The organism is Kitasatospora sp. NPDC059747 (genome assembly GCF_042732955.1).
Classification (GTDB): domain Bacteria; phylum Actinomycetota; class Actinomycetes; order Streptomycetales; family Streptomycetaceae; genus Kitasatospora.
Genome location: NZ_JBHWGV010000049.1, coordinates 1 through 48,111, shown reverse-complemented (window position 1 = coordinate 48,111; position 48,111 = coordinate 1). Strand labels below are relative to the sequence as shown.

The 48,111-nt window shown below is 74.4% G+C and carries 41 protein-coding genes and 1 pseudogene; 19 read left to right on the top strand and 23 right to left on the bottom strand.

Going from position 1 to position 48,111, the window contains the following annotated elements:
* From ACFV4G_RS22055 to ACFV4G_RS22040, 4 genes are all read left to right on the top strand, one after another.
* Nucleotides 1-695 (top strand): extracellular solute-binding protein (locus ACFV4G_RS22055; protein ID WP_380442914.1); only part of this gene is annotated, 695 nt, incomplete at its 5' end.
* Between the two features lie 3 nt (nt 696-698).
* Nucleotides 699-1,607 carry an ABC transporter permease gene (locus ACFV4G_RS22050; protein WP_380442912.1) on the top strand — a complete coding sequence of 303 codons (909 nt, stop codon included), beginning with the start codon at nt 699-701 and terminating at the stop codon, nt 1,605-1,607.
* 13 nt (nt 1,608-1,620) lie between these two features.
* Nucleotides 1,621-2,433 (top strand): ABC transporter permease, encoded by an 813-nt coding sequence (locus ACFV4G_RS22045; RefSeq protein ID WP_380442910.1) that lies wholly within the window; start codon nt 1,621-1,623, stop codon nt 2,431-2,433.
* A gap of 20 nt (nt 2,434-2,453) precedes the next feature.
* The gene (locus ACFV4G_RS22040) at nt 2,454-3,317 is read left to right on the top strand and encodes an LLM class flavin-dependent oxidoreductase (protein WP_380442949.1); all 864 of its coding nucleotides are present in this window, start codon (nt 2,454-2,456) and stop codon (nt 3,315-3,317) included.
* A gap of 51 nt (nt 3,318-3,368) precedes the next feature.
* Here the strand turns inward: ACFV4G_RS22040 and ACFV4G_RS22035 are convergent, their stop codons facing one another.
* The 3 genes and pseudogenes from ACFV4G_RS22035 to ACFV4G_RS22025 all read right to left on the bottom strand — a co-directional run bounded on the left by ACFV4G_RS22035 (nt 3,369) and on the right by ACFV4G_RS22025 (nt 5,303).
* A complete protein-coding gene (locus ACFV4G_RS22035) occupies nt 3,369-3,947 on the bottom strand; it encodes a hypothetical protein (RefSeq protein ID WP_380442908.1) in 579 nt (192 codons plus the stop codon).
* Nucleotides 3,948-4,033: 86 nt separating this feature from the next.
* A pseudogene (locus ACFV4G_RS22030) lies at nt 4,034-4,351 on the bottom strand (LLM class flavin-dependent oxidoreductase); the annotation flags it as partial.
* A gap of 229 nt (nt 4,352-4,580) precedes the next feature.
* A complete protein-coding gene (locus ACFV4G_RS22025; protein ID WP_380442906.1) occupies nt 4,581-5,303 on the bottom strand; it encodes a leucine-rich repeat domain-containing protein in 723 nt (240 codons plus the stop codon).
* Between the two features lie 73 nt (nt 5,304-5,376).
* On the opposite strand from ACFV4G_RS22025, the gene ACFV4G_RS22020 reads away from it, so the two are divergent.
* Both ACFV4G_RS22020 and ACFV4G_RS22015 read left to right on the top strand, forming a co-directional pair.
* Nucleotides 5,377-6,675, top strand: a complete 1,299-nt coding sequence (locus ACFV4G_RS22020) for a cation:proton antiporter (protein WP_380442904.1) — start codon at nt 5,377-5,379, stop codon at nt 6,673-6,675.
* Nucleotides 6,676-6,730: 55 nt separating this feature from the next.
* Nucleotides 6,731-7,714, top strand: a complete 984-nt coding sequence (locus ACFV4G_RS22015) for an aldo/keto reductase (RefSeq protein WP_380442901.1) — start codon at nt 6,731-6,733, stop codon at nt 7,712-7,714.
* A gap of 419 nt (nt 7,715-8,133) precedes the next feature.
* Here ACFV4G_RS22015 and ACFV4G_RS22010 read toward each other — a convergent pair whose 3' ends face one another.
* The 8 genes from ACFV4G_RS22010 to ACFV4G_RS21975 all read right to left on the bottom strand — a co-directional run bounded on the left by ACFV4G_RS22010 (nt 8,134) and on the right by ACFV4G_RS21975 (nt 17,466).
* Nucleotides 8,134-8,877, bottom strand: a complete 744-nt coding sequence (locus ACFV4G_RS22010) for an alanyl-tRNA editing protein (protein ID WP_380442898.1) — start codon at nt 8,875-8,877, stop codon at nt 8,134-8,136.
* Nucleotides 8,878-9,063: 186 nt separating this feature from the next.
* Complete coding sequence (locus ACFV4G_RS22005; protein ID WP_380442896.1) at nt 9,064-9,363, bottom strand: AzlD domain-containing protein; 300 nt, start codon at nt 9,361-9,363, stop codon at nt 9,064-9,066.
* Nucleotides 9,363-10,082, bottom strand: a complete 720-nt coding sequence (locus ACFV4G_RS22000; protein WP_380442894.1) for an AzlC family ABC transporter permease — start codon at nt 10,080-10,082, stop codon at nt 9,363-9,365. The genes ACFV4G_RS22005 and ACFV4G_RS22000 overlap by 1 nt, the downstream gene beginning before the upstream one ends.
* Nucleotides 10,079-12,343 carry a pyridoxal-phosphate dependent enzyme gene (locus ACFV4G_RS21995; RefSeq protein ID WP_380442892.1) on the bottom strand — a complete coding sequence of 755 codons (2,265 nt, stop codon included), beginning with the start codon at nt 12,341-12,343 and terminating at the stop codon, nt 10,079-10,081. The genes ACFV4G_RS22000 and ACFV4G_RS21995 overlap by 4 nt, the downstream gene beginning before the upstream one ends.
* Nucleotides 12,333-13,271, bottom strand: coding sequence for a kinase (locus ACFV4G_RS21990; protein WP_380442890.1), 939 nt, complete (start codon nt 13,269-13,271; stop codon nt 12,333-12,335). The genes ACFV4G_RS21995 and ACFV4G_RS21990 overlap by 11 nt, the downstream gene beginning before the upstream one ends.
* A gap of 125 nt (nt 13,272-13,396) precedes the next feature.
* The gene (locus ACFV4G_RS21985) at nt 13,397-14,887 is read right to left on the bottom strand and encodes an argininosuccinate lyase (protein WP_380442888.1); all 1,491 of its coding nucleotides are present in this window, start codon (nt 14,885-14,887) and stop codon (nt 13,397-13,399) included.
* Nucleotides 14,888-14,890: 3 nt separating this feature from the next.
* On the bottom strand, nt 14,891-15,628 hold the full coding sequence (locus tag ACFV4G_RS21980; RefSeq protein ID WP_380442886.1) for a class I SAM-dependent methyltransferase: 738 nt from the start codon (nt 15,626-15,628) through the stop codon (nt 14,891-14,893).
* Nucleotides 15,625-17,466, bottom strand: coding sequence for an FAD/NAD(P)-binding protein (locus tag ACFV4G_RS21975; protein WP_380442947.1), 1,842 nt, complete (start codon nt 17,464-17,466; stop codon nt 15,625-15,627). Before ACFV4G_RS21975 ends, ACFV4G_RS21980 begins: the two co-directional genes overlap by 4 nt.
* A gap of 344 nt (nt 17,467-17,810) precedes the next feature.
* Between ACFV4G_RS21975 and ACFV4G_RS21970 the strand changes: the two genes are divergently transcribed.
* The 3 genes from ACFV4G_RS21970 to ACFV4G_RS21960 all read left to right on the top strand — a co-directional run bounded on the left by ACFV4G_RS21970 (nt 17,811) and on the right by ACFV4G_RS21960 (nt 20,668).
* Nucleotides 17,811-18,653 (top strand): alpha/beta fold hydrolase, encoded by an 843-nt coding sequence (locus ACFV4G_RS21970; protein WP_380442884.1) that lies wholly within the window; start codon nt 17,811-17,813, stop codon nt 18,651-18,653.
* Nucleotides 18,650-19,885 carry a hypothetical protein gene (locus ACFV4G_RS21965; RefSeq protein ID WP_380442882.1) on the top strand — a complete coding sequence of 412 codons (1,236 nt, stop codon included), beginning with the start codon at nt 18,650-18,652 and terminating at the stop codon, nt 19,883-19,885. Before ACFV4G_RS21970 ends, ACFV4G_RS21965 begins: the two co-directional genes overlap by 4 nt.
* A 108-nt stretch (nt 19,886-19,993) precedes the next feature.
* Complete coding sequence (locus tag ACFV4G_RS21960) at nt 19,994-20,668, top strand: DUF998 domain-containing protein (protein WP_380442880.1); 675 nt, start codon at nt 19,994-19,996, stop codon at nt 20,666-20,668.
* On the opposite strand, the gene trxA is transcribed toward ACFV4G_RS21960, so the two are convergent.
* Nucleotides 20,661-20,990, bottom strand: coding sequence for a thioredoxin (trxA, locus tag ACFV4G_RS21955; protein WP_380442878.1), 330 nt, complete (start codon nt 20,988-20,990; stop codon nt 20,661-20,663). The two genes, ACFV4G_RS21960 and trxA, sit on opposite strands and share 8 nt — an antisense overlap.
* Nucleotide 20,991: 1 nt before the next feature.
* Nucleotides 20,992-21,420, bottom strand: coding sequence for a MerR family transcriptional regulator (locus ACFV4G_RS21950; protein WP_380442876.1), 429 nt, complete (start codon nt 21,418-21,420; stop codon nt 20,992-20,994).
* A gap of 128 nt (nt 21,421-21,548) precedes the next feature.
* On the opposite strand from ACFV4G_RS21950, the gene ACFV4G_RS21945 reads away from it, so the two are divergent.
* Entirely contained in the window at nt 21,549-21,929 is a 381-nt protein-coding gene (locus ACFV4G_RS21945; RefSeq protein ID WP_380442874.1) for a hypothetical protein, read from the top strand.
* Here the strand turns inward: ACFV4G_RS21945 and ACFV4G_RS21940 are convergent.
* From ACFV4G_RS21940 to ACFV4G_RS21900, 9 genes are all read right to left on the bottom strand, one after another.
* Entirely contained in the window at nt 21,901-23,394 is a 1,494-nt protein-coding gene (locus ACFV4G_RS21940) for an SDR family oxidoreductase (protein ID WP_380442872.1), read from the bottom strand. The two genes, ACFV4G_RS21945 and ACFV4G_RS21940, sit on opposite strands and share 29 nt — an antisense overlap.
* 122 nt (nt 23,395-23,516) lie before the next feature.
* Nucleotides 23,517-24,836 (bottom strand): cryptochrome/photolyase family protein, encoded by a 1,320-nt coding sequence (locus ACFV4G_RS21935; RefSeq protein ID WP_380442870.1) that lies wholly within the window; start codon nt 24,834-24,836, stop codon nt 23,517-23,519.
* Entirely contained in the window at nt 24,833-25,612 is a 780-nt protein-coding gene (locus tag ACFV4G_RS21930; RefSeq protein ID WP_380442945.1) for a DUF1295 domain-containing protein, read from the bottom strand. The genes ACFV4G_RS21935 and ACFV4G_RS21930 overlap by 4 nt, the downstream gene beginning before the upstream one ends.
* 71 nt (nt 25,613-25,683) lie before the next feature.
* Nucleotides 25,684-26,982 carry a class I SAM-dependent methyltransferase gene (locus tag ACFV4G_RS21925; protein WP_380442868.1) on the bottom strand — a complete coding sequence of 433 codons (1,299 nt, stop codon included), beginning with the start codon at nt 26,980-26,982 and terminating at the stop codon, nt 25,684-25,686.
* Nucleotides 26,979-27,797, bottom strand: coding sequence for a DUF1365 domain-containing protein (locus ACFV4G_RS21920; RefSeq protein WP_380442866.1), 819 nt, complete (start codon nt 27,795-27,797; stop codon nt 26,979-26,981). The genes ACFV4G_RS21925 and ACFV4G_RS21920 overlap by 4 nt, the downstream gene beginning before the upstream one ends.
* Complete coding sequence (locus tag ACFV4G_RS21915; RefSeq protein ID WP_380442943.1) at nt 27,794-29,077, bottom strand: NAD(P)/FAD-dependent oxidoreductase; 1,284 nt, start codon at nt 29,075-29,077, stop codon at nt 27,794-27,796. The genes ACFV4G_RS21920 and ACFV4G_RS21915 overlap by 4 nt, the downstream gene beginning before the upstream one ends.
* 205 nt (nt 29,078-29,282) lie before the next feature.
* Nucleotides 29,283-30,236, bottom strand: coding sequence for a MerR family transcriptional regulator (locus tag ACFV4G_RS21910; RefSeq protein WP_380442864.1), 954 nt, complete (start codon nt 30,234-30,236; stop codon nt 29,283-29,285).
* 104 nt (nt 30,237-30,340) lie between these two features.
* Entirely contained in the window at nt 30,341-30,961 is a 621-nt protein-coding gene (locus tag ACFV4G_RS21905; RefSeq protein WP_380442862.1) for a sigma-70 family RNA polymerase sigma factor, read from the bottom strand.
* A gap of 75 nt (nt 30,962-31,036) precedes the next feature.
* Nucleotides 31,037-31,810 (bottom strand): aminoglycoside phosphotransferase family protein, encoded by a 774-nt coding sequence (locus tag ACFV4G_RS21900; protein ID WP_380442860.1) that lies wholly within the window; start codon nt 31,808-31,810, stop codon nt 31,037-31,039.
* Between the two features lie 223 nt (nt 31,811-32,033).
* Here ACFV4G_RS21900 and ACFV4G_RS21895 point away from each other — a divergent pair, with 223 nt between their 5' ends.
* Both ACFV4G_RS21895 and ACFV4G_RS21890 read left to right on the top strand, forming a co-directional pair.
* On the top strand, nt 32,034-32,696 hold the full coding sequence (locus tag ACFV4G_RS21895; protein ID WP_380442858.1) for a DUF4232 domain-containing protein: 663 nt from the start codon (nt 32,034-32,036) through the stop codon (nt 32,694-32,696).
* A 175-nt stretch (nt 32,697-32,871) separates the two neighbouring features.
* Nucleotides 32,872-35,760 carry an AAA family ATPase gene (locus ACFV4G_RS21890; protein WP_380442856.1) on the top strand — a complete coding sequence of 963 codons (2,889 nt, stop codon included), beginning with the start codon at nt 32,872-32,874 and terminating at the stop codon, nt 35,758-35,760.
* Nucleotides 35,761-35,779: 19 nt separating this feature from the next.
* Here ACFV4G_RS21890 and ACFV4G_RS21885 read toward each other — a convergent pair whose 3' ends face one another.
* The gene (locus ACFV4G_RS21885) at nt 35,780-36,526 is read right to left on the bottom strand and encodes a TetR/AcrR family transcriptional regulator (protein WP_380442854.1); all 747 of its coding nucleotides are present in this window, start codon (nt 36,524-36,526) and stop codon (nt 35,780-35,782) included.
* Between the two features lie 90 nt (nt 36,527-36,616).
* Here ACFV4G_RS21885 and ACFV4G_RS21880 point away from each other — a divergent pair, with 90 nt between their 5' ends.
* The 7 genes from ACFV4G_RS21880 (at nt 36,617) to ACFV4G_RS21850 (ending at nt 47,987) form a co-directional block, all read left to right on the top strand.
* Nucleotides 36,617-38,179 carry an MFS transporter gene (locus tag ACFV4G_RS21880; protein WP_380442852.1) on the top strand — a complete coding sequence of 521 codons (1,563 nt, stop codon included), beginning with the start codon at nt 36,617-36,619 and terminating at the stop codon, nt 38,177-38,179.
* 115 nt (nt 38,180-38,294) lie between these two features.
* A complete protein-coding gene (locus ACFV4G_RS21875) occupies nt 38,295-38,729 on the top strand; it encodes a CU044_2847 family protein (protein WP_380442850.1) in 435 nt (144 codons plus the stop codon).
* 32 nt (nt 38,730-38,761) lie between these two features.
* The gene (locus tag ACFV4G_RS21870) at nt 38,762-39,646 is read left to right on the top strand and encodes a trypsin-like peptidase domain-containing protein (RefSeq protein WP_380442848.1); all 885 of its coding nucleotides are present in this window, start codon (nt 38,762-38,764) and stop codon (nt 39,644-39,646) included.
* A 5-nt stretch (nt 39,647-39,651) separates the two neighbouring features.
* The gene (locus tag ACFV4G_RS21865; RefSeq protein WP_380442941.1) at nt 39,652-41,367 is read left to right on the top strand and encodes a hypothetical protein; all 1,716 of its coding nucleotides are present in this window, start codon (nt 39,652-39,654) and stop codon (nt 41,365-41,367) included.
* Complete coding sequence (locus ACFV4G_RS21860; protein WP_380442846.1) at nt 41,364-42,422, top strand: AAA family ATPase; 1,059 nt, start codon at nt 41,364-41,366, stop codon at nt 42,420-42,422. The genes ACFV4G_RS21865 and ACFV4G_RS21860 overlap by 4 nt, the downstream gene beginning before the upstream one ends.
* Before the next feature lie 7 nt (nt 42,423-42,429).
* Nucleotides 42,430-46,665: an SAV_2336 N-terminal domain-related protein gene (locus tag ACFV4G_RS21855; RefSeq protein ID WP_380442844.1), complete on the top strand. Its 4,236-nt coding sequence runs from the start codon at nt 42,430-42,432 to the stop codon at nt 46,663-46,665.
* A gap of 416 nt (nt 46,666-47,081) precedes the next feature.
* Nucleotides 47,082-47,987, top strand: a complete 906-nt coding sequence (locus ACFV4G_RS21850) for a hypothetical protein (protein ID WP_380442842.1) — start codon at nt 47,082-47,084, stop codon at nt 47,985-47,987.
* Nucleotides 47,988-48,111 lie beyond the last annotated feature (124 nt).

Below are 48,111 nucleotides of genomic sequence, written 5' to 3'. Positions count from 1 at the left end.
CCCCAGCCCCCCCGCGCGCCCGGCCCGCGCGCGGCGGGGGCGGCGGGCGCGCGCGGGCGGCGGGGCCCCCCGCCCACCCCCCCCCGCCCCCCCACTCCGCGATCTACATCGCCGACGCCGCGCTCTACCTGATGAAGACCAGGCCCGAACTCGGCATCAAGAACCCCTACGCCCTCGACCAGGCCCAACTCAAGGCGGCCGTCGACCTGTTGAAGGCCCAGCACAAGTCCGTCGGCGAGTACTGGAGCGACTACCAGAAGGCGGAGAACTCCTTCAAGACCGGCGACACCGTCGTCGGCACCACCTGGCAGGTGATCGCCAACCTGGCGCAGGCCGACAAGGCGCCGGTCCAGGCGGTGCTGCCGAAGGAGGGCGCGACCGGCTGGTCGGACACCTGGATGGTGTCGGCGAAGGCCGCGCACCCGAACTGCGCCTACCAGTGGATGAACTGGATCGTCTCGCCGAAGGCCAACGCCCAGGTCGCCGAGTGGTTCGGCGAGGCCCCGGCCAACGCCAAGGCCTGCGACCAGACCGCGGACAAGAACTTCTGCACGACCTTCCACGCCACCGACGAGCCGTACTGGAAGAACGTCTACTACTGGACCACCCCGGTCAAGAACTGCCTGGACGGCCGCAGCACCCCCTGCACCGACTACGCCGCCTGGACCGCCGCCTGGACCGAGATCAAGGGCTGACCGGTGACGACCGACGTGGCCGCCCCGCCCCTGGCCCGACCCGGGCGGCGCGGCGGCCTGCGCCGGGCGGCGTCCGTCCTGCACCGGCACGCCGGCCTACGGCTCGCGCTGCTGCTGGCGGCGCCGATGGCCTGGCTGGTGCTCGCCTACCTGGGCTCGCTCGCCGTCCTGCTCCTCTCCGCCTTCTGGACGGTCGACGACTTCACCTCCGACGTCGTCCGGACCTGGAACACCGCCAACTTCACCACCGTCCTCACCGAGCCGGTCTACCGGGCGATCGCCCTGCGCACGCTCGGCATCGCCGCCGCCGTCACGGTGATCGACGCCGTGGTGGCGTTCCCGATGGCCTTCTACATGGCCCGGATCGCCCGCCCGCGCACCCGCAAGCTCCTCGTGGTCGCCGTCCTGACCCCGCTGTGGGCCAGCTACCTCGTCAAGGCGTACGCCTGGCGGGTCATCCTCGGCCAGGGCGGCGTGCTGGACTGGCTCGGCGCGCCGCTCGGGCTGTCCAGCCCCGGGTACGGCACGGCGGCGGTCGTCGTCGTCCTCGCGTACCTGTGGCTGCCGTACATGATCCTGCCGGTCTACGCGGGGCTGGAGAACCTGCCGGCCAACCTCCTCGACGCCTCCGCCGACCTCGGCGCCTCCGCCGGGCGGACGTTCCGCTCGGTGGTGCTGCCGCAGGTCCTGCCCTCGGTGTTCGCCGGCTCCGTCTTCACCTTCTCGCTGAGCCTCGGCGACTACATCGCCGTGCGGATCGTCGGCGGGAAGACGCAGATGCTCGGCACCGCGATCGCCGACAACGTGACCCTCGACCTGCCGCTCGCCGCCGCGCTGTCCTGCGTGCCCGTGGTGATGATCGTCGGCTACCTGCTCGCCGTGCGCCGCACCGGCGCCCTGGACTCGCTGTAGGGGGCGAACACCAGTGAACCTCTCCCGCCGCGCCCGGATCGCGCTGCGCACGGCCATGACCGCCGGCCTCGCCGTCGTCTACCTGCCGCTGCTCCTGGTCCTGGTCAACTCGCTCAACAAGGACCGCTCCTTCGCCTGGCCGCCGACCGGACTCACCACCGAGTGGTGGGTCCGGGCCTGGCAGTCCGACGGCGCCCGCACCGCGCTCGTCACCTCCGTGCAGGCGGGCGCCGGGGCGACGCTGGTCGCGCTCGTCCTCGGCACCATGACCGCCTTCGCCGTCCAGCGCCACCGCTTCTTCGGCCGGCAGACGGTGTCGTTCCTCGTGATCCTGCCGATCGCCCTGCCCGGCATCGTCACCGGCATCGCCCTCAACGCCGCCTTCCGCACGGTCCTCGGCCCGGCGGGCATCGGCTTCGGGCTGCTCACCGTCGTCATCGGCCACGCGACCTTCTGCATCGTCGTCGTGTTCAACAACGTCGTCGCCAGGCTGCGCCGCATGTCGCCCTCGGCCGAGGAGGCCTCCGCCGACCTCGGCGCGCACACCTTCCAGACCTTCCGCTACGTGACCTTCCCCGCCGTGCGGTCCGCCCTGCTGGCGGGGGCGCTCCTGGCGTTCGCGCTCTCCTTCGACGAGATCGTGGTGACCACCTTCACGGCCGGCCCCGGCGTCCAGACGCTCCCCGTGTGGATCTACGCCAACCTGGCCCGGCCCAACCAGGCGCCCGTCGTCAACGTCGTCGCCGCGGTCCTGGTCCTGCTCTCGGTCGTCCCGGTGTACCTCGCCCAACGCCTTTCCGCCGACACCCCTGGAGGCCGGTCGTGATCCCGTCGGAACGCACGGGGATGCGCTTCTCCGTCAACATCCCCAACTTCGGCGACTTCGCCGATCCCCGCAACGTCGCGACCGTGGCCGTGGCCGCCGAGGACACGGGCTGGGACGGGCTGTTCGTCTGGGACCACGTCCTGCACCGGCACCATCAGGGACGGCCGTTCGGCGACCCCTGGATGCTGCTGACCGCGGCCGCGCTGGCGACCACCCGGATCCGGCTCGGCACCCTGCTGACACCGGTCCCGCGCTACCGCCCGCAGCAACTCGCCCGCCAGGTGGCCACCCTGGACCACCTCAGCGGCGGGCGGGTCGTCTTCGCCGCGGGCCTGGGCGGCCCGGTGGACGACGAGTACCGCAGCTTCGGCGACACCGCCGACCCGCGCGTCCTGGCCGAGCGGCTCGACGAAGGCCTGGACCTGCTGCGGCGCTTCTGGTCCGGCACCCCGGTGGACCACCGGGGCACGCATTACGAGGCCCGCGACGTGACGTTGCTGCCCGCCACAGTGCAGCAGCCGGGCCCGCCGGTCTGGATCGGCGGCTTCTGGCCGCGCCGCCCACCCATGCGCCGCGCGGCCCGCTTCGACGGCGCGGTCCCGCTCTACGAACGCGCCCGGCACGGCCACGTGCCGGACGCGGCCGAGGTGCGGGACCTGATCGGCTACGTCCGCGAGCAGCGCACGGCCGAGCCCGACCGCCCGTTCGAGTTCGTGCTCGGCGGAGCCACACCCCCGGACGCGGCCAGGGCCAGGGACCTGATCGGCCCCCTCCACGACGCCGGCGCCACCTGGTGGGACGAACGCCGGCTCCAGACCGGCCCCGACCTCGACCGCCTCACCCCGGTCCTGCGCCGCATCGAGGCCGGCCCGCCGGTGCTCTGACGACCCGCCCGCCGCCGGCTCGGGCCGCGCATGAGACCGTCCCCTGCATCGTCAACCGTGCCTGCAGTAGCCGGACGGGTTGGCGGCCGGCGGAAAGCACTGGTACGGCAAGTCCGCGGCGTGATGGCTCAGGAAGCGGCCGATGCACCGGTCCTGGCCGATGCGGCCGTGTGTTGCGCAGAAGGCGAGAGCCGCGGAACCGTCGCTGAAGGGACCCGGGTCGTAGACGACCCAGTACCCGGGGCGCAGTGAGGCGAAGTCGTCGCTCCGCAGGACCTGGGCCGTCGGTACGTCGGCCCGGACCTGTGCCAGCCGCTGGTCCCGAGTGGCGATGCCCGTGGAGACCGGTTCGGAGTAGAGCTGTGCGATCCAGCTGTCCGCACCGTCCTCTCCTGCTCCGGCATCTGGTGTGGCGGGTGCCGGAGCAGTTGCCGGAGCAGGAGAAGGCGGGGGCCGGCTCGACGCCGGTTCCGGGGTCGGCGTGGGGGTCGGAACCGAAACTCCGATGGGTGATCCGGGGGATCGCGAGGCCGAGGAAGGGTGCGAGAACGCGCCGCTGATGAAGGCCACTGCGATCGCCCCCATGGCTGCGATGATCGCCGCGGCAATCTGAACGGTGTGCTGCTTCAACCATGGGTCGGAAGAAGGAGAAGCCACGTCACGCCCCTGCGCCAGTCATCGGATCAGCTATCTGATGAACGGTCAGTCATCAGCGCTCAAAAGGTACATGACCGAGGGCGGCGATGCCCTGGGGCCGGGATTTTCGCAGCTCGACTCGCGGCGGTGCCGGAGCGGCCGGCCGGACGGGGCAGGCCGTAGTGGTCGCGCAGGGTGGTGCCGGTGTACTCGGTGCGGAAGAGGCCGCGCTCGCGCAGGATCGGGACCACCCGCCGGGCGAACACCTCCAGGCCCGACGGCAGGACGGCGGGCATGATGTTGAATCCGTCCGCCGCGCCGTGGCGGAACCACTCCTCGATCGTGTCGGCGACCTGTTCGGCGGTCCCGGCGAACGTGCGGTGGCCGCGTCCGGCTTGTCGGCGGCGGACGGCGGGGCGGGGTCGGCGACGAGTGCGAGCGTCATGGCGGTCCTCGGTCCGGTCGAGGTTCCGCAACGGCCTGTGGGGTGACTACCGGGGACGGCGACAGCTCGCGAAGGTCATGCCCCGATGGTGGCGAGCCCGTTCCAGCAGGTCAATGGACACCCGTAACAGCCCGATGGCAGTCCTGCGAACAGCCGCGCGGGTCGTCGCTCCGCGGTGGGGGTCAGGCGTAGTCGGCCGTGGGTTGGTCGATCCCGGGGCCGCCCGGGTGGGGGGTTCGGACGTAGCCGTCCGGAGGTGTGGGAAGAGCCTGGACGCAGGCTTCGGAGCAGGCGTCGACCAGGAGCGGGAGCACGTCGGTGGCGACCCGCAGGGAGATCCATGCACGGTGGATCCCGATGCCGTCCAACGGCCGTGCGCACACGCTGCACGTGCTGCCCGCCCCCTCGCCGCCGGACCGGAGCGGGGGGAACGGTGGGCGGAACTTCTCGTTCCCGTACAAGGCGCGCGTGCTCACGGTGCTCCGCTTCAGGTTCGGGCACCTGGTCAGCTCGTACGGGAACCAGTGCAGTCGGTACGACGTGTACGGGGTGAACTCCTCCAGGCCGGTCATGGCGCCGATCTCCGGGGGGATGCGGACCAGGTTGCTGCCGTAGAGGTCGAAATGCCTGACCGCGGTGAGCTTCGCGATCGTGGGCGGCAGGGTGATGATCTGCCGCCGTTGCTCCGGACTCATGTCGGCCAGCGGCCGGAAGACCTCGCGTCCGTCGGCGGCCGCTTCCTCGATCAGCGTCAGCAGGTGCTGCCAGGTCGGCGACGACGTGTCCTGCCGGTCGTCGTGGAAGCGCACGCGGCGCCGATTGGTCGCCCGGGACTGTTCGAAGCACGTGCAGGTGTGACGGGGGAATGCGCTGCCGGACGTCCTCGAATCTGCCTCGTTCGCCATGGCGTACACGATACGGATGGGCACGGGCGGTGGTCGGGCTGTGTCGACACCTTGGTGGGGTACCCTCTCGACGATGATCTTTGTACTAATCGTGATCACCAGCGTGGTGGCGGCATGGTCGCTGGTCGCCGGGCGGTTGGAGCAGTGGCACGTGCGGGCCCCGCTGGTGCTGGTGCTGGCGGGGGTCCTCACCGGGGTGTTCACGCACAGTCACCTCGCGGCGACGATGGACTCCGAGGTTGCCCAGCACGTGGCCGAGGTGATCCTGGCCGTCCTGCTGTTCGTCGATGCCACCGAGCTGCCGGGTGGGCGGTTGTTCGGCAACGACCCCGTGTCGGCGGTGCGGGCGCTGCTGGTGGCGATGCCGCTGAGCCTCGGTCTGATGGTGCTGCTCGGGTGGCTGTTGCTGCCCGCCATGCCGTGGGCGGTGCTGCTGCTTATCGCGTGCATCATCGTCCCGACCGACTTCGCCCCGGCCGAGACCCTCGTGCGCGATCCGCGGATCCCGGCGCGGGTGCGCGGCGTGCTGAACGTGGAGAGCGGCTACAACGACGGCATCGTGTCGCCGCTGTTCCTGTTCGCGCTGATCCTGGCCGGGACGCACTCCGAAGCGCGCACGCCCGCGGAGGCGCTGGGCACGACCGTGCCGGCGGCGGTGAAGGCCGTCCTGGCGGGCTTCCTGCTGGGGGCGCTGATCGCGTGGCTGATGAACCGGGCCGACGGCGCGCGCTGGATGACGGCGCAGTCGCGGCGGATCATGGTGCTCGTCTCGCCGCTGATCGCGTACACGGTGACGGTGTCGGTGGACGGGAACGGCTTCGTGGCCGCGTTCGTGTGCGGCATCGCCTTCCGGTTCATCCGGCAGGCGCCGGTCCGCCGGCACGGCGCCTCGGCTCCCGACGCCTCGGACTTCCAGCTGATCGAGGACACCAACTCGATCATGACGATGGGCATGTGGTTCTTCTTCGGCAACGCCGTGGTGCTGACGGTGAGCGAGGGCGTCGACTGGTCGATCGTCGTGGTCGCCGTCGCCGCGCTCACCGTGGTGCGGATCGTGCCGGTCCTGCTCGCGTTCCTCGGCTCGAAGTTCAGCTGGCGCGAACGGCTCATGGTCGGCGCACTCGGTCCGCGCGGCACGACGTCCATCGTGTTCGGCCTGCTCGCGTTCAACGGCCTCCCGGAGGGGCCGCTCGCCGTCACCGCCCTGGACACCATGACGCTCACGGTGCTCGGCAGCATCCTGATCCACGGCGCCGGGTCAGTGGCCATCGCACGGCTCCTGAACGGCCGGTCCGCCGAGCCGGTCGCGACCGCCGCGGCCCCGGGACACGAGGGGGCGGGACACGAGGGGGCGGGGGCGCCGAGGGAGTGACGGCCGGCCGGGGCGGCGCGGGGTGCCGTGCGGTGCGGCGTGAGAGGCTCGCGTCATGGAACAGCGCGTACTCGGCCGCACCGGCCGTCCCGTCTCGATCGTCGGACTCGGTACCTGGCAGCTCGGCGCGGACTGGGGGGACGTCCGCGAGGAGGACGCCCTCGCCGTGCTGGACGCCTCGGTGGAGGCCGGTGTCACCCTCTTCGACACCGCCGACGTCTACGGCGACGGCCGTAGCGAGCAGTTGATCGGCCGCTACCTCAAGGGCCGCCCGGACGCCGGGGTGTTCGTCGCCACGAAGTTCGGTCGCCGGGTCGAGCAGCGGCCCGAGCACTACCACCTCGCCAACTTCCGTGCCTGGGCGGACCGTTCACGGGCCAACCTGGGCGTGGAGCGGCTCGACCTGGTGCAGCTGCACTGCCCGCCGACGCCCGTGTACTCCGCGGACGAGGTGTTCGACGCCCTGGACACCCTGGTGGCGGAGGATCGGATCGCCGCGTACGGGGTCAGCGTGGAGACCTGCGCGGAGGCGCTGACGGCGATCGCACGCCCGGGTGTCGCGAGCGTGCAGATCATCCTGAACGCCTTCCGGCTCAAGCCGCTGGAGCGGGTGCTGCCGGCCGCCGAGGCCGCCGGGGTGGGGATCCTGGCCCGGGTGCCGCTGGCCTCCGGGCTGCTCTCCGGCCGCTACACCCGGCAGACCGTGTTCGCCGCCGACGACCACCGCACCTACAACCGGCACGGCGAGGCCTTCGACCAGGGCGAGACCTTCTCCGGGGTGGACTTCGCGACCGGCGTCGAGGCGGCGGCCGAATTCGCCGCACTCGCGCCCGAGGGTGCCACGGCGGCGCAGACGGCGCTCCGCTGGATCACCCAGCAGCCGGGGGTGACGACGGTGATCCCGGGCGCCCGCAACGTGACGCAGGCGCGGGCCAACGCGGCCGCCGCCGACCTGGCGCCACTGCCGGAGGCCACCCTGGACACCGTACGGGAGCTGTACGACCGCCGGATCCGGCCCCAGGTGCACGACCGCTGGTGACGCCGGCCCGCCCTGGGGCTGCAGTGCCTCAGCCCAGCAGAGTCCTGGCAGGCACCGCGCCGCAGGTTGTCGCCGCAGGTCAGGGGCACCGAAGGCGTCGCGAAGGGCGCCTCCTGGCGGGCCCGGCGGCACTCGATCCGGCGGCACAGTAGCGTTACGTTGATATGGCATGTACGCTGCGTGTCGCTGGTTGAACACCATGCGGGCCTGGTCGCCACTCCGTGGGGGGAGTCACGTCCAGGCCCGGTCGCCGGCCAGGCCTCGGTTGGGCTCGTGGGGGAGCTTCAGCCGAGGCCGTCGGTGGCTGTCATCGTTATGCCCGCCCTGACGGTGTTTCAGTCATGACAAGGCGCGAAGGTTTCGGCGAAGGGGAACTTTCTTGCGAGTGCCGTCGGCGCGGGCGCCCGAACCGCCCGGTCTCAGGGCTCCAGGCGGATGCGGACGCGCCGGTTCTGGCGGCCCTTGTTCTCCACCTTGGTGACGGTGATGCGGCCGATCTGGCCGGTGGAGGCGACGTGGGTGCCGCCGTCGGCCTGGGCGTCGAGGCCGACGATGTCGACCACGCGGACCTCGGGCACGTCCGGGGGCGCCTTGAACTGGGTGCGCACGAGGTCCGGGATGGCCTCGGCCTCCGCCTTGGGCAGGGTGCGGACCACGATCTTGCGGTCGGCCGAGATTTCCGCGTTGACGGCGTCCTCCAGGGCCTGCTTGAAGCCCGGCGGGACCTCGGGCAGGTTGAAGTCCATCCGGGCCTCGCCCGGCTCCATGTTGTTGCCCGTCACCAGGGCGCCGAAGTCCCGGAAGACGGTGCCGCACAGGACGTGCAGCCCGGAGTGGGTGCGCATCAGGGAACTGCGCCGCTGGTCGTCGAGGGCGCCGGTGACGGTGGTGCCCGCGGGCGGGACGGGGTCGCCCGGGGCCGGCAGCAGGTAGAGGTCGTCGCCCTTGCGGGTGCCGATGATCGAGGTCTGCACGCCCTGCCAGATCAGCACGCCGTGGTCCGGCGGCTGGCCGCCGCCGCCGGGGTAGAAGGCCGAGCGGTCCAGGACGATCCCGGCCTCGGGATCGGCCGGATCCGACCACAGGACCGTGCAGTCCCATTCCCTCAGCGTGACGTCTTCCCAGTCCAGCCGGTGCGTGCGGCCGTGGTGGTCGATTCCCATGGGCAGTTGGAGCCGCGGTCGCCCGACCGGGCCCGCCGGCTCCTTCTCCTTTCCGGTGACACTGCGGTAGTTCTGCGGTACGCGTGGCGATCCCCGCGCGCGGACCTGCCCGAACTCGCCCGTACGGCCGCGCCTCGCCAGTCGCTCCGAGCATACGCGGTCCGTCGTCGAACACGTGACGCTACGTCAACTCACCAGCCGGAGCAGCGCGGCGGTCGCGGCGCCGAGCGCCACCACGAGGAGGAAGGGCGCCCGCAGGAGCGCGGCCACCACCGCGACGCCGAAGCCGGCCGCGCGGGCGTCCAGGACGAGGTCGTGGCCGCGGCTGAAGGTCTGCACGGCGACCAGCGCCGCCAGCAGGGCGACGGGCAGCAGCGCCGAGATCTCCTGGACCCGCCGTCGCTTGAGCACCGACTCCGGCACGCACAGGCCGGCCAGCTTCAGCAGGTAGACGCCGAGGCTGCCGAGCAGGATCGCGGTCCACATCAGCGGCTCTCCTTGCGCAGCGCGAGGCCGGCGACGCCGGCGACCAGGCCGGCGAGCAGCACCGGCACCCCGACGGGCAGGAGCGGCACCCCGGCCAGCGCGACGGCGGCGGCCGCCACGGCCACCGCCCAGAACCGCCGTTCGCGCAGCCGGGGCATCAGCAGGGCGACGAACGCCGCGGGCGACGCGACGTCCAGGCCGAGCGCCTCCGGATCGGGCAGGACCTTCGCGCCGAGGGCGCCGGCGAGCGTGGCGATGTTCCAGCAGACGAAGACGGCCGCGCCGGTGGCGTAGAAGGCCAGCCGCGCCTCGCGCCGGGTGCCGCGTCCCATGGACATCGCCGAGCTCTCGTCGAGCACCAGCTGCGAGGTGGCCACCCGCCGCAGGCCGCCGACCTGGAGGAGGGCGGAGAGGTTCAGCCCGTAGAGGCTGTTGCGCACGCCCAGCAGGGTCGCGGTCGCCGCGCCGGTGAGGGCCGCGCCGCCGGCGCCGAGGACGCCGATCACGGCGAACTGGGAGGCGCCGGAGAACATCAGGAGGGACAGCACGCAGCTCTGCAGCACCGAGAAGCCGGCGACGACGGCCAGGGCGCCGAAGGACAGGCCCAGGGCGCCGACCGCGAGCCCGACGCCCACCGCGTCCCGCAGCACGGCGGCTCTCTGCCGCGGCCAGCTGTCGGCGGTGGGTACCGGGCTCGCGGTGGATTGCGCTTTGGTCATGGATTCCGCTCTCGCAGCACGATCGTCAGTTCGTCGTGCGCCTTGGCGCACAACTCGGCGGCCGCGTCGGGGGTTTCGCCCTCGGCGATGACGTAGCCGAGCCGATGGTATGCGTTCTTCGCGGGCTCCACCCGCTGTTCCGGGCGAGCCGTGACGGTGACATGGCGGACGCCTTCGAGGGCCCGCGCCGCCTCGGTCCCGGAGACGTGCGAGAAGGTGCCCTCGCGCTCGGCGAGCAGGAAGCGGATGGCGGCGGCCCGGGCCGGGACGCGGTCCAGCCGGGGCGGGCGGCCGAGGGCGGCGCGGACCTGCTCCTCGAGCAGGTTGATCCCGGTGGAGAGCCGGACGAGCTCGGGGATCATCCCGCCCGCGAGGCGGCCGTTGACCTCGATGACGGCCGCGCCCTCCGGGGTGAGCCGGACCTCGGTGTGGGCGGCGCCGCTGGTCAGCCCGACCGCCCGGACGGCCCGCCGGGCGGCCCCGGCCAGGTCGTCGGCGACGTGCGGCGGCACGGCGGCCGGGAAGACGTGGCCGTGCTCGACGAAGTGCGGCGGGCCCGCCAGGTGCTTCTGCGTGATCCCGACGCAGTGCACCTCGCCCGCCCGGCTGAACGTCTCGACGCTGAACTCCGGCCCGTCCAGGTACTCCTCGACGAGCACCGTGCCGGCGGTGGCCTGCCCGCGGACGTTGACCGTCTCGGCGAGGATCACCCGGCTCTGCGCGACCGCCTGTTCGGCCGTCGAACAGAGCAGCACGTTGTTGGAGCCGCTGTCGTCCGCGGGCTTGACCACGCAGGGCAGGCCGATCCGGGCCACCGCCTCCGGTACGTCCGTCGGGTCGGCCAGGACGGCGAACCGCGGCTGCCGGACGCCGGCCTGCGCCAGGCGGGCCCGGGTGACCGCCTTGTCGCGGCACGCGGTCATGCTCTCCACGGAGTTCCCCGGCAGGCCCAGGAGCGTGGTGAGTCCGGCCACCGCGGGGAGGTAGAAGTCGCTCGTGGTGGCGACCCCGGCGATCTCCTCCCGGCGCCAGGCGGCGCGGACGGTCTCGCGCAGTGCGGCGGCGGAGTTGGTGTCGCAGGTGACCACCTCGCAGCCGGTGCCGGCCACGTCCGGGTAGCGCTCGGGGGAGTTGGTGAGCAGGACCGGGGTGAGACCGAGGTCCCGGGTGAGCCGGAGGGCGAGCATGCCGGTGCCGGTGGTGTTCGACTCGACGAAGAGCAGGCGCTGGCGGTCCGTGGAGCGTTCGATCTCCTCGGTGCGGGACCAGTGCTCGGCGACCTGGCCCGGGGTGATCGTGACGGGTGCGGTGGCGGGCACTTGTCGGTCCACCTGGTGTTCGGTCCAGTAGTCGTCGTCGTAGATGGTGCGGGTGTAGCGGTCACCGCGGTCGGGGAGGATGCCGACGATCCTCGTCCCCGGGGCCGCGCGGGCCGCCAGGTGGCGCAGCAACTGGTAGACGGACCCGGAGGTGTTGCCCGCGAAGATCTGCTGGTCGCGGGCGAGTTCGCGGGTCGCGGTGAAGGCTTCGAGGTCGTTGAGCCAGTGGACTTCGTCGATCAGCCGCCGGTCGAGGTTGCCCGGCAGGAGGCTGTTGCCGAGGCCGCTCTGCTTGCGTCCGGGCCGGTCGGGCTGGCCGAACAGGACGCTGCCGACGGAGTCCACCCCGACGACCCGCAGCTCGGGCAGGGTGGTCCGCAACTGCCGCGCCGTGCCGCAGAGCGAGCCGCCGCTGCCGACCGAGCCGACCAGCACGTCGAACCCGCCGAGGTCGTCGAGCAGTTCGGCGGCGAGGGCGCGGTAGCCGGCCGGGTTGTCGGGGTTGCCGTACTGGTCCGGCCAGAACGCACCGGGCAGTTCGGCGCGCAACCGGGCCAGGAGCTCCAGGCGGGCGCCCTGCCAGCCCGTCCCGGTCATGGCCTCGACGATGTGGACCTCGCACCCGAGGGAGCGCAGTTTGGCGAGGGTGATGTCGTCGATGCGCGGGTCGGTGACGATGTGGACGGGGTGGCCGAGCGCGCGGCCGACGAGGGCCACGCCGAGGGCCATCGTCCCCGAGGAGCTCTCGACGATCGCGGCGCCGTCGGGCAGGGCGCCGGTCCGTTTGGCGGTCAGGATGATGGTGCGGGCGACCCGGTCCTTCATCCCGTAGAGGTTCTGGCACTCCAGCTTGGCGAAGACCTCCACGCCGGCGGGCGAGTCGAGGCGCAGCCGGACGAGTGGGGTGTGGCCTATCGCGTCGACAACACTGTCAAAGAGCACAGTCTCCTCCGATGGAGCCGGCGTGGTGGACAGAGGGGTGCGGGGTGTCGTAATCGGCCTTGCCGAGCGTGCGGTGGACCTCGACCGTGCCCGGGAGGCGGGCGCAGCGGGCGAGGACCTGTTCGAGCCGTGGCGGGTCGGCGCCGTGTTCGCCGAGGAGGATGCCGAGGACGGTGCCGCTGTGGGCGACGACCAGGCCGAGGCCGTCGTGGTCGCGGCAGATCCGGTGCAGTTCCTCGAAGTCCGGGCGGGGGAGCCGGCGGGTGTGCAGTTCGGCGCTGCGGGTGGCGACCTCGCCGATCGTGGCGAGGTCGGCGGAGCTCACGGCGGTGCTCAGGGTGTCGAGCAGGTCGCGGTACTCGCGGCGTTCGCGCAGGGTCGGCGCGGTGACCGTCCGGTTGAAGCCGACGGTGTCGACCGTGCCGCCGGGGTCGTGGGCCACGACGGTGAGCGGGGGCAGGAAGCCGAGCCGCTCGCGCAGGCGCACCTCGCGGTGGTAGTAGCTGACGACGCCCGCGTACATGACGCCGTCGGACGGCTCGATCCCGCGCAGGAAGTACTCGATCTCCGGTTCGGCGAGGGTGATCCTCAGGGTGTCGGCCACGGCGCGGGCGGTGGCGACGAGGTCGGCCGAGGAGCTGGCCAGTCCCTTGCCCTCGGGTATCGCGGAGTCGAGCTCCAGGGTGCCGCCGCCGATGTACCCGTGGGCGCGCAGGATCCGGGTGGCGAGGTGCCGGGACTTGTGCTTCCAGGTGGGCCTGACCGTGATCTCGTCGGTGGTCGTGGTGGCCCGGAAGACCGCGGTCGACCAGGCGTCGATGGGCAGGGTCACCAGGAAGCGGCGCTGGCGTTCCAGCAGCATCCCCTGCAGCAGTTCCCCGAAGGTGCCGTTGGCGACCCCGATGCCCGCTTCCTTCCGTATGAACATGATGGTTTCCTCGTTGACCGTCATTGAGCGTCATCGGCCGTCATTGAGCGTCGGTGGCCGTCGGTGGATGTCCGTGATCGTCCGTCGCCGTGCGGCGCCGGGCGTTGCCGTGTCCCGCCGGCGGCTCAGCCGGACGTGAGGCCCAGCAGGCGGTCGGACTCTGCCCCGGCCTCGCGGATCCGGCGGCGCCGGGCGTCCCAGGCGGCCTGGATCCCGTCGTAGCGGTCGGACTGGTCGGCGAGCATCGTGCGGACCTCCTCCGGCCGGGTCGAACCGGCGGAGACCTTGCGCCGGATGCTCGCGTCGGTGTCGAAGGCGGTCGCGAGCAGGCGCTGCGGCTCGGCTATCTCGAAGCCGTGGTCCTTCGCGACCTGCCGCAGGAGGTCGGGCCGGACGTCCCGCGGGGACGCGCCCTGCTCGGCGGCGGCCAGGACGTAGCCGCCGGCCACCACCTGCGCCGTCCGCCACGGGACGCCCTCGTCGAGGGTGAGCAGGTTGGCGAGGGTGAACCCGCCGAGGTACTCGCGCTCGCAGGCCTCGCGCATGCGGTCGGCGCGGAACTCCAGGTTGTCCAGGACGGCGGTGGCGAGGGTGAACGCGCTGCGGGCGGTGCGGAACGCCGTCAGGACGTTGGCGCCGGCCTCCTTGGAGACCTCGACCGAGTTGGAGTACGGGGTGTTCCGCTGGCCCGTCAGGGTGTCCACGTGGAAGGCGGCGAGGTGGGCAGTCTTGCCGCGGATCCGTTCCAGGAGCGGGAAGTTCTTCTTCTGCGGCATCGCCGAGGAGATCCCGGCGTAGGCGTCCGGCAGGTCGATGAAGCCGTACTCGCTGCTGCCCCAGGAGATCAGGTCGGTGGTGAAGCGGCTCAGCACCACGCCGAACAGCGCCAGTTCGCCGGTGATCCGCAGCGCCCAGTCCCGGGAGGCGACCGCCACGAGGGCGTGCGGGCGCGGGCCGGCGAAGCCGAGCAGCCGGGCGGCGCGGTCGCGGTCCCACGCGAGCTCCTGACCGGCCATCGCGCCCGCGCCCAGCGGACACAGGTCGATCTCGTCGTGGGCCGTGAGGAGCCGGCGGGCCGCCAGCAGCACCTCCTCGCCGACGGCGGCGAAGTAGTAGCCGGGGGTGATGACCTGCGCGGCCTGGGCGTGGGTGTACCCGGGCATGAGCAGCTCGGTGGTCTCCCCGGCCAGGCGGTGGGCGGAGCGGCCGAGGGCGAGCAGGGCGTCGGCGGTGAGCGCCAGCTGGTGCCGGGCGAACATCACCTGGGCGCAGGCCTGGAGGTCGTTGCGGCTGCGGTCGACGTGCCAGGCCGGGACGGGAGCGGGCAGGTGGTGGTCGACGTGCCGCTCCAGCGCGAACGCGATGTCCGACATGTTGCGCTCGGGATCGGCGGAGACCGTCGCCGCCGTGATGCCGTGCAGCGCCTTGCCGATCAGCTCGGCCTGCCCGGCGTCGATCAGGCCCATCCGCAGGTACTCCAGGGCGAGCACCTTCTCGATCGCCAGGTACCAGGGCAGGAGGTGCTCCAGCTCGAACTCGAACTGGGGGGCCAGGACCTCCTCGTGGAGCAGGGTGTGCGGGTTCGCGGTGATCCTTCCGGTCAGGGGAGCCGCCACGGGTCACCGACCTTTCTTCCGGATGGTGAAGGCCAGGCTCTCGTGCTCGTGGAAGTAGGGCCGGTAGCCGGCGTGCGGGGGCTCCATCCAGCGCAGCAGCTCCACCGCGGCGACCTCGTCGGCGAGCCCGGCGTCGGCGAGGTAGGCGTCGAGGTCGGGGCGGTCGAAGAAGCGGCAGTAGAAGTCGGCGTGGTCCAGGTACTCCTTCGGCCGGACCTCCTTCATGCCGGGGTCGCCGACCTGACAGTCGTTCATCGTCCACATGTTCGCGACGACGTGACCGCCGGGGCGGCAGATCCGGTACAGCTCCTGGAGCGCCTTGACGGGCTCGGTGAGGTGGCCGAGGAGGTCCCAGCAGAAGATCCCGTCGACGGAGTCGTCGGGCAGCCCGGTGGCGAAGGCGTCGGTCACCTTGAAGACGACGTTGTCGGCGTTGGCCTTGGCCACCACCCGGCGGGCGATCCCCATCGCGTTGCGGGAGGTGTCGCCGCCGAGGACGACGGTGGCCGCCTGGGCGAGCGGCGGCAGGTTGCGGCCGTCGCCGCACGGGAGGTCCAGGACCACGAAGGCGTCGTGGTCGGCGAACAGCTTGGCCGCGTTCACGACGTAGGGCACCGGCGGGTCGCCCCAGAGGTTGGTGTGGCCGTCCTCCAGCCGGTAGGCGTCGTTCCACTGGCCCTTGGCGAGTTCGTCCTGCGCGTTGGCGGCGCCGGGGCGGCCGGCGGCGGTGTCGGTGGTCACTGGGCGTTCCTCTCGTTGTCCAGGGCGAAGAGCTCCGCGACGCAGCGGTGGGCGTCGACGAAGGCGCGCGAGTATCCGGGGGTCGGAACGAGGTGGTTGTAGAAGGTGGCGCCCTCGCACAGGGGCCCGATCAGCCAGAGCCGCGGGTCGCTCACGCCGGCGGCGTCGACCGGGTGCAGCGAGGCGTCGACGTCGGCGCCCCGCACGGCGGTGCTCTCCGGGAGCAGTCGGCGGATCCGGCCGTCCTCGTGGAGGGAGCGGATCAGCGGGCTGGCGGAGGAGTCCACGGCGGGCCAGGGCGAGTTGCCAGCGCAGAGCCAGTCGACGTCCTCGCGGTGCGGGGTCGCCAGGCGGGTCGAGGCGATCGTCCACCGGCCGCCGTCGTCGTTCCAGTGCACCGACGGGGCCGCGCCGAACGGTGTGCGCACGACCCGCGCCTCGATGAGGGCGAGGAGTTCGGCGTGCCGCTCCTTCTGGGGTCCCACCACCGCGCGGTTGAACAGCGGCACGGTGGTGTGCAGGAACCGGTCGAGGGAGGCGTTCGTCAGGCCGCCGAAGTTGACGGCGTCGCGCAGGGTGTCGCGGACCTCGCGGACGGCCTCCAGGGCTGCCTTCAGGGGGCTGTGGTCCAGTCCGCGGTCGGCCTCGACGAGATCGTGGCGAATCGTTTCCGCCAGCCAGTGCTGATAGCCGGCGCTGTCGTGCAGCTCCATGGCGGCCGAGTCGTCCCAGGCCTTCAACGGGTCGAAGGGGCCGTGCAGTTGGTCGAGCAGGTCGAGCGTCGCGGGGAGCTTGTCGGTGTCGGCCGCCGCGGTGAGCTCGGCGGCGAGCGCCGCCTCGGCGTCGGCGCCGCCCTCGACCAGGGCGCGGCACCGGTGGTAGGCGATCCGCATCTCGGTCAGCAGCAGCGGGAACAGGCAGTCGTCGAAGTCGAGGGGCCCGGCCTCGCGGAACTCGGCCACCGTCGCCCGGGTGAGGACGAGCGGCTGAAAGCGGCTGCTCATTCGCATGCGGTGCGGGCGGGCCCGGAACGGGACTCCGGAACGGGAATAGAGGAGCAATTCCGGTTCGGCGCCGCCGGGCCGGTAACGCAGCCGCCGGCCGTCCGGGACGAATCGGCCGCCGCGGCCGACCGTCAATGCGGCGATGACGTCCATGGCCGACAGGCCGAATCCGGCGACCGCCACCGAACCCTCCGGCGGGATCACGGCGAGCTTGTCGGGGATCGGGTACGGGTCGCCGATGTGCCGGGCGGCGGCCGACGGGAATTCGGCTGCGATCGGCGGGGAATTCTCCCGGTTGGGGACGTGACCGACGGTCAGGAAGGCGTAATCGGTGCCGACCGTGGAACCGTCGGCGAGGCCGATCCGGACGCCGGAGCCGGGATCCGAGGCCAGCGAGGTCGCCCGGGAGCGGTGCACGGTCACGCTCAGCCAGGACGGGGCCCGCTCGCGCAGGCGGGCGAGGAACCACTGCAGGTACTCGCCCAGCAGCCGCCTGGGCAGGAAGTCGTTCGGCCGGACCGGACGGCCGGTGCGGCCCACCGTGTGCCCGTCCCCGGCGATCATCAGACCGCGTTCGGTCACCCACTCGTACAGGCTCGGGCCGGCCTCGCCCGCGTACGCCCCGACCGCGTCCCGGTCGGGGAACATCGATATCTCGCCGCACAAGGTATTCAGCAGTAAGTAGTCGGGTTGCGAGACGGAATGGAGTCCCTCGCCCTCGGATAAAGGGTCGATGATCTCCACGCGTAACCGGCCGGGTGGTGCGCCGTGCTTTCCGATCCTGGGCGCCAGGGTGACGATCCGTTCAAGGATGCTGCACCCGCGAGAACCCATGCCGATGATGGCGATTGAATACTCCGATGCCAAGTGAAACCCCCGGAGACATGAGAAGTCGATGAGATCGACGGCGGCCACGCTACGCGACCGACAACCCAAAGTCCATACTCCGATTATGACGTGGCCTTACCGGAGAGTCTGTGCTCGATCAGTGTGACGCAAGGTGCTTCGATCAATTCGTGTGCTGTGTGCTGTCCGGGAGGATCCTGAGGCGATTTCCGTGCCGGGGCGCACTCGCGTTCCGGCCGGTTTCCGCCAGCGCGTCGGACCACCGGAACGTTCGCGTCCGGTGGGTATCCTGCCGGGGACCGCCCGACACCGGAACGCGCCTGGAGCACGTGATGGCAGCGCTGGAGACCGGCACCCTGGACGTCCCCGGGGCGCGCCTGCACCACGAGCTCAGAGGCACCGGACCACTGCTCCTGCTGGTGCCCGGCGGCGCCTCGGACGCGGCGGTGTTCGAACCACTGGCCGAGCAACTCGCCACCCGCTACCGGGTGCTGAGCTACGACCCGCGCGGAATCTCCCGCAGCCCCCTCCACGGGCCGCCGGTCGACCAGCGGGTCGACGTCCAGGCGCAGGACGCGCTCCGGCTGCTCGACCGGCACGCCGTGGGCGACGAACCGGTGCTCGCCCTGGGGAGCTGCGCCGGTGCGCTCGTGGCCCTCGAACTGCTGCGGACGCACCCCGACCGCGTGGCCGCGGTGGTCGCCCACGAGCCCCCGGCGATGCGGTTGTTGCCGGACGGCGAGGCGCAGGTCGCGTTCTTCGAGGAGGTGCACGAGACCTACCGGCGGGACGGGGCCGCGGCGGCGATGCTGAGCCTCGCGGGTGCCTTCGGCGGACGGCCGGCGCCCGCGCTGCCCGAAGTGCGCGACAACACGGAGTTCTTCCTGGCCCACGTCATGCGCCCGACGACCGCGTTCCCCCTGGACGTCGCCGCGCTCAGCGGGCTCGCCGACCGGATCACGCCGGCCGGCGGCCTGGAGTCGCGCGGCTACCTGATCCACCGTCCGGTCGCCGCTCTCGCGGCCCTCCTCGGCCGCGACCTGGCGCTCTTCCCGGGCGGCCACGCCGGGTACGCCAAGCATCCGGAGGAGTTCGCCCGGCAGTTGGGCGCCGTGCTGGACGCGCTCCCGGCCGGGTCCGCGGCGGTGCCGGCGGGTCTGGAGGAGGTGTCGTGAGACTCGTGATGGGGGCGCAGAACTGCGGGTTCGGGCCGGCGGCCGAACTCGTCGCGGTCTCGCGCGCGTTGAGCGGCCACGAGCGGATCTTCGTCGGGGACGGCGTGGCCGCCGAGTTCGCGCACTGCAATCCGGACGCCTTCGACGAGATCCGCTCGCCGGCCCCGCGCGACGCGGACCTGAGCCGGCTGCTGGCCGGCTGCGACCGCGTGGTGTCCGTGATGGACGCCGACCTCGTGCTGCACGGCGTGCTGGCGGACCGGCCGGTGGTCCTGCTGGACAGCCTGTTCGCGTTCTGGCGCCTGGAACGGCCGCTCGCGGAGATCCTGCGGCTCTGCGAGACGCTTCCGCGGTCCGGGTTCGGGGCGGCGGACCGGCACCTCGGTGAACTGTCCCCGCACGAGCGGGTGGTGGCCGCCCACCTGCTGGCCACCCACGGGCTGGTGCAGAACTTCCCCGGGGTGCGGCAGCGGATCGCGGAGTTCGCCGGGCTGGGGGTGGGGCGGGTGCCCCGGACGACCGGCGCGCTGGTCGATCACGATGGGCTGCGGGCGGCGGCGAGCGCGGAGCCGGCCGCGTCGGAGTACGACCTGTTGATCAACCTCGGCGGGTTCCGCAACTTCCTGCTCGACTTCGACGAGCACAACGACTACCTGCTGCTGATCGAGCGCTGGCTGCCCGACCTGCTGCGCGACTGGCCCCGGTTCCGCCGCGTCCTGGTCTGCGGCGGGCCGTTCGGCGGCCGGCGGGCGCGCACGGTCACGGTGGACGGACGGCGGGCGGACTGCCGGCTGGTGCCGCAGCGCGAGCTGCTCCGGCACGTCGCCTCCACCCCGCACTACCTGCTCACCCCCGGCCTGACCGCCCTCCACGAGGCGCTGGCGCTCGGCCGCCTCCCGCTCGCGCTGCCCGAGCAGCACTACGCGCACCTGTTCACCGTCCGCCGGCTGGAGCGGACGCTGTTCGCCAAGACCGCCGTCGGCCTGGCCGACCTGCTGCCCGACCGCCCGGTCCCGGAGGACGACTTCACGGGGACGGCGGCGCTGGTCGAGCTGGCCGGGCGGATCCGCCGCGACGACGGCCACTACGACCGGTTCCGCCGCTGCCTGAACGAGCGGATTGGACAGTACCTGGCGCTCGGGGCGGCGGAACGGCTCTCTGCCGTCGAGGAGTTGCGCGCGGCGATGGACGGACCGCCGCTGGGCGAGGTGCTCGCGGAGGTGCTGCGGTAAGCGGTGCCGCGGTAAGGCGTGCCGGGTCGGAGGGCGGTGGCTCTTCCACGACGCCCTCCATCTGATACAACTGTATCAACGGGGGTTGGGCGTCGGGGGGAGCAGAGCATGCGGATGGCACTTGTCCGGGGAGCGGTCGTCGCCCAAGTCCTCTTCACTGCCGTGTGGTCGGTCGGCGGGATCGCAGAGGGGCGGGGCTACCGCAGCTCCGCGCACGGCATCAGCGACCTGGGGGCGCGGACGGCCGATCACGCGGGGCTCGTGCTCGCGGCGCAGGGCGTCGCGGGCGTCCTGACCATCGCGTTCGCCCTCTTCGCGCTGGGCCCGGCCCTGGCCGCCCCCGGCGGGCGGCGACCGGCGGGGGCCTGGCTCGTCGCCGCGTCCCCGCTGGGGCTGGACAACGTGTGGGACGTCCTCTTCCGCCTCGACTGCCGGGCCGCCGACCCCGGGTGCGTCCAGGGCCTCGGGTCCGGCTCGTGGCAGGCGGCGGGGCACCTGGCGATCTCCTTCGTCGGCTTCCCGGTCATGGTGATCACCCCGTCCGTCCTGGCCGCCCACTTTCGCGCGAACCCGGCGTGGCAGGGCTGGTCCGGGGGTGCCCTGGCCTTCAGCCCGGTGATGTTCATCGGCGTGATCGCCTTCATCGGGCTGCACGGCCACGCCGGCGCCGGCTACGCGGAACGGGCCCTCGCCCTGGCGGCGTCGGCCGGGGTGGTCCTGCTGGCCCTCGGCACCCGCCGGGTCCTGGCCGACGGGTGCGCCCGAGGTCCGGCCGTCAGATGACGTCGGCCAGGTCCCGCAGCAGCCGGGCCTTCGCCCGCGCGCCGACGATGCTGCGCACGGGCTCGCCGTTGCGGAAGAGCACCATCGTCGGCATGGAGAGGATCGAGTAGGCCGCCTGGGACTCGGGGTTGGTGTCGACGTCCAGCTGGACGACCTTCAGTTCCCCGGCCTTCTCCCGGGCGATCTCCGCGAGCACCGGCGCGACCATCCGGCACGGCGGGCACCAGTCGGCGGTGAACTTCACCAGGACGGGCACGTCGGCCGCGAGCACCTCGGCGGCGAAGCTCGCGTCCGTCACGGCCGGAATTTCCGTTCCCGTCATCTCAACTCTCCTTCGTCTGGGCATGGTTGGTGGAAAGCTCGCAGTGCGGTTCGGGCCCGCCCGGATGCTCGGCCTCGACCCGGAGCTCGGCGCGGGCCAGCTGGGCGGCGACCCGGTCGCGCACCTCGTGCAGCCGCGCCAGGCACTCGTCCAGCTCGGCGAGCCGGCCGCGGTAGACGTCCAGCGACGCGGGGCAGGAGTCGCCCTCCGGGTGCCCGGCCTGGAGGCACTCGACGAACGGGCGGGTCTGCTCCAGGTCGAAGCCGAAGTCCTGGAGCGTCCGGATCTGCCGCAGGAGCCGCAGGTCCGCCTCGTCGTACGCCCGGTACCCGTTGCCGTTGCGCCGGGCGGGCAGCAGCCCGCGCGACTCGTAGTACCGAAGGGTGCGGGTGGTCGTCCCCGCCTGTGCCGCCAGTTCGCCGATTCGCATGGAGAGAACGCTAGACCTTGACGCCGACGTCAACGCCAGCGCCGCCGTCCGGACCGGCGGGACGGGTCGGCCCGAGGTCTGTTGCGCGCTACGCTGCCCCGGCACTCGTGGACGGGGGAGAGGCGACGATGGCGCGGACGTACGAAGAGCCCTGGTACGCCACCGGGTTGAGGGCCGGGCTGGAGCTGGTGGGGTGGATCGGGCTGCCGATCGCGCTGTGGCCGCACTCGGTGCTGCTGGCGATCGGGGTGGACGTCGTGCTGATCGGCGTGCCGGCCGTGCTGCAGACGCCCGGGGACAAGCCGGGGACGGTCGTCGCGGTGCCCGGGTGGGTCACGGTCCTGATGGTGCTCGCCGAGCTCGCGGGGGCCGTCGTCGCCGCCTGGCTGCTGTTCCCGGTGTGGGCGGCGGTGCTCGTCTCCGTCCTCGCGCTCGCCTGTTGCGGTACCGAGCTGCCCCGCTGGCGGTGGCTGTTGACGCTCAGCCCGCCCGGCGGGCGCGTTCGGTGACGTTGCGGGCCATCCGGCCGAAGACCACCGAGTGGAACGGCGCGACCGACCACCAGTAGGCGTGTCCGGCCAGGCCGTGCGGGTGGAACAGCGCGCGCTGCCGGTAGCGGGTGCCGTGGTCCCCGTCCGGGGTGACGGAGAGCTCCAGCCAGGCCAGGCCGGGGAGCCGCATCTCGGCGCGCAGCCGGAGCAGGCGGCCCGGTTCGATCTCCTCGACCCGCCAGAAGTCGAGCGAGTCCCCGACCCGCAGGCGGGCCGGATCGCGGCGGCCCCGGCGCAGGCCAACGCCGCCGGCCAGGCGGTCGAGGAGGCCGCGCAGGGCCCAGGCGAGGGGGAAGGAGTACCAGCCGTTGTCGCCGCCGATGCCTTCGATCACGCGCCAGACGTCGGCCGGTGCGGCGGCGACCGTGCGTTCCCTGAGGTCCTGGTAGAGGCTGCCGCCGGCCCAGTCGGGGTCGGTGGGCAGCGGGTCGCTCGGGGCGCCGGGCAGGGAGGCGGAGGACCAGCGGGTGGCGACGTCGGCGTCCTTGATGCGGCGCAGGGCGAGCGCCACGGCCCGGTCGAAGCCGGTCAGGCCCTCCGGCGGGTCGGGCACCCACCGGGCGAGGTCGTGCTCGCCGCACACGACCTCGTGGCGCAGGGATTCGACGAGCGGCCGGGCGATGGAGCCCGGCACCGGGGTGACGAGGCCGACCCAGTGGCTGGAGAGGCCGGGAGTGAGCACGGGGACGGGGAGGATGACGCGTCGGCGCAGGCCCGCGATCCGGGCGTAGCGCCGCATCATCTCGCGGTAGGTGAGGACGTCGGGCCCGCCGATGTCGAAGGTCCGGTTGACCGACGGTGGCAGGAGCGCGGCGCCGGCCAGGTAGCGCAGGACGTCGCGGACGGCGATCGGCTGGATGCGGGTGGCGACCCAGCGCGGGGTGACCATCGCGGGCAGGCGCTCGGTGAGGTGGCGGAGCATCTCGAAGGAGGCGCTGCCGGAGCCGATGATGACGGCGGCGCGCAGGTCGGCCGTCGGCACGCCGCTGGCGCGCAGGATGCGGCCGACCTCGGCGCGGGAGCGCAGGTGCGGGGAGAGCCCGCTCTCGTCGACGCCGTCGGGGACGAGCCCGCCGAGGTAGACGATCCGGGAGACCCCCGCGGCCGCTGCGGCGGCTCCGAAGGCGTGGGCGGCCTCCCGGTCGGTGGCCTCGAACGAGGGGCCGGTGCCGAGGGAGTGGACGAGGTAGTAGGCGACGTCCACGCCGTCGAAGGCGCCGGTGAGGGTGGCGGGCCGGGTGACGTCGCCGACGGCGGTCTCGACCCGCGCCCGCCAGGGCTGGTCCCGCAGCCGTCCGGGGTCGCGCACCAGGCAGCGGACGGGGTGGCCGCGGGCGAGCAGCTCGGGGACGAGGCGGCCGCCGATGTAGCCGGTCGCGCCGGTCACCAGGCAGCGCGGCGGGGCGGGGGGCAGGTCGTTCATGTCGGGCGGTTCATGTCGGGTCGCTCATGTCGGGTTGTTCGTGTCGGGGTCCTAGGAAGGCGTCGCGCGGTCTTCGGAGCCGGTGGCCCGGTCGGATCGGCGGAGCCCGCCGGGCCACCCTGTCAGTCCAGGCCCCGGGCGTGCCGCAGCCGCGCGGTGAGCGTGTCGGGGTCGATGATCGGCGCCGGGTAGTCGGGGGCGAGGAGCCAGGGGCGGTGGATGGTGGCCCCCGGGAGGTGGGCGAGTTCGGGCACCCACCGGCGGACGTACGTCCCGTCCGGGTCGTAGCGGTCGGCCTGGCGCAGCGGGTTGAGGACCCGGTTGGGGCGGGTGTCGGTGCCGGTCCCCGCGACCCACTGCCAGTTGAGCTGGTTGTTGGCCACGTCGCCGTCGACGAGCAGGGAGAGGAAGTGGGCGGCGCCGATGCGCCAGTCCAGGTAGAGGCTCTTCGCGAGGAAGCTCGCCGTCAGCAGCCGGCCGCGGTTGTGCATCCAGCCCTCGTGGGCGAGCTGGCGCATCGCCGCGTCGATGATCGGGTAGCCGGTGCGGCCCCGGCGCCACGCCTCGGCCTCGCCGTCGTCGTGGTGCCAGTGGTCGTCCTTGGTGCGGTAGTCCCGCCGGGCGGCGTGGGGGCGGGCGGCGAGCACCTGGTGGTGGAAGTCGCGCCAGGCGAGCTGCCGGACGAAGGCCTGGGCTCCGTTACCGCCGTGCTGCTGGGCGCGGACGGCGAGTTCGGTGGGGGACAGGCAGCCGAAGTGCAGGTAGGGGGAGAGACGGGACGTGGCGTCGGCGGCGAGGTCGTCGTGGATGTCGGCGTACGCGTCGATGTCCCAGCGTCGCCGGACCTCGCGGGCGGCCGTTTCGCCTCCGCGCGGCAGGGCGGGCGAGGCCGGGCGGGCGGTGGGCAGGTGCTCGCCGCCGATGCCGTCCGGCGTGTCGAGCTTCCGGGGCGCGCCCAGGACGGTCCGCCAGGGGGCCTCCTGCCAGACGCGGTGGTACGGGGTGAAGACCGCGTAGTGGTCGCGGTTCGCCGGGGTGAGCCGGCCCGCTCCGACGACCGTCAGCGAGGCGTCGTGGACGTGCAGGCGGTCGCCGAAGTGCTTGCGCAGCGCGGCCTCGCGCCGCCGGGCGTAGGCGCTGACCCCGGCGGCGAGGTGGACGGTGCCCGCGGCGGCCTCGGTCGCCACGCGCGCCGCCTGCTCGGCGGTGTCACCGCGGCGCAGCACGAGCCGGGAGCCGGTGCGCCGCAGCGAGGCGTCCAGGTCGGCGAGGCAGTCGGCGAGGAACGCCAGCCGGTTGGGGGCGGCGAAGCCGGCGGCCTCGACGGCGGGGTCGAGGACGAACAGCGGCACGACCTCGTCGCCCGTGGCGCGGGCGGCGTGCAGGACGGGGTTGTCGTGCAGGCGCAGGTCCTGGGTGAACAGGGCGATGGAGACGGTCACGGGTGGGGCCTCGCAGGTGGTGCGGTCGGGGTGCTCGGGTCCCGGCGCGGCGGCAGCGGCACGAACCCGCTGGTGCGGGCCGCGTACTCGGCCCAGCCGGGGGGGTCGGCGGCGAGCCGGCGCTCCAGCATCGGCTTTCCGCTGCCGAACGCCAGCAACCAGGTCATCAGGAGGGGGCTGAGGACGAACGCCCATCCGACGGGCGTGTCGGCGACGAGCAGGAAGACGCCCCACCAGACGCACGCGTCGCCGAAGTAGTTGGGGTGGCGGGTGTAGCGCCACAGGCCGCGGTCCATGATCCGTCCCCGGTTGGCGGGGTCGGCCTTGAAGCGGGTGAGCTGCCGGTCGCCGACCGCCTCGAAGGCCAGGCCGACGCTCCACAGCCCGACCCCGGCCCAGGCGAGCGCGCCGGGCGGGGACGGCACGTACTGCGCCGCCTGGACGGGCAGCGAGACGAACCAGACGATCGCGGCCTGGAGCAGGTACACCTTGCGCAGCGCGTACCGGACGCGGGCCGGGCCCTCGGGCACGCGGGCGAGCATGCGGGCGTAGCGCCGGTCCTCCGGCAGGCCCCGGGCGCGCCACCACAGGTGGGCGGAGAGCCGGACGCCCCACACCGCGACGAGCACGGTGACGAGCACCCGCCGGCCGGGGTCGCCCTCACCGTCCGACAGGAGGTAGCCGACGAGCGCGAGTTCGGCGAAGGCCAGGCCCCACGCGACGTCGACCGCCCGGTGCCGGCCGGTGCGCACCCCGACGACGAACGTCGCGAGCATGATCGCGAGGACGGCGGCGGCGGTGACGGCGAGGTTGAGCGCGAACGCGCCGCCGTCCGGGACGGCCCGGCTCACGAGGGCGCCCCGCGGGTGAGGAGGATCTGGTGGACGTCCAGGTAGCCGGCGCGGAACCCGGCCTCGGAGTGCGCGAGGTACAGCTCCCAGGTGCGCCGGAACACGTCGTCGAAGCCGAGCGCCGCGACCTGGCCGGCGTGCGCGGTGAACCCCTCGCGCCACAGCCGCAGCGTCTCGGCGTAGTGCGGCCCGTACGCGTCGGCCGCGCGCACGCGCAGGGCGGTGTGCCGGGCGGCGGTTTCGGAGACCGCCCGCAGGGACGGGATCAGGCCGCCCGGGAAGACGTACTTGAGGATCCACGTGTAGGTGCGGCTGCTCGCGGTCATCCGGTCGTGCGGCATGGTGATCGCCTGCAGGGCGACGCGTCCGCCGGGTGCGAGGACCCGGTCGAGCGTGCGGAAGTAGCCCGGCCAGAACGGCCGTCCGACGGCCTCGATCATCTCCGCGCTGACGACGGCGTCGTACGCGCCCTCGGCGGCGCGGTAGTCGCAGAGCCGCACCTCGGCCCGTCCCTCGTACCCGGCCTCGGCGATCCGGCGGCGGGCGAGGGCGAGCTGTTCCTCGGACAGCGTGAGGCTGACCACCCGGGCGCCGCGCGCGGCAGCCCGCAGTGCCAGTTCGCCCCAGCCGGTGCCGATCTCCAGCAGCCGGGTGCCGGAGCCGACGCCGGCGAGGTCGAGCAGCCGGTCGATCTTGCGGTGCTGGGCGGCGGGCAGGCCGTCCCAGGTCGCGAGCGGCACCCGGCCGGGGCCGGTCGGGAAGAGCGCCGCCGAGTAGGTCATGGTCGGGTCGAGGAAGAGTGCGAACAGGTCGTTCGACAGGTCGTAGTGGCGCGGGATGTTGCGCCGGGCGCCGTCGACCGTGGACGACTCGGCGGCCGGCGGGCGCTGGACGTACAGCCGGCGCAGCCAGCGGGTGCCGGCCGGGACGAGGGTCTGCGGGGCGGCGGCGAGCGCGGTGAGCAGCGCGGTCAGGTCGGGGCTGTCCCAGTCGCCGGCCTGGTAGGCCTCGCCGAAGCCGATCAGGCCGCTCTCGCCGACGCGGTGGAGGAACGCCCGCGGGTGGTGCAGCCGCAGGACGGGGGCGCCGGGTGCGGCGGGGCGCAGGACGCGCCCGCCGGGCAGTTCGACGCGCAGGCCGCGGCGGGCGGCGACCCGGCTCAGCAGCCGGCCGGCGACGGCGGCGCGCAGCGGGGCGTGCGGCACGCGGGCGACGTCGGGCCAGCGGGCGGGGTCGACGACCGGGGTCGGCGGGGCGGGTGGCGCCGACCGCGGGGCGGCCGGGGTGGTGGTCATGCGGAGGGCACCTCTTCCTCGCGTACGGGGTGCCCGGCGGCGGGCTGGGCGCTGTCGGGGACGGGCCGGGGGTGAACGGGCCTGGGGTGAACGGGCAGGCCGCGCAGCCACAGCCGGACGCCCTGGTAGCGGATGTGCAGGCTCACGGCCTGCGTGGCGAACGGGTGCCGCAGGGCGGCCCGCAGCAGGGCGGCGGTGCTCGCCGGGTGAGCGGTGCCGCGCACGGTGGCGGTGAAGACGCGCCCGCCGGGGCGCTCCAGGTGGACGGCGAGGCGGAGGTGCTCGCCCGGCTCCGGCAGGGACATCCGGTAGCCGCCGTCGACCGGGAAGAACGGCGAGACGTGGAACTCCTTCGGCGTCCCGGCCCGGCCCTCGGCGTCCGGGCGCAGCAGGTAGCGGTGGCGGCCGCCGTAGGTGTTGTGCACCTCGGCGACGGTGCAGAGCGGGCGCCCGGCCTCGTCGCGGCACCAGTAGACGGTGAGGGGGTTGAACACGTGGCCGAGCGACCTGGCCTGAGTGAGCATCAGCACCTGGCCGCGGCCCAGGTGCACACCCCGGGCGGCGAGGTGGTCCTGGAGATCCTGCCGGATCGTCGCGTTCCCGTGGCCGGGGTTGAGGCGGTGGTCTCGGGGCCGGAAGGAGGCCAGTGTTCCCAGTGGCCAGGGGAGTCGGGGGAGCCGGTCGAGATCCACCAGCCACAGGTAGCCGCGGTGCCGGAAGGCGTGCCGCAGCGGGGCCGTGCGCACGTGGGCGGTGCGCGTCTCGTACAGCACGGCGCCCCAGGGGCCGGGCAGGCGGCGGACTTCGGCGGTCACGGCGCCTCCGCCCCGAGGAGGGACAGGGCCGCGCGGACACCCGAGCGGCAGCCGTCCTCGTGGAACCCCCAGCCGTGGTAGGCGCCGGCGAACGCGGTCCTGGCGGTGGCGAGTTCGGGGAGGCGGCGCTGGGCGGCGACGGTCCCGGCGGTGTAGATCGGGTGCTCGTAGACCGTGCGGGACACCACCAGGTCCTCGGGGACGGTGTCGTGCTCGTCCTCGTTGAGCGTGACCAGGTAGTCGTCGCCGGTGTCCAGCCGCAGCAGCCGGTTGAGGTGGTAGCTCACCCGCACCCGGTCGGCGGGGCCGTCGCACGAGGGCATCCGGTAGTTCCACGAGGCCCGGGCCCAGCCAGCCTCCGGCAGGAGGGAGGAATCGCGGTGCAGGACGGTCGGGTTGCGCGAGTACCGGAAGGCGCTGAGGACCTCCAGCTCGGCGTCGGTCGGGTCGGTGAGCAGCCGCAGCGCCTGGTCGGCGTGGGTGGCGATCACCACCGCGTCCGCCCGGGTGCGCCGTCCGTCCGCGGTGACGACCGTGACGCCGCCCGGGTGGCGGCGCACCGCCCGGACGGGGGCCGACCGGTGCACCGTGCCCTGCCGCTCGGCGAGCTTCCCGGCGATCCGCTCGACGTACGTCCGGGAGCCGCCGACGACCGTGCGCCAGGTCGGCGAGCCGTTCACGCTGAGGAGGCCGTGGTTGTCGAGGAACCTGAACAGGTAGCGCGCCGGGTAGTCGCCCGCGAGATCCGGCGCGCACGACCACACCGCCGAGACCACGGGCGTCATGAAGTGGCTCACGAAGTACGGCGAGAAGCCCTCGGTGGCGAGGAACTCGCGCAGGCTGGGGCCGTCGTCCCCGGGCCTCGCGAGCAGGCGGCGGGCCCGCCGGTGGAAGCGCGGCACCTCGGCCAGCATCCGCAGGTACCGGCCGCGCAGCGCGGCCCCGGGCCGGGCCAGCAGACCGGCCGGGCCGCGCGCACCGGCGTACTCCAGGCCGCACCCGTCGCAGTGCACGGACAGGCTCATGTCGCTGGCCCGGGTGCGAACACCGAGCTCGGCGAACAGCCGCACGAGGTGCGGGTAGGTGCGCTCGTTGTGCACCAGGAACCCGGTGTCCAGGGCCGCCGCGCGCCCGGCCGGCCCGACGGCCTCCTGCGTGTGCGCGTGCCCGCCGAGCCGCTCGTCCGCCTCGAACAGCTCGACCCGCACGCCCGCCCCGGACAGCTCGTACGCGGCGGTGAGCCCGGCCACGCCGGCGCCCACCACCACCGCGTGGCGCACGGGCGGTCCGCTCCGGGGCCGCGGGACGGCTCCGGAGGTGGAGACGGTGTCGACTGTCGTCACGAAGGCCCCTCGGTTCGTCGGGGCCGCGGGTGCGGCCCGGGTGCTGTCTGCACCGAACCTTCGGAGCCGTCCATTCGGCGGATTGGTCGGGGCATCGGCCGGCGGATCGGGCCGTGGCGCCGGCGATGTGCCGCGGCCGGGACTACGGGACGACCGCTTCCTCCAGCAGGTCGAGCGCGCCCGCCAGGGTGCGGGGGCTCGCGGTGCGGGCCGGCAGCCGGGAGCGGTCCCAGCCGGGACCGGCGACCAGCACCACCGCCCGGCCGCGGGAGCCGCGCGGCCCCCACGCACTGTCGGTCACCCGCCGCACCAGCTGCCGGTCGGCCGTCCGCCGGTCCTGCGACCAGAGCATCACCGCACCCGGGCCGATCCGCTGCACCGCGTCGAGCAGCGCCCGCGGCGGGACCGTCGACCCGAGCATCCGGAACGGCAGGGCGCGCGCGGTCAGCCCGGCCGCGGTGGCGTCCAGCGGCAGCGTGTGCCGCTCGGCGGGCATCGCGGCCAGCACGACCGGCGGCACCGCCCGGACCTCCGCGGGCTGTACGGCGGCATGCCGCAGCACCGAGGCCACGTGCCAGGACAGTAGGTGCTCGACCTCGACGTACTGCTCGCCCTCGGCGGCCCACTTGCGGCCGGCGGCGCGCAGCGCGGGCATCATCACCTCCGTCCACGCGTCCACGACCCCCAGCGCGTGGACGGCGTCGCGCAGGATCCGGGCCACCTCCGGGGCGTCCAGCCGTACGGCCGCCCGGGCCAGGCCGCGGCACTCGGCGCGTACCGTCCCCACGCGCAGCGCCCGGCTTCCCCCGGGGCGTGCGGTCGCCGTCTCCTCGGGCTGGAACGGCTCCTCACTCGCCGTCGCGAGGACCACCCGCGCGGCCTCGCCCGGCGGGACACCACGGGCCGTCAGCCGGCACATGGCCTCCAGCACCGCGATGTCCCGCGCGCTCCAGCGGCGGTGGTGCCCGGGCTCCCGGTCCGACGGGCCGATGCCGTAGCGGCGCTCCCACGAGCGGACCGTCGTCGGCGACACGCCCAGGCGCCGGGCCACGCTCCCGGTGGGCATCCCGGCGTCGGGCACGGGCGGTTCGGCCATCAGGTCCTCCGGGAACGGGGCGTCAGAAGCCCCCGGAGAGTCACCGGAGGCGCACCCATTGTCGTCCGGCCGGCGGTCCCGGCCGACGGCCTTCGGGCCGGCACTCATCCGAGGCCGACCGCAGGACCGGTGGCGAACGACGCCCGCAGCCGGATCAGCCCGTCCCGCATGCGCGTCTTGACCGTGCCCAGCGGCACGCGGAGCATCTGCGCGATCTCACGCTGCGAGTACCCGCCGTAGTACGCCAGCACCAGCGACTCGCGCTGCACCCGGCTCAGCCCCGCGAGCGCGGCCCGTACCCGCTCCACGTCCAGCTCGCGTTCCACCAGGTCGACGACCGACTCGCCGACGGGCGGTTCGAGCGACGCGGCGCGCGTCTCCCGGTCCGACGCGGCCTGCACCGACCTGACCCGGTCCACGGCGCGGCGGCGGGCGATCGTGAGCACCCACGCCATCACCGTGCCCCGCTCCGGCCGGTACCCGGCTGCCCCGCGCCACACCTCCAGCAGCACCTCCTGCGCCACCTCCTCGGCGTGCGCCGGATTGCGCAGCGTCCGGACGGCGGTGCCGTAGACCGGTCCGGCGACGGCGTCGTACAGCCGGGCGAAGGCCTCCTCGCTCCCGCCCGCCACGGCCACGACGAGCCGGCACAACTCCTCGGGCGCCACGTCGTTGATCCAGGGGAGGGGCTGCACATCGGGTCGCTGCTGCGTGCAGAGGGTCACACGGCAACGGTGCGGCCGGGCGGATGACCGAGACCACTCGCAGCGTCTGTGCAGCGTTTCGCCCGCGCGGGCTTCCTACATCCGGGCCTTGAGCACGTCGAACTCGCAGCCCGGCGCGGACGGGTCGAAGCCGTGCTCGACCAGCCAGCGGCTCGCCAGCAGGCTCCGCAACGACCACCACGCGCGGATCACGTCGACGTCCACGTCGGCGCCGTAGCCGGCGAGGACGTCGCCGAGGTGCTCCTCGTGGCCGAGCGTCAGGACGGCGAGGTCGAACAGGGCGTCGCCCCGGGCGGCCTCGGACCAGTCGATGATGCCGGTGACCTCGTCGCCGTCGACGAACACGTGACCGGTCTGCAGGTCGCCGTGCGTGAACACCGGGGTCCACGGCCGCAGCGCGGCCTCGGCGACCCGCCGGTTGCGGGTGACGAGGTCGGCGGGCAGGACGGCGTTCGCCACGAGCCACGCGCACTCGCGGTCGAGGTCCGCCGCCAACTCGTCCACTCCCCGGGCCGACCACGGCGGCAACGGCGCGTCGTGCAGCCTGCGTGCGGCGGCGCCGGCCGCGGGGGGGGGGGGGCGGGGGGCGGGGGGGCGGGGGGGGGGCGCGCCCCGCCCCCCCCCCCCCCCCCCCCCCCCCCCCCCCCCCCCCGCCCCCCCCGGCAGCGCGGCGATCGCGAGCACGGGCGGCTCGTACCACAGCACCTCCGGCGTCGGCACCGGCGCCAGGGCCATCGCCTCGACCTCGACGTCCATGCGCGCCCGGTCGGCGTCCACCTTCAGGAACACGTCGCCGACGCGCAGGGTCGCGCGCTCGGAATGGGCGACGACGACCTCGATCTCATCCATGGCGAGCAGTATCCCGGGAGGGTCGTGGATGTCGCAGGGAATATTCGACCGGCCGACTCCGGACGGCTCGTCGTGTCAACCGCGCCACACCTGACGGAATGTCACGGTCGCGTCCCTGTCATGTCCTGATGATTGTGACGCCACGCGTGCCACCGAATGCCGTCGGACGACCGTCCTGTGAGGTGTCCACGCAGTCAGCACGAACCGTCATCGGGGAGCCACCATGTCCGTTCGCAACCGCCGCCCGCTGCTCGTCCCCGCCGTCCTCGTCGTCGGGGCCGGACTCGCCCTGACCGCCTGCGGGCCCGACAACGCCGACCCGGTCGCGGGCCCGACGGCCACCGCGGCGCCCACCAAGGGAGCCGTCACGCCCCCGACGGGCGCTGCGTCGCGCCCCGCCACGCACACGCCTCCCACCGGGGGCACCGGCGCCGCCACCGATCCGTGCGACATCCAGCACCTCTCGATCCACGTGACGGCACGCGCCGGGGCGCCCAACCAGTGGGTCATCGACGTCCGCAACACCGGCGCGAGCGCCTGCACCCTGAGCTCGTCCCCGGGGGTCGACCTGGGCAACTCCGCCGCGCGCGACCAGAGCAAGAACATCAAGCCGGTGCTCGCCAGCGGCACTTCGCGCTTCCCGGTCCCGGCCGGCAAGAACGCCTACGCCGTGATCGACCTCGACCCGAGCGGCGCCACCACCGGCACCGCCCCCGGCATCAACGAACTCAACGTCCTGGCCGACGAGGAGGGCACCAACATGCCCCTCGCGAACACCCAGAACTTCCCGCTCCCCGATGGCGTCCGCGTCCTGAACCCCCGCATGGGCCTCTACCGGGCCACCACGGCGGAGGCGGTCGCCTCCATGACGGCGGCACCCAAGTAGCACCGACACGGTCTCAGGCGCGGCGCCCGTCACGTCGCGTCGCGTCGCGTCGCGTCGCGGCGCGCCCGAGCCCAGGCAGTAGCACGATGATCGGATGGCAATGGACGTGTAAATTGCTGCATCGGTGTGACAGTCGGAGGCACTTCAAGCGCCGATCAGTGGTAAAGGACGGGACGTGGCCGCAGATGGCAGGCTCCGCATCGACGGCATCCGGCCCTGGCCCGGCGCCCCCGACCCCTCGGGCGTGCCCCTGATCGGCCGGGAGCGCGAACTGGCCGCGCTGGCCTCGTTCGTGACCGCGCCCGAGGGCCGGGCCCTGGTGCTGCGGGGCGAGGCGGGCGTGGGCAAGAGCGCCCTGGTCGGCCACGCGGCCGGGCTGGCCGGCCGGGAAGGGCACGCACTGATCCGGGTCACGGGGGTCGAGGCGGAGTCCGAGCTGCCGTTCGCCGGGCTGCACCAGTGCCTCTACCCCGTGCTGGACCGCACCGCCCGCCTCGGCGTGCGGCAACGGGCGCTCCTCGACGTCGTGTTCGGGCACGGCACGAGCGAGCCGCCGTCCGTCATGGCCCTCGGCATCGCCGTGCTCGACCTGCTGTCCCCGGCCGGCGCCGAACGGCCGCTGACGCTGCTGATCGACGACGGGCACTGGCTGGACGACGCCAGTGCCGAAGTGTGCGGTTTCGTCGCCCGCCGGCTGGCGGCCGGTCCGGTGAAGATGCTGATCGCCCTGCGGGCCGACGAGCGTTCCCGCTTCGACGACGCCCGCCTCCCGGAACTGCCGGTGGCGCCGCTGTCCGACGAGGCCGCCGAGCGTCTCCTGGAGCTGCACCGTCCACGGCTCGACGCGCGCGCCCGCCGCACCGTCCTCGACCACGCCCGGGGCAACCCGCTGGCGCTGTACGAGCTCCCGCCCGGCCCGGCCGCGCCGCACCCCGGCGGCGGTCTGCCGCGCGGCGCCGGTCTCCCGCTGCCCCGGCGCCTCCAACTCCTCTACGCCGCACGGATCGAGCGCCTGGAGCCCGGCACCCGTGCCGAACTGCTGCGGGGCGCCCTCGACGGCACCGCCGGCCGGCAGCGCGGCGGCGACCACGGCACGCGCTACCGGATGCGCGGCGTCGAGGAGGCCGCCGCCTCCGGTCTGCTCGATGTCGACGCGGCCGGCGGCGACTTCGTCTTCCGCCACCCGCTGGTGCGCTCCGCCGTCGTCCAGCTGGCGACGCCCGAGCAGTGCCGCGCCGCGCACGCCGAACTGGCCCGGGTGCACCGGGCGGACGTCGAGCGGTACGCCGGCCACCTGGCCGCGGCGGCCGTCGACCCCGACGAGTCCGTGGCGGCGGCGCTGGAAGCGGCGGCCGGCTCCGCGACCCGGCGCGGCGGCGCGGCGGCCGCCGTCAGCTGGCTGACCCGCGCGGCCGAGCTGAGCGAGGACCCCGCGCAGCGCTCCCGGCGGCTCGGCGACGCGGCCTACACGGCCGGTCAGGCGGCGCTGCTGGACGAGGCCCAGCGGCTGCTCCACCGCTCGGAGCCGGAACCCGGCGCGGCCGAGCCGCTGGCCGCCGTGCTCACCTCCGCCCACGCCGACTTCGTCCAGTCCGGGGCGGTCCGGCCCGCCTTCCAGCGGCTCGCGGCGGCGGTCGAGCGCCGGGCGGACGGGGCGGCGCGGACCGGTGACGGGACCCTGAGCCGCGACGAGACCCTGAGCCGCGACGAGACCCTGACCCGTGACGAGACGCTGGCCCGCGCGGCGGACGCCCTGGTGACGATGGCCCACTACGCGGGCGACCCCGCCCTGTGGCAGCGGACGGACCGCATCCTCGACGCCCTCGGCGACCTGATCCACCCATTGACGGCGATGTACCACGACGCGAGCGCCGTGGCCCGCAGCGGGGTCGGCCTGCGGGCGCGCCTGGAGCAGGCGTTCGCCGATCCGGCGAACCTGGCCCCCTGGGACCTGGCGCGGCTGGGGGTCTGCGCGTCCCACGTCGACGTCCTGAACCAGTACCGCACCCAGCTGCGGGGCGCGGTCGAGCGCGAGCAGGAGGCCGGCGCCGTGTCGAGCGTCATGGTCCTGCTGAGGATGCTGATGCTGGACCGGATGTACTCCGGCGAGTGGGACGAGGCGCGCCGGCTGGCGCAGCGGGCGCTGGACCTGGCCACCGCGCACGGTCACGTCCTGCTCGCCTACCACGCCCGCGCCTGCCTCGGGCAGCTCGCCGCCCGGCAGGGGCGGCTCGACGAGGCGCGCGAGCTGCAGTCCGCCGTGGACGCCTGGGCGCGTCCGCGCGGCGTCGGCCTGCTCACCCAGATCACCGAGGCGATCGCCACCGGAGCGGCGCTCACCGAAGGCGACTTCGAGGCGGCCTACCTGTACGCCATCGGCATGACGCCACCCGGCAGCTTCGATCGCCACGCCCACCAGATCGCCCCGCGGGCGCTGCTCGAACTGGCCGAGGCCGCGCTGTACAGCGGCCGCCGCGAGCAGGCGCGCCGGCACGCGCTCGCGGCGTGCGACGCGGGCCTGCCGGAGGCGTCCCCGCGGCTGGCCCTGTCCGCCTACGGCGCCCTCGCGATGACCGCGGACGACCTGACGGAGGCTGCGCGGACGTACGCGCGCGTCGAGGCGTACCCCGAGGCTCAGGACTTCCCCTTCGAACTGGCGCGGATCCGCCTGGCGCACGGCATCAGGCTGCGGCAGCTGAAGGCGCCCCGGGCGGCCCGGCAGGCCCCGCTGCTGCTGGCCGCCGAGGAGTTCGACCGGCTCGGCGCGACGGCGTGGGAGAACCGGGCCCGCGCCGAGTTGCGCGAAGCCGGCCTGCCCTCGGGCCCGGCGGCCCCGGAACCCGCGGCCCTGACCTGGCAGGAGCGCCGGATCGCCGACCTCGCCGCGAGCGGGCTCACGAACAAGGAGATCGGCGAGCGGACCCGGCTGTCCCCGCGCACCGTCAGTTCGCACCTCTACCGCGTCTTCCCCAAACTGGGCATCACGACGAGGGCCGCGCTGCGCGACGCGCTGAGCCGGCTGCCGGAGGCCGACTGGACCGACAGGACCGACGCGGCCGGGTGAGGCGGAACCTGTCCGGCCGTCAGCCCGCCGGGGGCGGTGGCGTCACCAGGCCGCGTCCGACGACCGCCAGGACGGCGTCCGTGGCGGACTCGACCTCCGCGGGTGGCAGCGTGCGCAGCGGTCCGTCGACCAGGAGCGCGCTGAGGCCGTGGACCGCGGACCACGCGGCGTACTGGGCACCGGGGCGGTGCTCGGCGGGCATCGCCCCGGCCTCGACCAGGTCGTCGAGTGCTGCGCCCAGGATCAGGTAGGGATCCGTCCCCGGGTCGGCTCGGACGTCTCGGTCAGCTCGGACGTCTCGGTCGGCGGCTTCGGCGGCTTCGGCGGCTTCGGCGGCCGGCGGTTCCGGCTCGGGCGCGCAGAGCCGCTTGCCGCCCGGCGAGGCTCCGGAGAACGCGGTGCGGAACCAGCCGGGTTCGGTCAGGGCGAAGTCGACGTAGGCGCGGCCGATGGCCTCCAGCCGGTCGCCGGCCCGGGTGGCCGGGTCCGGTGCGGTCGCCCGGGCCGCGCGCTCCAGCATGAGCCGGCCGAGGTGGTGCATGCAGCGCTCGCCGACGGCCGCGATGAGGTCCTCGTGGTCGGCGAAGTGGCGGTAGGCGGCGTTGTGGGACACGCCGGCGGCCCGGCTCGCCGCCCTCAGCACCACCGCGTCCGGCCCTCCGGTGCGGGCCAGCGCGACCCCGGCCTCGATCAGGGCCTCCCGCAGTCCGCCGTGGTGGTAGCCCCGGCGGGGCGCGGGCTCGGCGATGCCTGTGGCGGTCTCCACGGATTCCATGTTGACATTGTCCACTTTGAGTGGAATCGTCGCAAATGTGCCCACTGTCAACATGCTGCTCCGGCAGTACGGAGGCACCCCATGTCCCTCACAGTTCCCCGCCGTCGCGGCGCCGTCCTCTTCGCCGTCTGCCTGGCCGCCTTCGCGATCAATCTCGACACGACGATCGTCAACGTCGCCCTGCCGGACCTCAGCCGCCAGCTGCACGCCACCACGCGCGACCTGCAGTGGATCGTGGACGGCTACAACCTGGCCTTCGCCGCGCTCGTCCTGACCGCCGGCTCCCTCGGCGACCGGTTCGGGCGCAGGCCCGCCCTGCTCCTCGGCCTCGCCTCCTTCGCGCTCGCGAGCGCGCTGGGCGCGACGGCCGGCGGCCCCGGCGCGCTGATCGCCCTGCGCGTGCTGATGGGCGCGAGCGCCGCGGTCATCTTCCCGACCACGCTGTCGGTGATCACCAACACCTTCCCGGACCGGCGCGAGCGCGCCAAGGCCGTCGGCCTGTGGGGCGCGGTCACCGGCCTCGGCGTGGCTGTCGGCCCGGTCTGCGGCGGGCTGCTGCTCGCGCACTTCGCCTGGCCGTCCGTGTTCCTGGCCCTCGTCCCCGTCGCCCTGATCGCCCTCGCGGCCGCGTGGGTCTGGGTGCCCGAGTCCAGCGCCCCGGCGGAGGCCCGGCTCGACCCCGCCGGTCTCGTGCTGTCCTCCGGCGCGATCGGCACCCTGGTCTACACGGTCATCGAGGCGCCGGTGCGCGGCTGGACGGCCCCCGCGACGATCGCCGGGTTCGCCGTCGCGGCCGCCCTGGCCGCGGCCTTCGTCGTGGTCGAGCGCGCCCGCCCCAGGCCCATGATCGACGTGACCCTGTTCCGCACGCCCGCGTTCGCCGCCGCCAGCGGCTGCGTCACCGTCGCGTTCTTCGCGCTCTTCGGGTTCATCTTCCTGGTCACGCAGTACTTCCAGTTCGTCCGCGGGTACGGCACCCTGTCGACCGGCGTGCGGATCCTGCCCGTCGCCGCGACCCTCGCCCTGGGCTCGGTCGGCGGCGTCGCCCTCGCCACCCGCGCCGGCACCCGCGCCGTCGTGACGGCCGGGCTCCTGCTGCTGGCGTCCTCGTTCGGGTGGATCGCGGCCTCGCCGACGTTCAGCTCGTACACGAGCGTCGTCGGGCAGATGGTGCTCATGGGCTTCGGGCTCGGCCTGACCACGGCACCGGCCACCGAGTCGATCCTCAGCGTCCTGCCCCCGGCCAAGGCCGGAGTCGGCTCGGCCGTCAACGACGCCACCCGCGAGGCCGGCGGCACCCTGGGCGTCGCCGTCCTGGGCAGCGTCTTCACCTCGCTCTACGCGCACCACCTCGCGACCACGTCCTTCGGCAGCCTGCCGCCGGCGACGGCTGCCGCCGCCCGGCAGTCGGTCGGCGCCGCACTCCGGATCGCCGCCCAGGCGCCCGCGGCGTCGCAGCGGAGCCTGCTCGACGCCGTCCGGCACTCGTTCATGACCGGCTTCCACGTGGCCAGCGTCGTGGCCGCGGCGGTCTGCCTGCTCGGCGCCCTCGCCGCCCTCGCCCTGCCCGGCGGACCACTGACCGCTCCGTCGCCGACGGCCGGCCGCATGGCACCGGACGCACTGGCCCGTCCGGCGCTGTGACCGCCCGCGACGGGGGCGGGTTCACCGCCCCCGCACGGCCCGGCGGACGTCCGGGTGGCTCCCGAGGTCTGCTGATCAGCAGTCACCATCGGCTGATCGTCCTATAGTTCTGTCGTTGAACCGGACGGAGGGGAGTCTGTCGATGGGGGACGTCATCACGGTGGATCTTGGCGAGGGCGCGTACGTCCACGCCGAGGTGACGGTGCTGGACCGGGCCGAGGCCGGCGGGGACGCCGGGGTGCGGGACACCGCCGCCAAGGCGCTCGCCGAGTTGCCGCAGCGGCTGGACGCGGTGCGCGAGGTGGTGAAGAGCGTCGGGCGGTGGGCCGCGGACAGCATCGGCGGGACCGGGGCGGCCGTTCCGGACACGCTGGAGGTCGAGTTCGGGCTCAAGCTCGCGGTCAAGTCCGGCGCCGTGATCGGGGTGCTGGCCGAGGCCGGCGGCGAGGCGTCGTTCACCGTCCGGATGAGCTGGGACACCGCCCGGGTCGCGGCGGCGCGGGCCGGCCGCGGGGCCGGGTTCGTGCCGCAGGGCGGCGACGAGCGGTGACCGGGCCGGCCGCGCGCGGTGCCGCGGTCGGGGTGAGGGACGGGGCGGCGTTCCTGGGCAGCGGGTTCCTGGTGGCGCCCGGGCTGGTGCTGACGGCCGCACACGTGGCGCGCCGGGCCGTGGACGAGCCGGCCGCGGACGGGTGGTTCGGGCGGGCGCCGGTGGTCCGCCCGGCTCGGCGGTTCCCGGCCGATCCGGGGGAGGGGCGCTTCCACGCCTTTCCGGACCTCGCCCTGCTCACGCTCGCCGCGCCCTTCGAATCGCCGTCACCGCTCGTCCTCGACACCGACGTCCCGCCCCCGGGCACGGCCGTCCTCGTGGCGGGCTTCACCCCGCACACCCCGACGCCCGGGGTCCACGGGGACTCGCTGCTGCTCACCGTCGCCGGACCGGCGGCCGGGTACGTGCGGCTGACGGGGGACGAGGTCCGGGACGGGTTCAGCGGCGGCATGGTGATCCGGCTCGACTCCGGCGCCGTCTGCGGCGTCCTCAAGGGCAGCCGGGACTTCGACGGCGTGCGCGGCGGCTGGTTCACGCCGCTGTCGGCGCTGGCCGACGTGCTGCCCGCGGACGATCCGCTGCACGCGCGGCTCGCGGGACGGGTGGCGGAACGTCCGCTGCCCACTGCGCGCGCCCTGCTGCCGGTCCTGCTCCGCGTCCCGGGCATGGACGACCCGGACTTCCGCCTCCTCGTCGTGCGGACGGCGGAGGAGAGCCTCGCCGCCGGCCCGCTGCACGTCGCCCACCGCCCGCACACCACCGACCACCTGCTGGAGCTGGTGCAGGCCTGCCTGCGGCACCGCGACCCGGCCGCGGCGCTGGCCGCCGTGACGGACGCGCTGGAGCTCCTGCGCCTCGGCGACGCCGCCGTCGACGAGCTGCGCACCCTGACGAGCGACCCGGAGGGCGGTCCGTGAGGGAAATGCTCCACCGGCTCGCCAAGCTGGGCGGCCACCACAGCCCGCCGGGAGCCCCTCCGGCGCCGTGCGGGCCGGGCGGCCGGACGCCGTGGTCGGCCAAGACGGACGCCGTGCTCCACGCGTTCCTGTGCGAGGTGCCCGACCTCGACCAGCCGGAGAGCCGCCACCTGCTCCTGGCCGACCTGCGGGACCGGCTCGGGCCGTCCGCGCCGTTCGTCGTACCGGACGGCCCGCAGGCGCGGGACCACCTCCTGCAACTGGTCCGCGCCTGCCGCCAGTGGCACGAACCGTTCCACGCGCTCAGCGAACTCGGCGAGTCCCTGCGGACCTTACGCCCCGGCACCGCCGCCGTCGGATGGCTGGACGCCGCGGTCGACGCCGTCGTCAAGCCCGGACTGCTGGACCCGCAGGCGCAGCTCGTCCTCCTGTGGACGCTGCGCTCGCTGAACCCCCAGCCGAGGCCGGCCCGGGTCCTGCACCTCGTGGAGTCGGCGTGCGAGCCCGGCGAGACCCACCCGGTCCGGCCGCAGGACGGCCTGCCGGAGGCGGTGAGCCGCCTCAACCAGGCCCGGCTGGACGACCGCCCCCCGTTGCTGCTGCGCTTCCTCGTCCGCCTCGCCGCGGCGTGCCCCGGGCCGGAGGCCGTCCTGCTGACCGACCTCGTCAAGCGCCACGCCCATGAACTCGGCCTGACCGAACGCGACTTGGCCGCCCCGGCGCGGCAGACCCGGGAGGCGGCGGGCCCCGCCCAGCACCATCCGCTGGTCCTGCAGATCACCTTGGACGACGTCTCGCCGGTCGGCTCCGACGCCGAGCCCGTCTACGAGTTCGAGGCCGCCCTCTACAGCACCGACGAGCAGCCCTGGCGCCTGATCTCCAAACGGGCGGGCGACGAACCCCTGCCCCGCTCCGCGCTGGAGCAGCACGGCAGCCGGCACCTGACCACCTGGGGCGACCTGGCCGCCGCGGCGGCGAACGCCGACGGCCTGCGGGTGGAGTTCCTGCTGCCCTGGTCCCTGCTCGGCCACCCCGCCGAACTCTGGCCGATGGACGAGGACGGCTACCGCGTCGGCATGCACTTCCCGGTCGTGGTCCGCTCGCTGGACCGGATCAGGTCCGCGTTCTGGCACACCGCGTGGAAGAACAAGTGGCGGGCCCTGGAGGCCACGGTGGAGAGCAGCGGCCCCGGCACCGTCGCCGACCTGCCCGGCTGGATCGTCCACCCGGACGGCACCGCCCCGATCGACGCCGAGCTCACCGGGCGCGCCCTGCACCTCGGCGGTACCAAGGGCGACGTCCGGCGCTGGCTGGACAGCCGGCCGCAGACCGCGATCCTCGCGCTGTCCTTCCCGTACGCCTACCACCCGAAGCGGCGCGGGGTCGGGCACCAGGCCGTCAAGGACGCCGTGCGCGAGGGCATCCCGGTCATGATCTGGCGGCGCGACGACACCGGCAGCCCGGCCGAGATCAACGTGCTGCTGGCCGAGCTGTCCGCCACCCAGCTGCCCGCCCTGGCCACCCACGTCCAGCGCCGCCGCCGCGCGGCCAGGGAGGACGACGGGAGCGACCTCGGCCACCACCTCACCCTGCTCTGGGACGAGCCCGGGCACGCCGCCTGGCTCGCCCCGGCCCCGTTCCGCGCCCCCGTTCCCGTCTCCGCCCCGGTCTCCGCCCCCGTCTCCTCGACCGCCCCGTCGCCGGAAGGACCACACGCATGACCACCACCCCGGACGACACCGGCGGCCCGGACTGGTGGATCTACCGGTCCACCGGCTCCCCGCACGACGGCATCCGCGACCTCCCCGACGCCCCTCCCTGGCGCTCCTTCCGCCGCGAGGACGACGTCGCCGACCTGCCCGCGCCGCCCGAGATGGCCGAGGCCGTGGCCGCCCGCAAACTCGGCCGCGCCCACCAGGCCGCCGCCTACCAGGCCGACGAGAAGGAGATCCACCTCGTCAACATGGCCCTGCACCTGCGCCGCCCGCTGCTCGTCACCGGCCCGCCCGGAGTCGGCAAGTCCACGCTCGCCCACAGCGTCGCGCACGAGCTGCGCCTCGGCCCCGTGCTGCACTGGCCCATCACCAGCCGCTCCACCCTCCAGGAGGGCCAGTACCACTACGACGCGATCGGCCGCCTCCAGGACACCGGACTGCGCCCCGCCGACGCCGACGGCCGCTCCCGGCCCGCCCCCGGCATCGGCCCCTACCTGCGGCTCGGCCCGCTCGGCACCGCGCTGCTGCCCTGGGACCGGCCGCGCGTCCTGCTCGTCGACGAGATCGACAAGGCCGACCTCGACCTGCCGAACGACCTGCTCACCGTCTTCGAGGAGGGCGAGTTCGTCATCCCCGAACTCAGCCGCCTCGACGACGAGGAGGCCCGCGTCATGACCGCCGACGACGAGGGCTGGGCCCCGCTGCACCGCGGCCGGGTCCGCTGCACGGAGTTCCCGCTGGTCGTCCTGACCAGCAACGAGGAACGCGAGTTCCCGCCCGCCTTCCTCCGCCGCTGCCTGCGCCTGGAGATCCCCCGCCCGGGCCCCGACAAGCTGGCCCGCATGGTCGCCGCCCACCTCGCCGGCCCGACCGCCGTCCCCGCCGCGGTGCGCGAGCAGCTGATCGCCCGCTTCCTCGCCAAGCAGCACGAGGAGGGCGCCGACCTCGCCAACGACCAGCTGCTCAACGCCCTCCTGATGGCCTCCCGCGGCCTGTGGGACGACGAAGCCGGACGGCGCCTGCTCGACCGCGACCTCCTGCGCTCGCTAGAGGAGCGCTGACCCCACCGTGCCCGCCACCCCGGTGCCCGCCACCCGCGTCCCCCCGGAGCTCCTGCGCCAGCTCGGCCGCCTCCTGACCGCCGACGGCGCCGAGCCAGCGGGCAGCACCGACCCGCGCGACCTGGCCGACGTGCTCTGGCTCGCGCGGGCCTGCGGGCTGCGCCCGGACTCCCCGCCGGACGCGCGGCAGGACCGCCCGGTCCCGGGGCTGGCGCTCCCGCCGCTGCCCGCCGTCGACCCGGCCGCGGACGAGCAGGCCACCGCGGCGTGGAGCGCGGCGCTGCGGGCCGCGGTGGACCGGGCGGCGGCCGAGAGCGGTACGACGCCGCAACCCGTTCCGCAGGGTCCGCCCGCTCCCCGACCCGCCGAGCCCGAGCCGGTGATCCCCCTCCACCTGCCGCCCGCACCCGGCCCGCCCGCCGCGAGCGCCGCACCCGCCGCGACCGTCCGCAGCCCCGCCCGGCCCGCACTCACCGGCACCCTCGCCCTCTCCCGCGCCCTGCGCCCGCTGCGCCGCACCGTCCGCTCCACCCGCGAACTCGTCCTCGACGAGGAAGCCACCGTCTCCGCCTCCGGCCAGGCCGGGCTGCTCCTCCCGGTCTGGCGCGGCGCCCCCGAACGCTGGCTCGACGTCGACCTCGTCATCGACGGCGGCCCGACCATGGCCGTCTGGTCCGCCCTCGGCGACGACCTCGGCGCACTGCTGCGCCGCCACGGCGCGTTCCACCGCGTACGCGTGTGGTCCGTCCACGACCGCGACGGGGCGCCCGCCCTGACACCGCGCGGCGCGACCGCGCAGGGACGGGAGTTCGGCCTGACCGCCGACCCGCGCGGACGCCGCGTGATCCTGCTGCTCACGGACGGCGTCGGCCCGCTGTGGCACAGCGGCGCGCTGCCCGCGGCCATGCGCGGGTGGAGCCGGCACGCCCCGGTCACCGTCCTCCAGGTGCTGCCGCGCCGCCACTGGCACCGCACGGCCCTACGGCCCGTCCCGGCCCGCGCGCGCCTCCGGCCGGGGGAGCGGCCGACGGTCGTCCACGCGCCCGAGGACGACGGGTGGGGCGCCCCCGGGACGGCCTGGGCCGGCGTCCTGGAACTGCGGGCGGACTGGCTCGCCCCCTGGGCGCGCATGCTGTCCGGACGGGCGTCGGACTGGACGCCGGCCCTGGCCGTGCCGCTGGACGGGCACGCGACCGGCCCCGAGCCGTCGCCGCCCGCCGACGAACCGCCCGCCCACCTGCTCGCCCGCTTCCGGCGGGAGGCCTCCCCGACGGCGTACGAACTCGCCGGCCTCCTGGCCGCGGCGCCCCTCAGCCTGCCGGTCATGCGGCACGTGCAGGCGGCGATGCTCCGCGACTCCTCCGCCATGCACCTCGCCGAGATCTACCTGTCCGGCCTGCTCGAACGGCGCTCCCCGGTACGGCCCGGCGAGGACCCGGAGACGGTGCTGTACGACTTCCGCCCGGGCGTGCGGGAGCGGCTGCTCGGCACGCTGACGCGCAGCGAGTCCGCCCAGGTCCTGCGCGTGCTGGCCGGGGTGTCCCAGTCGGTGGCGGGCGCGTTCGGCGGCACGCTCGACTTCCGCGCCCTGGCGGCGCTCGCCGACGCCGACGCCGGCTCGGGCACCGGCGCCGGACTGCCGGCGGAGAGCGTCCCGTTCGCCGAGGTGGCGGTGGAGGTGCTCCGCGGCCTCGGCGGCGCCGACCGGGCACTGGCGGAACGGCTGGCGGTGAGCCTGCCGGCGGGGGCGCGGGCGGCCGGGGCACGGGCGGCGGGGGCACGGGTGGCGGTGGAACCCCAGGCGGAAGCGACGCCGAAGAAGCGGGCCCGGAAGCGGGAACCGGACGCGTCGCCCATGGTGATCCCCGGGGCGGCGATGGAATTCGCCGCGTGGTTCCCCGACCTGAACGGTGCGGACGAACCCCGCCCGGAACGGCGCTGGTGGCAGCGGCGCAGGCCGGCGGGCGGGGAAACCGCCGTGCCCCCTCCCGACGCGACCCGGCCGGCCTGGAACAACCTTCCGCCCGACCTGCCCGACGTGACGGGCTGGGAGAGCCGGCTCGTCCAGGTCGAGCGCATCCTGCATCCCGACGGCTCCGCGGCGGGAGCCCGCCGTACGGTCCGGCCGGCCGGCCGTTCGCTCTGCGTGCTGCAAGGCCCGAACCACACCGGCAAGACCTCCGTGGCGCTCGCCTACGCGCACCTCCACCTCGCCGACTACACGATGGTGTGGTGGGTGGACGGCCGCAGTCGCGACACGGTCGCGCGGTCCCTCGACAGCCTGGCCGCCGTGCACGGCGCGCCGCCGGGAAGCGACGTCACGACCGAGCGGAACCGGTGGCTGACCGAGCACCCGGGCTGGCTGATCGTCATCGACGACCTCGGCAGGGACTTCCCCGACCATGAGCGCTGGATGGCCGGTACGTCACCGCGCACCCTGCTGGGTGACTGCTGGCCGCCCGACGGCTACGGCAGCGTCCTGATCACCTCCCGCGTGGTGACCACCGAACGCGCCGTGCTGGACGGACACGTCCTCCAGTTCCCCGCCTACCAACGGCGGTCCGAGCCGCGCTCCGCGGCCTCCACGAAGGCGGCGGAGGACGACCTCGCCGCCCTGCCCGACGTGCTCTCCCGGGCCACCGACACCGCGGTGGCGCCGAGGACCGGGGCCGGCCGGGAACCGGCCCGGCCGGCACCCGAACCACCGGTCGACTACGGTCCGTTGCTCGCCGGACTCGGCGGCGAGGCACTGGACGCCCTCGCGGTCTGCGCGTTCCTGGACCTCGCCGGAATATCCGTGGAACTGGTCAACCACGGCCTGCGCGCCTCCCACCGGAGGGGAGCGTCGCTCTCGCCCGACGCGTTGGAGCAGGTGTCCGCCGCGCGGTTGCTGCGGCTCGTTCCGGACGGCCGCGGTTCGCTGTCCTTCCACATGGCGGTCGGCCTGCAGCGCGCCGTCCGGGCGCGGATGACGTCCGACGAGCGGAAGGAGTGGGCGACCACCGCCCTCCGCGCCGTACTCGAAGGCTTCCCGCCCGACCCGACGCCCCGCGAGGGCTGGGCCGCCTGCACGGCTCTCCTCCCGCACGCCCACACGGTGCTCCAACACCCGGCACTGGAGGGCGACGTGGTGCAGCCCGCTGCCGAGCTCCTCTACCGGCTGGCGAGGTTCCGTGCGGCCCAGGGCGACTACGACGCCGCCGAGGCGTACCTGCGTCAGCGCCGGACGCTGGTCCGTGGAGCGCCGGGCACGTCGGTGTACGCGGTGGTGCTGATGGCCGGCGTCCTCTACGGTGCGGGCCGGTTCGACCAGGCCCTCGAAAGCGTCGAGGAGGCGCTCGCGCTGCCCGGGGGCGGGACCGTCCGCGCCCGCCGACTGGCCGCCGCCATCCACCGGGAGCGGTACCGACTGGACGCGTCCAGAAGAGAGTTGTCCGCGGCGGCCGAGACGATCAGGTCGGCCCGCACCCCGGCCGTGTCCGACCTCCTCGTCGAGGCGGAGGTCCACCGCGAACTTGGCCTCACCGAGTTGGAGGCCGGCGAGCTGGACGTGGCCGAGACCCACCTCGAACACGCCTGGACCGGGCTGCTCCGCTTCGGCTCGGACCTGCCGGCCGGCGCGGAGGTGCTGGAGGTGGCGATCCGGCAGGACCGCGCCCGGCTCTCCCTCCTCCAGGACCGCCCCAGCCTCTCGGCCTGCGAAGTCCTGGCCGCGGCGATCCGCAAGGCCGGGACCGGTCAGGACGTCGAGGGGCTCGACGTGATCATGGCCGCCAGTGAGACGCTGGTGGACGTCATGCGGGAGTACCTCGACCAGCTGAAGTCCCGCTGGGAGGCCAGTCCGGAGACCTACCAGCAGCTACGCGTCCGGCAGTTGGCGCAGATGGCGGCCGTCGCCGACGCGGTCCTGGCCTACCGCCGGGAACGCGCGGAGAAGCAGCCCCACCGCCTCGCCGTCGCGCTCGACATGTACGGCATGGTGCTGTCCGCCCTCGGGCGGCACGACGAGGCCGAGGCCGCACTCGACGAGGCGGCGGTCCTGCACCGCCGGGTCCACGGCGAGAGCCGCCCCCACCCCGCCCTGGGAGAGAACCGCTGGCGCCTGGCCCAGGTACTGGCGGCGAAGGGGGACGGCGAGGAGGCCGCCCGCCTGGCCGGCAGCGCCCACGAGTACCTCCGTGAGTGCCTCGGCCCCGACCATCCCCGCCTGCGCCCGATCGCGCGCTTAACCGGGGCCGGATGAGGTATTCGGAAATTGACCGGGAGCAGTCATTCGGTGTTAGCGAAGAAACGTTTCTTCAGAAAAGGGGTCAGGAGAAATTCCTGACCGAGTATCAGAACGATATCGATGGCTCAAGAGGGGCGCGCACATCCGCCGGAACCCTGACACTTGGCGCAGGGTTCCGGCGTCCTTTCGAGGAGTGGCAGAGTGAGCGACCCGCAGGGCGTATCCGCCAGGCCGAGGCCTGAGGCGGGTCGGTTCATGCCGACGGACGGCGCCGGTTCGGAACCGCAACCGATTCCTGTGCCCGGCATGCAAGAGCTCCGTGACGTATGAGGTTTCCGGGTTCGCCTTCCTGGACGCGGCCGTCGGAATTCCGGGCGATGCGCAGGGAGCGGCCGGGAAAATCGCCACCTTGAGGGGAACGGATGGCCGCCATGAAGGAAACCGCACTCAGGGCGCTGGGCAGAGCCGTGGCCGGCGCCGCAGTCCTGGCCCTGCTCGCGGCGTGCTCCGGCACGCCGCTCCCAGCACCGGCCGGTGGCCCCGGGGCGGCCGGAGGCGCGGCCGCGCCGAGCCCGGCGGGCGGGTCGGGCATCGAGGGCCTCGTCCTGCCCCGCGGCGGCCCGGCCGCGACCCCGAAGGCCGCCGGGCTGCGCGGGCTGACCGCGGCGCAGATCCTCACCGAGGCCGGGACGAACTCGGACCAGGTCACCTCGTACCGGAAGAAGACGGTCGAACACGCGCTGTCGTCCATCGGCAGCAACCCCGTCTCGTACGCCGAGGGGGTCTGGGACGTCCACGTCACGCCCGTCGGCTGCGCGGGCACGCTGACGGCGACGCCCGGCCCGAACGGCGGCGCGGCGGCCGTGCCGGAGGTGGTGGAGGCCGTCCTGATCGGGGCCGACGAATGGGTCAGGTCCAACGCCGCCGGCGCCCGGGACTGGACCCCGGACCTGCCGGCGGACCGGGTCGGCACCTGGGTCAAGCAGACGTCGGACGCGCCCACGAGCCCGCTGGACGCCGACGTCTGCGACGCCGGCGGCGACGGGTCGAAGACGGACCTGAGCGACGTCGGCACGGTGACCGCGGGTCCCGCCGTGACCGTCGACGGCCAGGCCTGTCTGACCTTCGCCGAGGCGGAGAGCGGGGCCGTCTTCGCGGTCACCGACACCGACCACCCGTACGTCGTCGCCGCGCAGCTCGCGGTGCTGCCGGGACAGCCCGGGCCGGCCGGCACCGCCCCCGCCGGGGTCCAGCCCGCCATGACGACCGTGGTCAGCGAGATCGGTTCGGCGTACCCGATCGCCGCGCCGCCCGCCGACCGGGTCTACGGCGGCTGATCACTGCGGGCGCCGCCGGGGCCGGGGGGCCGGGCCCCCCGGGGGGGGCGGCGCCGCCGGGCGAGAGCGCCGGGGGGGGGGGGGGCGCGGCCCGCGGGGCGAGGCGGGCGTTGCCCCCCGAGGT

Bases quoted from the DNA above. Each gene is read 5' to 3' on its own strand.
- ACFV4G_RS22040 (WP_380442949.1), top strand. From the start codon at position 2,454: ATGCGCTTCTCCGTCAACATCCCCAACTTCGGCGACTTCGCCGATCCC.
- ACFV4G_RS22025 (WP_380442906.1), bottom strand. From the start codon at position 5,303: ATGGCGAACGAGGCAGATTCGAGGACGTCCGGCAGCGCATTCCCCCGT.
- ACFV4G_RS22020 (WP_380442904.1), top strand. From the start codon at position 5,377: ATGATCTTTGTACTAATCGTGATCACCAGCGTGGTGGCGGCATGGTCG.
- ACFV4G_RS22015 (WP_380442901.1), top strand. From the start codon at position 6,731: ATGGAACAGCGCGTACTCGGCCGCACCGGCCGTCCCGTCTCGATCGTC.
- ACFV4G_RS22010 (WP_380442898.1), bottom strand. From the start codon at position 8,877: ATGGGAATCGACCACCACGGCCGCACGCACCGGCTGGACTGGGAAGAC.
- ACFV4G_RS22005 (WP_380442896.1), bottom strand. From the start codon at position 9,363: ATGTGGACCGCGATCCTGCTCGGCAGCCTCGGCGTCTACCTGCTGAAG.
- ACFV4G_RS22000 (WP_380442894.1), bottom strand. From the start codon at position 10,082: ATGACCAAAGCGCAATCCACCGCGAGCCCGGTACCCACCGCCGACAGC.
- ACFV4G_RS21990 (WP_380442890.1), bottom strand. From the start codon at position 13,271: ATGTTCATACGGAAGGAAGCGGGCATCGGGGTCGCCAACGGCACCTTC.
- ACFV4G_RS21975 (WP_380442947.1), bottom strand. From the start codon at position 17,466: ATGGGTTCTCGCGGGTGCAGCATCCTTGAACGGATCGTCACCCTGGCG.
- ACFV4G_RS21970 (WP_380442884.1), top strand. From the start codon at position 17,811: ATGGCAGCGCTGGAGACCGGCACCCTGGACGTCCCCGGGGCGCGCCTG.
- ACFV4G_RS21960 (WP_380442880.1), top strand. From the start codon at position 19,994: ATGCGGATGGCACTTGTCCGGGGAGCGGTCGTCGCCCAAGTCCTCTTC.
- trxA (WP_380442878.1), bottom strand. From the start codon at position 20,990: ATGACGGGAACGGAAATTCCGGCCGTGACGGACGCGAGCTTCGCCGCC.
- ACFV4G_RS21950 (WP_380442876.1), bottom strand. From the start codon at position 21,420: ATGCGAATCGGCGAACTGGCGGCACAGGCGGGGACGACCACCCGCACC.
- ACFV4G_RS21945 (WP_380442874.1), top strand. From the start codon at position 21,549: ATGGCGCGGACGTACGAAGAGCCCTGGTACGCCACCGGGTTGAGGGCC.
- ACFV4G_RS21940 (WP_380442872.1), bottom strand. From the start codon at position 23,394: ATGAACGACCTGCCCCCCGCCCCGCCGCGCTGCCTGGTGACCGGCGCG.
- ACFV4G_RS21930 (WP_380442945.1), bottom strand. From the start codon at position 25,612: ATGCTCGCGACGTTCGTCGTCGGGGTGCGCACCGGCCGGCACCGGGCG.
- ACFV4G_RS21925 (WP_380442868.1), bottom strand. From the start codon at position 26,982: ATGACCACCACCCCGGCCGCCCCGCGGTCGGCGCCACCCGCCCCGCCG.
- ACFV4G_RS21910 (WP_380442864.1), bottom strand. From the start codon at position 30,236: ATGGCCGAACCGCCCGTGCCCGACGCCGGGATGCCCACCGGGAGCGTG.
- ACFV4G_RS21900 (WP_380442860.1), bottom strand. From the start codon at position 31,810: ATGGATGAGATCGAGGTCGTCGTCGCCCATTCCGAGCGCGCGACCCTG.
- ACFV4G_RS21895 (WP_380442858.1), top strand. From the start codon at position 32,034: ATGTCCGTTCGCAACCGCCGCCCGCTGCTCGTCCCCGCCGTCCTCGTC.
- ACFV4G_RS21880 (WP_380442852.1), top strand. From the start codon at position 36,617: ATGTCCCTCACAGTTCCCCGCCGTCGCGGCGCCGTCCTCTTCGCCGTC.
- ACFV4G_RS21865 (WP_380442941.1), top strand. From the start codon at position 39,652: ATGCTCCACCGGCTCGCCAAGCTGGGCGGCCACCACAGCCCGCCGGGA.
- ACFV4G_RS21860 (WP_380442846.1), top strand. From the start codon at position 41,364: ATGACCACCACCCCGGACGACACCGGCGGCCCGGACTGGTGGATCTAC.
- ACFV4G_RS21850 (WP_380442842.1), top strand. From the start codon at position 47,082: ATGAAGGAAACCGCACTCAGGGCGCTGGGCAGAGCCGTGGCCGGCGCC.